This is a genomic window from Gloeobacter violaceus PCC 7421 (assembly GCF_000011385.1).
Taxonomy (GTDB): Bacteria; Cyanobacteriota; Cyanobacteriia; order Gloeobacterales; family Gloeobacteraceae; genus Gloeobacter; species Gloeobacter violaceus.
Genome location: NC_005125.1, coordinates 4,065,008 through 4,118,178, shown reverse-complemented (window position 1 = coordinate 4,118,178; position 53,171 = coordinate 4,065,008). Strand labels below are relative to the sequence as shown.

The window sequence follows — 53,171 nt, the reverse complement described above, 5'->3', positions numbered from 1 at the left end:
GGTCGCCAGATGGGCCTTTCTGAGACGTTGCTCGACCGGCTGAAGCTGACTCCCCAGCGCCTCGAAGGTATGGCGCTTTCTTTGGAGCAAATCGCCGCACTCAAAGATCCGGTGGGTGAAATCGTGGGCGGCTGGCGGCACCCCGAGGGCCTGGAAATCGTGCGGGTGCGGGTGCCGCTGGGCCTCATCGGGATCATCTACGAGGCACGCCCCAATGTTACCGCCGACGCCATCGGCCTGTGCCTCAAGTCCGGCAATGGAGTGCTCTTGAAAGGCGGCAAAGAAGCCGAAAATTCCAACCAGGCCATCAGTTCTGTCCTCAAAGCCGCCGCCTACGAACAGGGCATTCCGGAAGGCTGCATCGAGCAGCTGCCCGGCGAGCGGGCGGTGGTCGAGGCGCTGATTCGCCTTAATCCGTATCTGGCCCTGGTGATCCCCCGGGGAGGGCACTCGCTCATCGACTTTGTCGTGCGCAACGCGACTGTGCCGGTGCTGGAGACGGGGGTGGGCAACTGCCACATCTACGTCGCCGCCTCCGCCGATCTGGAGATGGCCCGCCGCATCGTCATCAACGCCAAGGTCCAGCGCCCCTCGGTCTGCAACGCCGCCGAGAAGCTGCTGGTGCACCGAGACACGGTGGTGACGCATTTGGCCCCGCTGCTGGAGGATCTGCACGCCCACGGTATTGAAGTGCGCGGCTGCCCGCGCACCGTTGCCTTCGACCCGAAGGTCAAAAGTGCCGGTGAAGAAGACTGGGGCAAGGAGTACCTCGACAAAATCATCGCCATCAAAGTGGTCGATTCGACCCGTGAAGCGATCGACTGGATCAACCACTACGGCACCCGCCACTCAGAAGCGATCGTCACCGCCAACTACGAGGAAGCCCGTCGCTTCACCGCCGCTATCGACGCGGCGGCGGTCTACGTCAACGCCTCGACCCGTTTTACCGACGGCGGCGAATTCGGCTTCGGGGCCGAGATTGGCATTTCTACCCAAAAGTTGCACGCGCGCGGGCCGGTGGGCCTCGTGGAACTGACCACCACCAAATATGTTGTGAGCGGTTCCGGCCAGATCCGGCCCTGAGGCTGGACACTCGCCACCTTTTGCCTTACACTCGATATCTGTTGCCTTGCGGCAGCCGGGTGGATACTGGGAGGCTTGCTTCCTAAGTCCCTTTGCCTGATTTTGCTGTTCGTTATGGGACGAGCCTGACGGGTATGGGACATGCCTGTCGGCGGTCCGCTCTGTTCAGATCCCTAAGGTGTACCCAAACCATGGCCGACGAAGTCAAAGCCGTCGCTCGCTTCATTCGCATGTCGCCTTTCAAGGTGCGCCGGATCCTCGATCAGATCCGGGGGCGCTCCTATCAGGACGCGCTGATCATCCTCCAGTTCATGCCCCACGCCGCCACCGAGCCCATCAAAAAAGTGCTCGAGTCGGCGGCGGCCAACGCCGAGCACAATTTCAGCCTCGATCGGCGCGCTTTGGTGGTGAGCACCGCCTTCGCCGACGGCGGTCCGGTACTCAAGCGCTTTCGCGCCGGCGATCGAGGCCGTGCCCGCCCCGTCCGCAAGCGCACCAGCCACATCACCGTCGCCGTGCGCTCCACCAGCGAGGTCGAATAACCATGGGACAGAAAGTACATCCGATCGGCCTGCGTCTGGGCATTATCCGTGACCACCGCTCGCGCTGGTTCGCCAAGGCGGGCGAGTACCCCGCACTGTTGGCCGAAGACCACAAAATTCGCGCCTATATCGTCAAGAAACTGGCGAGCGGCGGCATCGCCGATGTCGACATCGAGCGCAAGGCCGATCAGGTGGAGATCACCATCCGCACCGCCCGGCCGGGCGTGGTGGTCGGCCGCGGCGGCGCGGGCATCGACGAACTGAAGGCCAATCTCGAAAAGCTGATCGGCCGCCGCCAGATCCGCATCAATGTCGTCGAGGTCCAGCGCGTCGACGCCGAGGCGGCCCTGATCGCCGAGTACATCGTCGGCCAACTGGAGCGGCGCGTCGCCTTCAGGCGCGCGGTGCGCCAGGCCATCCAGCGCGCCCAGCGCGCCGGGGTGCAGGGCATCAAGGTGATGGTGGCAGGCCGCCTCAACGGGGCCGAAATTGCCCGCTCGGAGTGGACGCGCGAGGGACGCATTCCGCTGCATACCCTCAGAGCCGACATCGATTACGCCTACAAAATTGCCCAGACGACCTACGGCACGCTGGGGGTCAAAGTCTGGATTTTCCGCGGCGAGATTTTGCCTGGCGCCGGCGGCCCGGCGGCGGCTCCCGAGGAGGTGGCGGCCCAGCCCAAGCCTGATCAGCGTCCCCGCCGCCGCAAAAAGATCCAGTACGAAGAACGCACCGACGAGCAGTAGAGGCCACGGAGTCGCACCATGTTGATGCCCAAACGCACCAAGTTCCGCAAGCAGCAGCGCGGACGCATGAACGGGGCCGCCTGCCGCGGCAACGAAATCGAGTTCGGCACCTACGCGCTGCAGGCGCTTGAGCCCGTCTGGATGACTTCCCGGCAAATCGAAGCCGCCCGACGGGCCATGACCCGCTACATCCGCCGCGGCGGCAAAATTTATATCCGGGTGTTCCCGGATAAGCCCGTCACCCAGCGCGCCGCCGAGACCCGCATGGGTTCGGGCAAAGGTGCGCCCGAGTACTGGGTGTGCGTGGTCAAGCCCGGCCGGATCCTGTTTGAGATTGACGGGGTCGCCGAGGAGATTGCCCGCGAGGCGATGCGTCTGGCGGCGGCCAAGCTGCCCATCAAATCTCGATTTATCGTCAAAAGCGAGACTGCCCCCGCTGAGGAGCCGACCAATGCCCCTACCTAAAATTGACGACTGGCGCGAACTCAGCGACGAGGAGATTTCCGAGCAGATCCTCGCCACCAAAAAAGAACTGTTCGAACTGCGGTTGCAAAAGGCGACGCGCCAGCTCGAAAAGCCGCACCTCGTGCGCCACGCCAAGCACAAGCTCGCCCAGCTGATGCTGCTTGAAAGCCAGCGCACTGCCGCCGCCAAGGAGAAATAACCCATGCCGCGCAAAGAAAAAATCGGATTGGTGGTCAGTGACGCGATGCAAAAGACGGTGGTGGTCGCCGTCGAAAACCGCGTCCCCCACCCCAAGTACAAAAAGATTGTCGTGCGCACGCGCAAGTTCAAAGCCCACGACGAAGAGAACCGCTGCAAAGTCGGCGATCGGGTCCGCATTCTCGAATCGCCGCCCCTGAGCAAAACCAAGCGGTGGGTCGTGCTGGACATTCTCGATGAGGCTCGCAACCCATGATCCAGCAGCAGTCCCGGCTGAGCGTGGCCGACAACACCGGAGCGCGCGAACTGTTGTGCATCCGCGTGCTCGGCTCGACCGTCGGCTCCAAGGGTCTCACCAAAGGCGGCGGCAACCGCCGCTATGCCTTCGTGGGCGACATAGTCGTGGCCGTGGTCAAAGATGCCGCCCCCAACATGGGGGTCAAAAAATCTGAGGTGGTGCGCGCGGTGGTGGTGCGCACCCGCCAGGCGATTCGCCGCGACAACGGCATGGTCATCCGCTTTGACGACAATGCCGCGGTGATCATCGACAAAAACGGCAACCCCCGCGGCACGCGCGTCTTTGGACCGGTGGCGCGCGAGTTGCGCGAGAAAAATTTCACCAAGATCATTTCCCTGGCCCCGGAGGTGCTCTGATGGCGACCAACAACGGCGCCGGCAAGGCGCGGCACAAATTCCACGTCAAAAAAGGCGACACTGTCCAGGTGATCTCCGGCAAGGACAAGGGCAAAGTCGGCAAGGTGAGCGAGGTGTTACCCACCGCGGGCAAGGTGATTGTCGAGGGGGTGAACATGCAGACCAAGCACGTCAAACCCCAGGGTGACCAGCAGGGCCAGACCCTACGGCGCGAAGCCCCGATCTACAGCTGCAAGGTGATGCTGTACTCCGACAAGAAGAAGCAGGCCAGCCGCGTCGGTCACACCGTCACCGACGCGGGCAAAAAAGTGCGCGTGCTCAAGAAAACCGGCGAGATCCTCGACAAGTAGAGAGTAAACCATGGCCACCCCCGTTCGCATGAAGGACAAGTACAACCGGGAGGTCGTCCCGCGCCTGCAGGAGCAGTTCAACTACACCAACCTCATGCAGGTGCCCAAGATCTCCAAAATCGTGATCAACCGCGGCCTCGGTGAGGCTTCGCAGAACGCCAAGGCCCTCGATGGGTCGATTGCCGAAGTGGCCCGTATTGCCGGTCAGAAGCCCGTGGTCACCCGCGCCAAAAAGGCGATCGCCGGCTTCAAGCTGCGCGCCGGGGTGCCGGTGGGCGTCACGGTGACCCTCAGGGCCCGGCGGATGTACGAGTTTCTCGACCGGCTGGTCTCGGTGGCCCTGCCGCGCATCCGCGACTTTCGCGGCGTCAGCCCCAAAGCCTTCGACGGCCGCGGCAACTACACCCTCGGCCTGCGCGAGCAACTGATTTTCCCTGAGATCGAGTACGACTCGGTCGACAAAATCCGCGGTATGGACATTACTATCTGCACCACGGCCAAAACCGACGAGGAGGGCCGCGCCCTGCTCGCCGCCCTCGGAATGCCCTTCAGGAAATAACAACATGGCAAAAGTATCGATGGTCGAGCGTGAGAAGAAGCGCCAGAAACTGGTCTTAAAGGGCAAGCTCTCCGACACCCGGCTGCACAACCGCTGCTGGCGGTGCGGGCGCCCCCGCGGTTACATCCGCGACTTTGGCCTGTGCCGCATCTGTTTTCGGGAGATGGCCCACCAGGGTCTGTTGCCCGGCGTCGTCAAAGCAAGCTGGTAGGAGAAGACCATGGCGGTAAATGACACCCTTGCCGATATGCTCACCCGCATCCGCAACGCGAGTATCGTCAAACACGATATCGTCCCAGTGCCTTCGACGCGCATGACGCGCTCGGTGGCGGAGGTGCTGAAGATGGAAGGGTTGATACTCGAATACCAGGACCAGGGCGAAGGCAAAGATCGCCAGCTCCTGCTCACCCTCAAGTACGCCGGTCGTCAACGTCGCCCGCTGATCACCAACCTCAAGCGCGTCTCGCGCCCGGGGCTGAGGGTCTACGCCAACCGCAAGGAGTTGCCCCGTGTGCTGGGCGGCATCGGCATCGCCATCATCTCCACCTCCCAGGGGGTGATGACCGACCGCGACGCCCGGCGGGCGGGTGTGGGCGGTGAAGTCCTCTGCTACGTCTTTTAGGAGCGCGCCATGTCCCGTATCGGCAAACTTCCGATCGCAATCCCGCCCAAGGTCGAAGTCACCCTGGATGGCCGGCGCGTCGTCGTCAAAGGCCCCAAGGGTACCCTCGATCTCACCCTGCCCGACTCGGTCGAGGTGGTACGCGAGGACGGCAGGCTTTTGGTGACCCGCCGCGGCGAGAGCCGCCGCGCCCGCGAGCAGCACGGTCTTGGCCGCACGCTGGTGGCCAACATGGTCACTGGGGTGACCACCGGCTTCACCAAGCCCATGCAAATCGCCGGGGTCGGTTACCGCGTCGCCCTCACCGGCCGCAAACTGACGATCAACGCCGGTTTCAGTCACCCGATCGAAATCGAGTTGCCGGCAGGCATCGACATCGAAGTCGACCCGAAGGCGTCGGCGATTGCCGGCACCCGTAACCAGCAGGGCTTCAACTTTGTCATCAAAGGCTTCGACAAGCAGGCGGTAGGCGACCTGGCGGCCAAGATCCGCGACATTCGTCCGCCCGAGCCTTACAAGGGCAAGGGCATCCGTTACACCGCCGAGAAAATCTTGCTCAAGGCCGGCAAATCCGGCAAGAAGTAGTCCACCGCATCTAGAGACGGCACATGAAAGTCGATCGCAAAACAGCCACCCACCGCCGCCACCAGCGCATCCGCCGCAAGATCGCGGGCACGCCCGAGCAGCCGCGTCTGGCGGTTTATCGCTCCAACCGGCACATCTACGCTCAGGTGATCGACGATGTTCACCAGCGGACGCTCGTGGCGGCTTCGACCCTGGAAGCGCCTTTGCGCTCCGGCGAGGAGGGCACCGCCACCTGTGAGGCGGCCACGGCGGTCGGCCGGCTGGTGGCCGAGCGCGCCAAAGAAAAAGGGATCACCGCCGTGGTCTTCGACCGGGGCGGCAAGTTGTACCACGGCCGGGTCAAAGCGGTGGCCGATGCAGCCCGCGAAGCCGGACTCGATTTTTAAGTACTTAAGGAGAGCAGTTATGCCCCCACAGCAACAAAGAGGCAGAGGTCGCGGCCGTGGACCCGGCGGTCCCGGCGGTCCCGGCGGTCCCGGCCCCGAGCAAGCACCCGAAGATCCCGATCGCGAGTCCGGGGGTGAACGGCGCCGCGGCCGGGGCCGCGGTGCCGGTCGCGGCGGCGGCGACAAAGCCGAGCGGGCCCAGGCTGAAACCGAATTTCAAGAGCGCGTCGTCCAGATTCGCCGCGTCACCAAGGTCGTCAAGGGCGGCAAAAAACTCAGCTTCAGAGCGGTGATCGTTGTGGGCGACGGCAACGGCCGGGTCGGCGTCGGCGTGGGCAAAGCCAACGACGTCATCGGCGCGGTCAAGAAGGGCGTCTCCGATGCGCGCAAGGCGCTCATCCGGGTTCCCCTCAACAAGATCAACTCGATTCCCCACCCCATGAGCGGCAGCTCAGGGGCGGCCAACGTCTTTCTCAAACCGGCCTCGGGCGGTACTGGCGTCATCGCGGGCGGTGCGGTGCGCACGGTACTGGAATTGGCCGGGATCAAAAACGTCCTGGCCAAATCCCTGGGCTCCAAGTCGCCCCTCAACAATGCCCGGGCCGCTGCCGACGCCCTGTCGCGCCTGCGTACCCTCTCAGAAGTCGCCGGCGAGCGCGGCGTGCCCGTCTCGAATCTGTGGAGTCGATAAGCGATGAAAAGCCTCCGTCTTGAGGACGCCGTTCCCCAGTCCGGCTCGCGCCACCGCAAGCTGCGCGTCGGCCGGGGCCATTCCGCCGGTCAGGGCAAGACCAGCGGCCGGGGCATGCGCGGTCAGAAGTGCCGCTCCGGGGGCGGTGTGCGCCCCGGCTTCGAGGGCGGCCAGATCCCGCTCTACATGCGCTTGCCCAAGCTCAAGGGCTTCGAGTTGGTCAATCCCAGTTCCTACACGATCGTCAATCTCAAGCAACTGCGCGATCTGCCCGCCGATAGTGAAGTGAACATCGAAACGCTGCTCGATGCCGGCATTTTGACGGCTACCAGCGGCCCCTTGCGGGTACTGGGCGACGGCGAAGCGCACGTGGCGCTCCAGATCACGGCCGCTTACTTCACGGCCTCGGCCAGAGAAAAGATCGAAGCGGCCGGGGGTACCTGCACGGTCGAAGCGTAACTGCTTCGCTTTGCGATCCGAAGGCGAATCCCCGTTGCCTCCCCAGTGACGGGGATCATTTTAAGTTCACATCTCACTCAATTCGACGAGATTGCCGTCGGGATCTTCGGTAAACAGTGCCGTCCGGCCCGAAGCACTCATCTGGAGTGCGTAGCCGTGTCGCAGCAGTTGGTCTTTGGCAGCTTGCACATCGGCAACCGCAAAGGCAATGTGGCGGTTGCGCCCCCAGCGCTCGTGGTCGACGCGGTCGTCCACACGCTGCGTGGCGGTAATCAGGTGAATCTGGTAGTCGGCCACCTGGTACCAGGCTCCGGCAAAGTGCGATGGGCGCTCGACTTTGGCAAGACCCAGAACGCTTCCGTAGAAATATTCGGCGCGCTCCAGGTCGCTGACCAGGAGCGCTGTGTGCAAAGCCCGAACGATCTGCACGGCAAATCTTCCAATGCTAGTTTCATTATGCAAGCGCGAGTTCAGGGTCGCGGTGGGTTGGGTCGTGGGGGCATCGGGGCGATCCCTGGCCGCGGGGGGTCCGGTTCCTCCTCGGCGATTTCGGAGGCTTTGCCCACCTGGGAAGTGTCGGTGAGCTGACCCTGCTCGATATCCGAGGGTTGCAGGGTGCCTGCGGGCTGCACGCCGGTGCGTTGTGCGGTACCGGCAGACCCGGGCAGACCCGGCGCTCCCGGTGTGCCGGTTCGCCCTTTCTGTGTGGTAGTGGCCGACGGCGGGGGTGGCGGGGGCGGCTCGGGAAAACTGATCTCAACGATGCCGGGTTTTTTGCCCGCGCGCACCAGAAACGGCGTCTTCAGGTTTTCGAAAATGACCCGCACCCCCACAGGGTTCTGCTCCAGCGTCAGATTCGCCAAAGGCGCAAGCGACAATAGTGCCGGGGCATTGCCCAATTCGGCGCGGGGCAAAAACAGCACCAACGAAGAGGCCGATTTCTCGAGTACCTCGAAGGGCAGTGGCCCCTGGGCACTGATGCGGATCATTTTTTCTTTCTCGCCCTCCACCGGCTCAATCTGGGCCAGGGGGGCCGCCGCTGCCGGGAGCACCAGGGCCGCCAGCGCAAGCCCAAAGGCCGCGATGCGTTTCATTGGGCAAGCAGGGTCTGCTTTTTGCTGCCCTGGGTGAGTCGCACCCGCTCCCGCGTAATCTCGACAACCCGCCAACCCGCCACCGTATCGCCCACGGTCACCTCGTGGTAACTGGGCTCGCTCCCTTCGCCAGTGACCTGTATGAGGGCCGCCCGGCTGCTTGTCGAGACAGCGAGGCTCACCAAATTCAGCACCGGCGGGGCCGGAGGCAGCGGGGGCGGGGTGCGGATCACCGCGGCAGGCGGCAAATTCTCGGGCGGTCTTGGGGGAGCCGCTTCAGGCAGGGCACTGCCAAAGGGATTCGTCCGACCGCCGTCTTTGAGGGTCTTTTCGACCAGAGGCCGCGTCGCAGACGGTTCGATGAGCACAGCCACCGGGGGCTTCTGTTCGGCTCCGGTCCGGGACGGAGCGCTCGCCGGGGGCGTTTTTGGCGCGGGGCCGGATGGCACCGTGGGCTCCTCGGACGGGCCCGGGCGCACCCACCAGACCGCCAGTGCCCCCACCAGGATGGCACCGAAGAGCACCCCGGCCAGGGGCAGCCAGTTGGGCCTATCCGGCTCGCTGTAACTCACACTCGCAGACCGGCTCAAGGCTACAGGCACGTTGGCGGCAATCTGTTCGAGCAGACGTTCTTCGTCCGGGGAACGCGCCGCCGCAACCTCCTCCTCAAAGGTGGTCAGCGCCTCCGCCGAAGCCGCCGGTTTAAGCCAGGGGTAGCTCTCGGACGAATCTTCGACGGAGCCAATGTCCGCCTCTGAAGAAGAACTGACTGGTTTTTCCCAGGGATACATCACAAGCTGTCGCGCTGCCACCACCTTACCAAAATATTGCCGCGGGCAAGCTCGGCCACCGCCGGGAGTGTGTGGCACCTGGACAAAAATCAATACCGGAAAAATTTGACCGAACCCTTGACCACACGTGGGAAATTTGTCACAATCCGGACATCGCATCCCAGACAGGGTAAATTCCTCAGGAGTAGACATGGCGCCTATCCTTCCGCTGCCCCCCGAGCCCCCCCAGGTGGCGAGCATTCAGACGCCGCCGCCCGCTGCGACTGCCTCGCGATTTAAAGATCTCAATCCCGCCCAGGCGCGGTGGCTGGAGGTGCTCGAAAAGCATGGCATCTTCAAGACCAATCCGGCAAGCCAGTATTTTGGGCCGGAGCAGGCGGTGCGCCGCGAAGAGTTGCTGATGAGCGAGGCGCGGATCATCGAGTTGATGGTCCGCCGCGACCAGGAGCAGCAGGCGATTATCGACCGCCTCAAGGGCGAGTTGGCCCAATTGCGCTCGGTGCGCCACTCTGCGGCTCAGGCACCCCCGGAGACTTCGACACCCACGGTATTGCCCGGTGGGCTGGTCGCGGAGCAGCCCGCGACCATCGAAGTGCCGCGGGTCAACGTCGATCCTGCGGTGGCCCCGCTCGCGGTGCGCGCCGATACACTCGTCACAGTTGCCCGACCCGGGCTCGCCATGGATGCGACAGCACCTACCGCCGTAGTCCCGGCTTTACCCTTGCGTCCGGCCAGCGAACCATTGAGCATCGAGCCGCGCCTGGGTGCCGGCACCGATCTCGACGCCATCGTCCGCCACCGCGGCAAGCTGCGCCAGTTTCCAAGGCTGCATCGCTTCTTAGAAAAAGCCGCCCACCTCGATCCCAAAAGCGCCGGCTTCGAGGCTTATGTCAGCACGTATCTGACCAGTGCGGGCATGACTGCGGGCATGCTCGCGGAGGCCGCCCGTCAGGCGGCCTGGTACGACGTCCAAACTTCGGTGTAAGGCCATGACCAAGGTGGGGCGCTTGATCATCCGGACAACGGAGGGATGGTTTATCGTCGCGGGCGACTTGCAGGGCGAACAACCGCCCCACGTCGAATTGCATCCGGAACGGCCGCCCATCCATCTGCAGGATGTGGTCGTGGGAGCACGGGTGGCGGGTGGTCGCAGCTACGCGGACGATACGCTTTTGATGCATATTTTTCGTCTCTGGCGCACCCGCTGGCTCGAACGCGGCGACTTGCTCGTGATCCGGGCGGAGGAACTGGCCCTCATCAGTAATCAGAGCGCCATCCCCGGTGAGCCGGAGGTGCGACTGCTGACGCTGGTGCACCCCGATGTCGATCCTCAAAATATGGCCAGGGTGCGCAACTGCATCGAGCGGCTGCAACGCTCCAGACGCACCTTCGGATTGGGCCTCGCCCGCTACCGCCACGACTACCTGCAGTCGCTGGGGGTCGAGCCGCTTCCGTTATCAGGCCGCTATCGGGCGGAGGAACCCGGCTCGCTCTGGCACCACATTTTGCTCAATTATCCAGAAGCCGTTCTTTGCTGCGAGCCCCATGGCCACCGGTGCACCCCGGGACGGGCCTGCCCCAGTAGCCGCCGTCCCGATGCTCACCAGATGACAGGTTAATCACCATGACATTTTTGCGCGAACAGTGGAAAAAACGGTTTGATTCGGCTTCACAGGCGGGTTTTATCCCAGAGTCATCGGAGCCGAGTATTGCCCCCTTGCTGAGTGGGCGCGACGCTGCGGCGAGCGAACCGCTCGTACCGGACCCGGAGTGGGACGGCATCGAGCCGGTGCACCGCCGGCAGTGGCAAAGACCGGTGCTGTTCGTGCTCGCGGGTATGCTGCTCCTGGCGGGCGGGGGGTACGCCCTTGCTCAAGACTGGTGGCTGGTCCGCCAACGGCACACCCTCGACCGACAAATCGAGCGCACCGCAAACTCCGTGCAAAGCGAAGCCGCCCGCAAAGGTGCTGAGGTGCAGACCAGTATCGAACAACTGCTTGAACAGGATGGCCCTCCCCGGCCGGTCCTGACCCTGCCGCCCCCGCCGCCGCCCCCGGCAGCCCCCCCGCGTTTTGCCCAGATGCTGCCGCCGCCGGTGCGTCAACTGCCCCCTTTGCCGCCCCTTGCCGCGCCTCCCTCCCTGAATCGTGTTACGCCCTTGCCGCCGCCGGTGCGCCCTGCCCAGGAGGCCAGCCAGACAAAAATTGCCCTGATTGGCGGCAACGAGCGGGTGGTACTGCTTGAGGTCGAAGGCGAACGGGTGCAACTCGCTCCCGGCCAGAGCGGCCCACGCTCCGTCACCGTAGTCTCGGCGCACACCAGCCCGGGCCGCTATCGCGTGCGAGTGCGCCAGGCGGACGGCCGGGCGGTGGAACTCAGTCTGGTGAGCGGCGCGGCAACCACCGGCAGCCCCCCGGAAGCACTCGCCCGGCTCGAATCGTCTGTGCCACCGCCCGTCCCCAGCCCAGAGCAAATCACACCCCTTTATTAACCCCACCCCATGCACATCCGCACCTTACCTCTGGTCACCGGGGCACTGGCGGCTTTGCTCACAGGCGGTCCGGCCTGCGCCCAGAGCAGCACCTTCAACCTCTCAGCCCAAAGCAATGTCTCCGCCCGGGACTTCATCCAGAATCTGGCCTCCCAGGCGGGCCTGACGGTAGTGTTTATCGAACGGGGCCAGGGGCGAGCCGCCACGGGAACGGAGGCGCCCAATGAACAATCCCGGCCCGAAGGGGACGTTTACTCCGGCAATAATGTCGTCAACACCACCTCCAATACCCCCGGCCTTGCCAACCCCAACCCCCGCGGCAAACGCATCGACATCCCGCTGCCGTCGCAGTTTAATCTCAGCTTAGTAAACCTGCCAATGGTGTAAAACAGTCATGAAGCACAAGGATATCTGGGCGCTTGCCCTTTCGCCCATTCCGGCAACGCTCGGGGTACTCCTGCTCTGGGGGCTGGTGCAGGTCGGGTTGCTGCGCTGAGGGGATTATTCTGAGGGCATGTTCTGGACCACTGCATCGCTGATCATCTCGGCCGTGGTCATCGCGGCAGCCTGGCGGCGCTACTCGGGCGCTCCCGCTTTGATCTGGGGGATGATTGTCGGGCTGGGTACGGCCCTCGCTCTGGGTATGCTGCTGCCGGGCATGATCACCGGCCTGATCGTCTCGACAACCGTCGCACTGCTGGGCGGGTACGTGCTGGCGGAATGGTTTGGGCTGTTCGGACCGGAAGTGCTGGAGGCGATTCAACCGGCGATGTGCGGTGCCCTCATCGGGTTGGGGGTGGCCGCGCTGAGTGGAATGATCGGTATGCCCTAGATCTCGATTACCGCAAAACTTCTGGGTGTTTATGGGGTGCGCATTTGAAACCCTGTTTTGGATGAGTGACTTGCACCTTCAATATGAACTTCTCTCTTGGGTGTAGAACTTCGAGCCGTGATCGGTAGTATCTTAGTAAGACGTCATATGTCATATGAGGCCATCCCGCCTTGCCCGGTGGAGATGCTACCCGTTGGCAATGCGGCTGAGAGGCACGAACACGGAGTTACACCTATGTCTCATGTATACGGCGGATTCAGAGGTTCCCGCCCTGGCACACTAAACGATGCGGGTGAGCGGGTTAATGACGCGTGCGAGCCATGCTCTGAGAAGCGAGCAATCGCCTACAGTATGGATGCGCTTTTGCCTGGGCTGTATGTCTGGGCTGGTCCTTTTCATGTCCGCATTGGTGGATCGATAGCGGAACCGAATTATCCGGGCACAGTGAAAAGCTGGTTCGGCGCAGGAATTGTTTTGCCGGGTTACAGGATCTTTACAACGTATCGGGGCGACTTTGACGCCTAGGAAGAAAAGAAGACATTTCTTTGGCACGAAGGCTTGAGTCGTGCACCCATTATGATTGAGTACATGACTCTTGATAAGCATCGTCTTGACGGTCTTCCCCCGTTCAATACCAAAGTTATGTCAGCAACGCAATTTGAGGGGCTGTTGTTACAGGTTGGTTATATCAAGACCAGTGCAATGCCAGCCCAGGGAGGGCGGCGCATGGTTTCTTGGATACACCTGCAGCACAGGAAGGTGGCCGCAATTTACAGCCAAGACATGAAGACAGTTGTCACTGCATACCATCTCTAGGGCAGCACCTATGTCCTGACACAACTTCGCCTCTAACGTCCTTCCCCAGAAACTGTGTTGCAACATAAGTCAGCATTTTTCTTGGCATCTGCTCACCAGTCGCCTTATCATAGGCTTGCGGAGAGGTTAACAGACACAGCTCAGATCATCGCCGTGGGCCTGTTTCTGGCGGTCCTGCTGCCTGCTGCATTCCTAATCGACGGCTACCGGCGCTTCGCCCCCGATCTTTTCGACGCACGCCGTCAGGCTGCGCTGAGCGCGATGCTTTGGCTGGTGCTGCTGGCGGGGATGCTCGTGTGGATCATGCTATGGCTGGAAGCGGTGTTTGGCCTGCCCTAGATCTCGATCACCGGCAGATAGCACCTCCGCCGCTCCTAGGAAGCCGCTCGGGGAGGGTGAAGCTTTTGATGCCGCTCGCCCCGCTCCTGCGTCTGCACGGCCCCGGCCCGGTTGAATAGGGGCTCTACCCACGGCATAAGTTCACCGGGCGGGTGAGGGAACGGCCCCGGCTCGGGCGACGGGAATAGCTGTAGCTGCATCAAGTGTGCTTTTTATTAACTGGGTAGACTTTGTGATCTGGATCCCACCAGAGCACTGTCATGATGCCCTGGTCCACAATGCCCCAAACTCTCTGCTTGCCACCAAGCCTGAGAGACATCAACTGGTCGATATCGCCTTGTTTTATTTCTTCGAGGCGCTGCCGTGCTTCGAGACAAAGCCGATCAACTCCAATGAAGTGATTTTTCGTGCTTGCATCGCAAAGGATTTCTTTCCAGGTCATGCTTTCGAAAGATGCCAACTTGCTTCTAATAGAAGCAAGAGTAGCACCATCGACCTTATGCCAACCAAAGGGCTCAACCATCTCTAACTTCGAAAGTCGCCATGCCGGAGAGAGTGTGTAAAACTCATCTGGGTCGTTACCGAAGCGCGGCGTCTTAGCCGAGGAAGGCTTCTCAGTAATTTTGGGATCCTTAGTTTTTTTATTCTTTCCTTGGCTCACAGACGTTTTACAAGCTGCCGTAGTACTCTGCCATGGATGCCTGTGTGATCTCTTGTTTGCAGGGAACACCAGTTGGAATGCCCAAGCGGGCATCGCGCCAAGGAGCCTCCTTGTGGGTCAAGTCACTGAGCCATTGGGAGGACTTGTCCCCGTAGACTTTGAGAACGGCATCAATTGTTTCGATGGCGTCAGAGCCTAAGTTACCAGGATTGCCTGCCAACCACTCGGTCACCAGGTACTGCCCCCTGTGCTGCTCGTAGATGGCGGGTATCACAGGTCCGTTGGCCCACGCCTCAATACGCTCATCAAACAGAGGATGATCATCCCACACAAGAGACCAAGCTTGGGAGTAGTATAGAAGCTTTTGCAACTTCATAGCTGTTATTGCGCCAAGCTTGTTCAAAATATATGCAGCGGCGTCATCAGCTGTACCCATCTTTCTCACTCTTTGCTAAGGGCAACTTGGGAGACCATTGTAACCCCATGTGACTACGCCTGTCCATATCTTTGTGAACATCTAGTTCATTATAGAAATATGTAAAGCGCTTTTTGGGTCAAGTTTGCCACCGCCTCTTAGGGGCAGCCTAGTGCGGTGATTGACTGCTCCCCTGACACACAAGTATTTCAATCACAGGCAGCAAGACACAGGCACAGAGGGCACAGCAATTAGTTATCAAATTCGATAAGTAATTACTAATTTGGCTTTCTAAGGTGTTCGCGCTAGCCTTGGGAGGCAAACCCAACCCATTGGAGACAGACATGCAATGCCCCCGGTCTGATGTTGTGGATTATCTGTGCGAGTACGAAATAGGCACCTTGCAGGACATTGCTGCCGGTATCCGCCTGAGCGAACTGGCTACGGCGCGGGTGCTCCATGCTTTGGTGATGGACGGCGTAGTCAGACGCGGACGTGAGGCTGCCGGACGGGGAGGCAAGAAGCTCTACGCTATCGTCCGCCACGACAATGCAGCGGGCATACTCGAACGGTTGGCAGTGAGCGGGGAATACAGTTTCTCGCAGATATGCGACGCCCGCAGCTTCGATCGTGCGGATGGACTCGGCCCCGACATCGATCGTTGTCTGGCCGTGCTTAACAGACTGGTGGCAGATGGCCGTATTGTCGTGATCGAGAAGCCCTTGAAGGTTTACGCGCTGAGGCAGCCAGCCTTAGTAGGTTAGCGCTGTCCCCGGGATGTCACCGGTGACATTGGCTGAGTCGCCTGTTTGCCGCCTGGGTCTGAAAAAAATTCAGACCCTTCCACTTGTGCGGCTGCCGTCGAGTAGCGGGCTGTGCTTCTCTATGAACTTTGGTGCGACAGCCCCTTTGCTCAAGACGGAGCATTTTCTATGGCAAACAACCAGGTTTTTCCTCAGCTTACAAGCACTAAGATCGAGACAAACATGTGTGCTCTGGACATTAACTTCTAATCGATGAGAACCGATAGGGCAAGCGCATCTAATCTCCTCTTGACAAAAGTGGTTTCGCCTGAGTTGAGTGCCACGCATGGATTCAATGCCAGATCTGAGACGGGGAAGCAAGAAAAATCTTGTGCATCGTGCTTAACAATCCAGCATCCGCAACCTTAATCCAGAAGCCTTAAGCCTTCTTCTCACAGGAATTTCACGCAATTTTGAATCTGTCAAGCATTGTTAAGATGCGCTTGCCCTGTGAGAACCGACTGTGTGGTTGAGGCTTCTATGCTACAATTCGACAGAAAAAGTCAACTTAGTCATATGGAAATTTCTGTGGGAAATCAACAGGTGGATTATAGCCAAGATCCAGATCTAGTTATCGACTTTTTTTTCGAGTCAGCTTGCTCCCAGCCAATGGCGAGGAGAAGCTCGGCTGCGTCGTTGTACGATGCAGCCGAGCTTCTCTTGAAAGAAGCCGCGAATGAGCAGGTTAAAGCCAAAACCCTCTATGAGTCTATCCGTGGTTTAAGTGTAGTTCACTGTACTCCTGAGGAACAAAAGACGATAAGAAATTATCTTAGCTTCTCTTCCGTAGGCTTTTTTTTGGTCGCACTAGCTCTCGAAAACCTACTTAAAGAGCTGGTCCTACTTAAAGAGCTGGCGATGCGTAAAAAAGATAGTAATTCGGGAGGTTCGGATATAAATCACCACGACCTAAAAAAGTTGGCCAAAACCGCAAAGATGGATCTTTCGTCTGAGGAGGAAAATTTACTTAAGGATATGGAGCAGTTAACTACTTGGTACGGACGGTACCCCATTCCCAGGAAACCAGAAGATTATAAGAAGTATTTCAAGAATGGCCCACCTACCAATAGGTTTCTCAAGGAGGAGGATGTGTTTTCGTTAGAGCTTCCTTTTCCGTCTGAACTTGAACAGTTTTTTGATCGGGTTCTTAAAGAGATAGACAGAGAAGCACCCGGCGATGGCGGTCTAGACACTCAGCAGTAGGCCAGTTCTCCCAAGGGCCATACAAGCGACAATCCAAGGACGGCCGTTCATACCTCCCCCGTCTGCCAGCCGCCCCGCCGGTCAACGTCGCGGGGGTGATGTAACGCCCACGTCGCGCCAAAAAAAGAGGCCAGTGGAATCACTCCACTGGCCTCAAGACCTTGCGTTGACAGCACAAACTTTCAATCCGTCATCTCCAGCAACCGGCGCACTTCCGCTTCCAGGGCAGCCGTGTGCAAACCCTTCCGGCGGACCGCTTCGAATGCGTCGGGATACACGTCGGTGATTCGCATCTGGTGCGAGCATGCATAGTTTTCGATCATCGTGGCGATGAATCGGGCCTTCGTGAGGTCCTTCGGACGAGAAATAAAGTCTGAACTCAGAGCCAGGCGGAAGTCTATGATCCGCTCTCCACTCGCCCGCTTCGCCAGGAATTCCGGGCTGAAAGTGATAGCCTTGCGATTCCGGGGATTCGGATCGGCCGACACTCCTTTCCAACTCATGGCTAGCGGCCCTCCCGTGCGAACTGGACGATGTCGCGCCAACCGGCAACACTCAGGGCAACGCCGTCGAGCATGGCATGAGGCAAGCGAACTTCGCGATCGACAGAGGTAGTCGCCATGTAGTTGTGCTCATCGACCAAAGTGCCCATCAGCACTGCCAGGGCGGCGCTAGCGGCCTGGATTTGGCTCGGGGCATACTCGATGTACTCAGCCCGGATCGCTGCTTTACGGGCATCGTGGGCCGACTGGATTTGAACCTCCAGCGAGGCGCGGTGGGCTTCCGCTTTGGACCGTGCGGCCTCGGCACGCGAGATGGAATCATTCAGAGCGATGCGGGTCAGAGCAGCGGGGGCAGCAGACTGACCAGCCGTGATGAACGATTCCACAGTGAAGGTCTCGGGTGCGGAAAGATCCGGTTCTCCCGCGGCAACCAACTGCCGGCCCAGTTCGATCAGGACGACCTTGAGACTCTCGATTTTGCCCTGGGTGGCTACCAGTTCCCGCTGCAACTTGGCGGCCTCGGGGTCGGCCTCAAGCAACTCCGGGCGGTAGTGACGAAGATGATCTTCGAAGCGCTGCTTCTGTTCGGCACGGGCCGACTCAGTGAGATCGCGCAACTTGACGGGGCGGCAGGCAACCCGTTTGTCAGCGGTCTTTTTGTCGATGACGTGCATGATTGATTAATCTCCCAATACGAAAGGTTTCTTTGATTCGATTGCCCGGCCGATGCCCTTGGCATCACGACGACTGATGACCATCGGGGCGCCCTGGTCATTGATATTCGGATTTTTGGCCGGTACCGTCTGCTTTTTGCTCGGGGGATTGGCCGTCTTGAGGGCAGCATCCACCGAGGCCATGTAGTTCGGTGCCGGTGCGTCGTCGATTTGCGGATCGGTCGCGTATTCGGTCAGCGTTTTTTCGAGAGCTTGACGAGGACTCGTCCCGTTCTTTTGGGCGGTCTTCAGGACATCCAGCATTTGAGCGGCAAACGCGCGGATATTTGCGTCCTGTGTCGGGCCTTGATTTTGATAACTCATCGTGCTGTCTCCAGAAAATGAGGAGTGATCTTGGACTCTGGCTACGGGGGGAAGGGGAGCAGGAAGCCAGTGAAACCTAGTATGCATGCCGATCTTGGGGGGCATTGCTGTAGCTCGAACTACTCAGCCCAGATCCAAAAAGGCCGCCTCCATGACCGCGTCCCGGCGTTCTTTGGTCATGAACTTGGGTTTATTCGGGTCCGACCAATCCCGATCGTCCTCCTCCGGCAAAACGGCCACATAGCTCGGCGCGGTAGCCGGTTCGACAGCCTGTCGGAGTGCCAGACCGGCGAGGGTGAGTGTTTGGACGGCCGCCCGCAGGCGCACTTCCGGCTTTGTCCTGGCGTCGGTCATCAATTCATGGATTGTGCTCAGAGCGAGAGGCAAGAGCGCGGCGTACTGCCTACCCAAGTCTTCGGCTGTCACCTTTGCGACGGCGCGGGTCTGCGTGGTTCGGGAATGTTCGACCTCGGCGGCAAAATCAGGTCTTTTCATCCATCGCTGGAGGGTGCGCTCGGCGACGCCGATTTGCCGAGCGACATCGGCCATGGTGGCGCCACCAGCAAGAAGGGCGATGGCTTTTTGCCGGACATGGATGGATGAGGGCGGGTGACAGGAGGGCGACACGTTAGGCGACACTGAGCGACACGACAATGCTAAACCCCGCTCTCCGGGGGCATTGCAGTAGCGACATGGTCCGCGTCTAGGTCGGCCTGCAGTCGGGCGATCGCTCCCTGCAAGGTTGTGGCGAGGGCCCGAAAGCGTTGGGCAGCTCCATCCGTGAAACCTCGCTGGTCACATTGGTCGGCGGTGTAGAGTAGTTCGCGGATTTGGGCGCGGGCGTCGCGCATCACCCGTTCGATTTCCTTGCGCTCCTTGGGTGTCATGATGATTGCTCCTGTGAGTAGTGGGCGGGTTGGACCGATCCGGCTGGTGCGCAGTGACTTTCGTCGTCGATGGCGTCGGCCGATTCGATCTCGCTGGCTTTTTCGTTGAGTAGCCGGGCACACTGGCGAAGGAAGTCGGCAACGTCGGGTCCGAGGGCGCCGCTTACGGATCGGCCGGTCGCATCGGCGTCACGCCTTGCCCGATCGAACGCGGTGTCCAGGCCATCGGTGCGCGCGGTGATATCAAAAAACACTTCTCCGACTTTGGTCATGACCGGTTGTCCTCCTTTGCGGTGATTGTCTCAGTAGGTTGGGCGACCCCATTGCGTGAGGCGGTGGTCCCGGGTAGCGGCCTCTCGGGGTAGACCATGACGGGTCTCGGGGAATTGGGACGTGCGTTCCACCTGTCGGGGCAATTGGCCTGTCTGGCGGCGCCGTGGCTGGGCTGGCGGGGGTTTCGTCAGCGAGTACCTCAGCGATCGCCCATAAGCGCCGGCCGGTCTCATGGAAGTACCGGGCGATGTCGAGACTGCCGGCACGGGCGAATCGCTTCGATGCGGTCTGGTGCTGTTTGCTTTCGCGACGGAGGTGGGCGATCAGGAAGTGCAGATCGTCGGCGAGTAGCCCGTGGTGGGCCGTCGGTTCGGGCAGCTGGGGGCGGCGGACCGGACGCGTCAATCGATTCACGGTTGCGCCTCCAGTTCAGAAGGGTGGTGGATGCTACAGGTGTAATCTGCCCAGAGTGTCAGCAGCATGCCGTCAGCGGCAGCTACTCGCACCTCTCCCCGGCGGGTTGGATCGGAGGCCAACGTGACCCGAGTGCCGCGGGGAATCTTGGGTTCGGTGAGTTGGAAGCGTTTCGGTCCGCGGGGACCGCTGTCGGTCTCGGCGAAGTGGATCGGGGCGTTCATGGTCAGTCTCCTGGTGAGGGGTTTTGTCAGCTTTTGTCAGTGAGTCAAAAATCGTCGTCGGTCGGTTGACTGTCGGGAGACACAAGGGCAAGGCTGGTTCTTTTCACTCGCGCCACGTCCTGCTCGCCGTCGAATCGGATTCCCACGAGAGCCATGAGAGCGGGGCAGTCTTTGGCTACCGTGCCCAGGACACCCACGGTCAGGTGAGCGTGAGTTCGGGGGAGTGATGCCAGATCTGTCAGCGTCACCCGGTCGCCCTCGCTCAGGGAAACGGGGGGATCTGCCTGATCGGTAGTCCTGGCGGGCATTTCAGGCTCTGGAGACGGAGCATCCGGGAGACCCGTCACTCGCTTTTCCGGTGACGGGTGACGGGAGGTGACGGGAGAATTCTTTAATAGGACCGGAGAATCAAAACTCTTATGTAATCCCTGGTTCTCATAAGACTTTGATCTCTCTGGGAGAGTTTTAGTAGTTTCTCCCGTCACCCCGTCACCAGCAGGCTGAAAGACTTGCGTTGACTGGATTTCAGGTGGTGACGGGAGGGTGACGGGACCCGCATTCTCCCCCGTCACCCCGTCACCTTCTCCCGGGGGGCGCCAGTAGCGGCGCGCTTTGGTTCGGACTGATTCCCAGCCCCGGCGGCGCAGGATAATGCCGACACGTTTTTGATCGGGGTTGGTGTGTCGCCCGGCCTCGATACCCAGTGCGCGCTCAAGAATCTCCGAAGTGGTTACCTCCGTGCGATGCGCCAGATAGGGAAGGATCTTCTCCTCCCAGCTATCGCTGACGGCATACGTCTCGTTGGCCCGCGCCTGCAAGGCGGTCTCGGCGGCCGTCAGGTAGTACGGCTCGCCCTTCAGGAACAAATCCACTGCCGCCGCCCATATGGCATCGCGCTCGGCCCCCAACTGGGCGAAGTCGATCTGCTGGTGGACTGGGACGACCATGAAGCGCCGATCTCCTGTTTCGTCTGCAAGAAACTCATCGCGGTTGGTGGTGCCCACGATCACAGACCGGCGGGGATGTGGGACTGTATCCCTCGCGTAGGGCCGCCGGTAGGCATCCTCCTGGCGAGTGAGGAAGGATTTCACCTCGCTGATATCGCGCCGCCCGGTGACGTTCTCCAGTTCCGCCCACTCGTTGATCCAGGCGCGGTGCATCACCATCAGATCGTCTTTGTTGTCGATCTGCGCCATCGAGTCAGAGAACCAGGTGCCGCCGAGAATTCGAAAGAAGGAAGACTTCCCAACGCCTTGGCGACCCTTAAGGATCAGGGTCAGATCGAACTTGCAACCCGGGCGGCGGACACGCGCCACGGCTCCCACCAGCCACCGGCGCAAATAGGTGTTGTGCAGCGGGTCATCCGTGCCAAAGTAGCGGAACGCCAGATCATCAAGCAGGTGGACGGTCTTGTCCTGGTGCAGCGCGTACACATTCTTGAGGTACTGCTCAACGGGGCTGTAGGCGTTCTCATCGGCGAGTCCAGCCAGCACATCGATAACGAACTCTTTGGCCGCCTCGATGCCCTGCTCGGTCGCCAGGTCGAGATAGGCGCGGTCCATCCCGCCCCATTCCTTGCCATCAAGTTCGACCGTCTCGCCCAGTAGGTTGCGGCGCACCCGACCCTGGTAGAACTGTCGGATGTCAGCAATGATTTCCGCTCTCGATGGCCGGGTACGCTTGCCGGACTCCTCTACCTCCTGGGGCGTGTCGAGTGCCGCTATCGCTTCGTGGTAGGCAGCAATCAGCGCGTCGGCGTGGGTCACATCGGCGGCGAGATAGTCATCGATGCCCTTGTGCGGACCGGGGAATCCAAGTTTTCCCGCCCGGCCCCCGCGCTCAACAATCAGGGCGCTGGTTTTGCGAATCGCGTTTTTGACATCCTGGATCGTGCGCTCCTTCACATCGTTGTCGAAACAAAACAGGATCGGGCATCCGGCATCCGCCAGCCGGGCGGTATCCTCGCGCAGAGAAGCGGCGACGTTGCGGTCACCCTTGCGACAGCCCCCCCAGATGCCCGGCAGAGCGACCGCAGGCAGGCCGATGGAGAGTAGGGCGGCAGCCTTCTTGGCTCCCTCGGTGATGACGATGGGCAACCGGCTGGCGAGTACCCACGGCCAGAAAGCCCCGGCTGGTGGTTCCAGTCCGGCGCGCTCAGCAACGAGTGCAGCGACCTCGGCCGGTACATCGAGGAAAAAGGCGCGGGTGGGTTGACCAGAAGGGTGCTCATACTTGATCCGCTTGCCCGGCTTCTGGTGATTCTCTCGCTGGTGCTCGGTATCCAGCTTCAGGCAGCCCCATTCCATTGGTTTCCAGTCCTTGGACGGGTCCAGCCCCTGGCATGCCCAGCCTCGGCGGTAAGGCGTTTTTTTGTCCGGTGCCCTCCAGCCCAGAAACTCTACGATCGGGAATTCCGGATCTGTGTGGGCGGTCGGCGGGGAATCTTCGATCGTGCGGAAGTTCAGGGCAATTATGCCGGGATGGATAGCGGAGTCCATCAATTCGGCGCGGTGCAAATCAGCCAGGGGGGCGGATTCTGAGTTATAATGGAGACAAGCAGGCATCGGGTTTTCCTTCTGTGAGAGGGGGGAAGAGCTGATCTCTGACAGCAATTTGATGAGCCCCCGATGCGAATCGAGGGCTTTTGTTTTGGCAGGTCAGGCGGCTGCCGCTAATTTCCTGGCCAGAAATTCACGGGCGCGGCGTCGCAAGATCTCGGCCGCGGTCTCGGGTCGATTGGCGATGCTCACAGCACACCTACCCGGGCCGCGCGTTGGGCGCGCAGTTCTTCGACGGCCGCCGCCCACACATCGGGGGAGCCCTGGCACTCGGCCCAAAGCTCAAGCGCGTCCAGGTTGTACCGGACCGTCCGGGAGTTCAGTTTGACCCAGCAAATGCCCTCCGGCATCCGGGGGCGCAGACGCTCCATGGATCGGGCGCACGCGTATCCGAGGTGCCTAGCGGCAGCAAAGGGGCCAACCCAGACGGGCTGGGGGGATTGATCTTCTTCGGCGATCGGTGCTACATTCACGGTCACTAGCTCCAGAAGGGTGGGTGAGCAGAAAGGCGACTAGCGCCTGTCTCGTATCGGCTGGTCACTTGCTTTGTGGACATCGGCAGGTGTTTCTGTCCACATCCAGAGCATAAAGCCGCCGGACCACTCAATCCGGCAATTCTGCTGAGAATTTTGTCTCCGCTCCATGCCTGCACGGCAAAAAGCCCCCCAGACTCGATCCAGGGGGCTTCTGCGCTACAGGTGGTGGTGCGCCGGTATCAGATCATCAGTTCGACGGCCACCACTTTGCCACCGGCGATCAGTATTTTGCGGACGAGATCCCTGTAAACCGTGCGCCGTTCTTCCTGGGTAATCGTCGCCCAGAAATCCGGATCAGCGAACGCCTGATGTAGCTGCTCGGCCTTGAGGTCCGCTTCTTTGCGTTCCCCCGCCGCCGCGCCCAAAAGATTATCGATCTGGCGGCGCAAATGGCCCATCGCATCTTGAAGCGCCCCGACCGGGTTGGGAATCGCTTCCAGTGCCGACAGTTGCGCGCGCAGTGCCTTGACCGTCTCCGGTTCCTCCACCGGCTGCCCGAGACCGGCCGAGACCATGGACGCTAGTTCGACGGCCTTTGCCCGCAATGCCGCCTCGATAGCGGCCTCGATGCATTCCACGGTGACGCTTTTCGTGTTTGAGCAACTGCCCTCGCGGCCCGCAGCCGAACAGTGGTAGGACTCCCTCCGGTACGTCTTCGTGGAGCCATCAGCCATCTTTCTCTGGGTGCGCTGATCTCTGTAGTAGGTGCCTCCACTGCAGAGGGGGCACCGTACCAGGCCGGTCAGCGGGCGATTGCGTGGCCCCTCCGCACTTCCCCACCCCCCGAGCTGTTTGCCGCGCTCTAGGGCCAGCTTCGCCGCCCTGGCAGTGTCGGCATCCAGATAGGCCGGGTGAGCGTCGGGATAGGTCGTGCCGTCGCCATAGACGATGTGACCACGCAAGGCAGGGGAGGTAAGCCACCCGCTAAACCCAATGTGGGTGAAGGGAGTGAAACCGAACATCTCGACACAACCTTTGAGGGTGCCGCGCACCCGGCCGGTTCTCAAGAATTCGGCGATCAGCCACCGCGCAATGCCCTCGATCGTCCATTCGGAGTGATCGGCAATACGACACAAAGCCGTCACGTTGAGCACATAGCGATCGTCTGCCCCCATACGGTAGCCGAAGGGTGGTTTCGGGTGGGCCGCACCCCGCAATCGCCGGTGTTTCATGCCGTGGCTGACCCGTTCACTCAACAAACGCGATTCTTGCTCATCGACGGCAGCCCGGATCGTCAGGTACATGCGCCCCGATGCGGTGGAAGTGTCCACCTTCTCATCCAGCAGGCGAAGGGCAACACCCAGATCGTCAAGCTTGTCCACCAATTCCAGGATCGCCCGGACGTTGCGGCCCAACCGATCAAGCCGCGTCGCCACGATTTCCCGTACATGCCCACCCTCTGCCAGACGTAGCAGCTTCTGAAAGTTGCGCCGGTCATCCTTGCGGCCCGACTGCACATCAATCAGAAGCTCATCCGTCCCAGCCCGCTTCAGGCGCTCGCACTGCTGAGTAAGCGCGTGCTGACTGTCCGCTTGCTCGGCAGTGCTCACGCGCGCATACCCGTACACCAGACCCGCCGCACCAATCGGCAACCGCGCCAGCTTTCCCATTCCCGGGCTCCGTCTAACACTGGGAAAATTTTACCACTATTGGAAGCTTTTGCTTCAGCAACCTCCAGGGCCTCGACGCTTACGCCCAACTCAAGGAAATTCTTGAAATCATCGGCTTTCGGGCCTTTCGCTCTCGGGCTAGCCGCAACATCATTTATGTCTCCGACAAGCTGAGTGCTCCCGCCCAGGTGGTCATCCGGCTGCGGGTGCTGTTGGTCAACGACAGCGTCGCCAATGAACGCGGCCTCAGCCTGGGCACCGGGATCACCTCCGGTTCCTACGACGCCTTCGGCCGCCCGGTGGCGATGGGCCGCTTCGGCCTGGATCTCGGCAACGGCGGGGCGTTGGGAGGCAGCACGTTTCCACAGTACTCGGGGCTTGCGGCCGGGGCCGGGGCCTTGAGCACCGCTCCTCTGGGCAACAACGGCGTACTGCCCAACCGCTCCGCCCTTACTTTGACATTTGCAAATATTGTTCTACAGCTGCAGCTGCTTCAGCAGGTCAACGCCCTGCAGACGCTCATCGATCAACAACTGGTGGTCAGCGACGGTGAAACGGCGACCATCAGCCAGAATGTCCAGTTTCGCATTCCCCAGACCATCGTCTCCAACGGCACCGCCCTCAGTTCTACCCAGGCGATCAACGCCCGCACCACCCTCAACCTCACCCCGATGGTCTTGCCCTCCAAAAAGCAGGTCGCCATCTCGGTGCGCGGCGATTTTTCCGATCCCCAGGGATCCGGGGAGGGCCTGGTGATCAATACCAATTCGATCGATATCCCAAATTTGCGCCTCGACAGCGGCGGCGTCGCCCTGCTGGGTGGGATCACCCGCCACGACGAGGCGAATATCGAGTACCGGGTGCCGGTGCTGAGTGCCATTCCAATTTTGGGAGATCTGTTCAAATCCTCCAACCGGGTGGTCAAGGACCAGCGGCTGCTGGTGATGATCGAGCCGGTCATCCAGGAGCAGCCCCTCGCTGGGGCGGAACTGCTCGAAGCGGAAGCTCCGGCCGCCGACAGTCCCCGCAACCTGCCCCCTGAATTTGCCAGCCACAAACCCGCCTCCGGGATCACGCCGCTCAAGTGACAGCCATGAAAAGTTCCCCATCCACCCGAACTCAAAATCGTATCGAACGCTTCATCGGCGCGGTGAGCGCCGGCGAGACCGAACGCCAGGTTCTCGAAGAACTCTACCGCACCAGTGGTACGCGCTTTTTTCAGCTCGCCTGTCAGCAGGTAGCCGATGAAAAGCGCTTTTGGGAGCAGTGCGCCGCCGTCTTCTTTTCGGTGGACGGGATCGTGCGTGCAGAGCAGATCGATCAAATCGAAGTGCAGCAAATCGAGAAGAACTGGGCGAGCCTCGGGCACCTGGTCATCCCCCACGGAGGCCGCCGCTCGGTGCTCACCGTAAGCCCCCTTACGGTCGCTGAGCAGGCCGAACTGCAGGCGCTACCGGTCTATGTCCCAGAGAAAATCGAGTTGTTCAACCTGTTGCGCCGCCAGATTGCAAGCGGCAGCCAGGCCACGCTGCAGGCCACCTCCGCCAAATCGGCGGACAAGATTCTCCGCTGGGGCGAGTCGCCCGCCGACAGCCTGATTATTCAGCTTTACGAAGTGCTGCTGGCCTACGAAGCGTCCGATGTACGGCTTTTTACCCGCGGCGGCCGGTGCGCCCACGTCGCTGCCCATATCGGCGAGGAGCGCGTGCTCATCAGCGAAGAAATCGGTGAACTCGATTGGGGAAGCGTCGATCTTGAAGGCCGCGGCCGCCAGATGTTCGCCCGCCTCGCCTCGGCGGCCGACTGCGAAATTTCCCAGCGGCGCATCCAGTACGGCAACGTCACCCTGGCCGATCGCAGCGGCCAGTTGCAGACGATGCGCCTCGTGATGGCGCCCCTCGGTCCCGGCGACGGCGGCGACTGGGAAATCGGCTTGCGGGTGATCAGCCAGGCGGGGTTTATTCCCCTGGAGCGCATGAACTTGCACCCGCGCATCTACCGCAGCATCACCGGTCGGTGGCCTACCCAGGAGGAGCCGCCTGAGCAGGTCTTAAGCGAGATGGAGCGCATCGCCGACACCGAGATGCTGTGTCTGTTGGATCTGGAGACGGCCATCAGCCTGGTGGCAGGTTCGATGAACTCCGGCAAGTCGATGCTGCTGCAGAATGTCGGGTTGCTGCGCGCCCGCCGCGGCCACCATGTGCACAGCTTCGAGAGCCCCATCGAACGGCTGGTCGAGGGCATTTTTCAATACGAAGTCACCGAGCAAAACGACTGGTTGGGCTGGTCGCGTTTTGCCACGCGCAACGACCCGGGCGACATTATCTTTGGAGAGATCAACGACCGCGACACCGCCCAACGCATCCTCGGATTCGCCAACGGCAAACTGGTGCTCACCACGCTGCACACCAACCGGGCAGTGCGTTTTACCGAGCGGCTGCGCAACTTGCTGCGCGGCGAATCGGAGCGCGACGGCCACGCCCAGATCGCCGCCTTCGTCTCGACCACCGGCTATGTGTACTGCCAGAGACTCCTGCCGCGGGTTTGCCCCCACTGCTCGACCGTCGAAGCGGTACCGGAGCCTCTGCGCGAGGCATTGCAATGGCAGATCCGACTATGGCGGCGGCCCGGTCCCGGCTGCGGCCGGGGCACCTGCCGCAGCGAAGGACCGCTGTTGGGCTATCTGGCCGACCGCGTTCCCCTCACCGAGGCCATCTATGTGCCGGCTTTGGCCGAGCACTTTTTGCGCCCCGAGATCACCGTCTTTGAGTTGTTGGCAGCAGCCGAGGTTCAGCACCAGCAGACCTACCGGCGCACCGCCGCCTGGATGCTCGACGCCGAGCGCCGCCACGGCGGGCTGGTGAGTTGGCAAAAAGTCGCACCCCATCTGCAGGAGGACCGGCAGGCGATGCGGCTGTTGTCGCGGCGCGAGGAGGAGGTGACGCTGTGACCGTTGCCTCCTCCTGGCGCCGCTTTGAAATCAGGACCTGGAGTCAAAGAAAAACGCTGGACTTATTGCAGCAATACCTCTGGAATGCGGCCCTGGGCAAGCCCATCGATCGCTGCCGGGTACTGGTGGAGATCGGCCAAGCCAAAAACGATCCCGCCTGGCTGGAGGTCGCCCAGTTGATGTTCCGCTACGCCCGCGAGGGCTCGGAAGTGTTTGTCTCCAGGGCGATGCAGAGCTTTCCGAAGCGCTTTCCGGCAATGCTCACCGGCTGCGTGCGCGAGGCGGAGTTGCGCGGTCAACTCGACGGCATCGTACCGATACTCGAGCGCTCGCTGCGCGTCGAGGTCGAATTGAGCGGCAAGGTCTTCGGTCCACTCCGGCGCATCCTATTTATTTTTCTGCTCTCGCAGGCGGTCCTGGTGGGGGTGAGCGCCACCCAACTGGGCACTATCCTCAAGGAAATCGAAGGGCGGGATCTTTCTCAGTACGCCATTTTTGCCCTGCAGGCGGACATCATCCGCTTCATCCACGACTGGCCCTGGCTGTGGGTGCTCCTGCAGGCGGGGTTGCTCGTCGGCGGACTATGGGGGCTCAAACAGCCGCGCGTGCTGCATCAACTCGAAGCGCTCTCCGCCCGCCTTTCGAGTTTGCAGGTGCTCCTCGACCTGCGCTGGCTGAGCTTTTTGGGGGCTTTGCAGGTGCTGTTGAAATCTGGGGTGCTCTTCGGCGACTGTCTCGAGCGGGCGGCGGGGGTGGCCGGTCCCTATCTGAGCGCTTCGCTGGCCGGGATCGGCCGCCACATGCAGATCGAAGGCAACACCGTGCGCTCTTTTTTGCGGCGCGGCCTGTGCCTGGAGCGCATCCGCCCGGAGATGCGCGCCTTTCTTGCCACCCTCGAATCGATGGAACCCCAGACCCGCATCGGGGCTATCGAGGCGCGGCGCGAAGCCCTGGTCGACCAGACCTTGCGGGGGGCCGGCACCACCGCTTTGATCTTTGAGGGCCTGGGTTATCTGCCCATCGCAGCGACAGTCGTATTTCTGGAAGCTTTTATTATCCAGTTCTCGGTTGTGCTGCCCAAACTCCAGTGACGTTACCCAACAAGTGAGGATTCCACCATGTCTCAGCTGAACGTCCGCAAGCGCAACCGCCGCGGTGTCACGGTCATCGAACTGACCATCGCGATGATCGTGCTGATTTTCCTGGCCCTGGCCTCGTTCTTTACCTTGAGCAGCCTGAGCAGCGATTCGAAGGCAGAAGCGACCGTCGCCGCCCTCGAAAAGATGATGCAATGGCGAGACTCGGTAGTCGCCCGCGGCGACACCACCTCCATCGGTGCCTTCAACGCCCTGAGCGGTCCGGAGGATGCAGCGAATATCGAAATTCTCAAACCGGTTCTGGGCACCAACTTCCGGCCCTTGCCGATGCAAATTTCACTCACCGACCTGTGCAACCCCGACAACAAAGTCCCCGGCAACATCAAAAACCGGGCAGCGGCGGCCCTCGGGCAGGCGAGCGCCACCAACACCTGCTCCGCCTCTTCGGTGAGCGGCACCGGTTTCGGGGAGGGAGCCTACCCGGTGGTCAGCCAGACCGGCGGCGTCGGCACCTCGCCTTTTACAGCGGCGCTCTAAGTGCCATGCAACTGCTGCGCACCGAGGAAGACGTCGTGGGCTGTCGGTTCGGAGCCGCCTGTTACCTGGCGACCTCCCAGTGGGAGACACCGCCGGCGGAGGCGCCGGAGCCGCCGGGCTCCTGGCGCCCCGACGCGGTGGGGCCGGTCGACATCCGTTGGCAGGCGGCCCGCCCGCCGGTTAAAGGTCCGGAATTTGCCTACCCGCTGATGCTGGCCGCGCTGCGGGCGGTGGTCCGTAAGGTGCGGCGGTTGCCGCCTTTCGTGGCGATTGTCGATCTGTCCACAGCCCAGGAGGCCTACGTCGAGGTGGCCCGCATCGGCGACGGCGGTATCGAACGACTGGGCGCCCTGCGCTCGCGCAGCGCCGGCAGCCTGGCACGGGCTGTGGAGTTACTGAGCACCGACGACGGCGAGCCGGTGTATTACCTGGGCAATCGCCGCTTTCCGGAAGGGGAAGACTCCAAACTGGGAGCCTTGGTCATTCCGCTCGCCGGCCATCCGGTCACGCTCGCGGCCCTGTTGGAGGCGGGCACCAATCGCAAGCGGACGCTGCCGCTGGTGCTGCTGAGCGCCCGCCAGCAGACCCTGGCGCTTGCCCTCGTGGGAATCGGCCTGTGGGGCTGGAGTGCCGGGCAATGGTGGCAGATCCGGCAAGCCCTGGCCACCTATGGGCCGGGCCTGTTGCAGCCGGAACTGACCCCGCTCAAGGAGCAGCTAAAAGCGAGCAAAACCCGCCACTCCGGCCTGGAGAGCGAATTTAGCCGTGCTCGCTCCGGGCACATTCCCAGCACCCGGCTGGCCGGTTTGCTGAGACGTCATGTCGGTGAAGGTGCCTACCTCCAAAAGGTTATCCTCACCGAGCGGCGCAAACTCCAACTCACCGTCGTCGGCAGCCCAATCGCCGTGCTGCAGTCGCTGGGCAAATTCGAGCACCTCGGCAAGCTTGGCGACCTTCATTTTGGGGTCCGCACCCGTGACCAGGTTTCTATCCCCATCGAAATCGACCTTGCCAACCACCTCCAGACCCAGCAGCGGCCCAAGGGTTCTTGAACTTTACCGCTGGGTCGGCTGGCTGTCGCTGGCAAGCGGGGCATTCGCCCTGCTGCTCAGCAGCTACTTCTACGTACAGATCGACCATGCCGTCCGCGAAGAGCAGACCCTTGCCCAAGATGCGGGCCTCAGTGCCGTCGGGCTGCAACAGCGCCTTGGCCAGTTGCGCCGCCGGACAAGCCGGTTGGAAACGCTCAAGCTCAACAGCCAAGTCCAGGCGCTGCAGCTGCTCACCCGCCTTGCCGCGCGCGAATCGTTGGTGCTCGCGGTGCAGTTTCACCGTCAACCCAAGGCGGGCGAGCTGCTTTGCACCGCAAGCACCGTTGGCAGCGAGAGCAATATCTGGAATTTTCTGGCCAATCTGGACGAGCTGCACACCCGTAGCCGCGGCAGCGTCTCCTTGCGTTCCTATGAGTTCGACTCCACCGAGGCGGGCAAGGTGCAGCTGCGGGTGGCCATACTCTTTTTGACCCGCACTCCCCAAGGAGGCTCACCTTGAGAAGTTCCCACGGCTTTACGCTCTTCGAGATGGTGATTGCCCTCGCGGCGCTGTCGATCTTGGGGGCGGTGGCCGCGACCACCACCGTAGGCGTCATTCGCGATGCCAACGTGGAAGCAACCGCCCAGGGGGTCGAACTATTGGCCCACTGGCGATCCCAGGTGGCGACGTTCAACCGCTCGGGCACCACCACCTGCTGGAATCAAGCCGACCTTGCCGTCGATTGCACCGGAGACGGCACACCGGAGACGGTACCGGTACCCGGGGTGCTCAACGAAGGCAAAGCGATGTTCTGGCCGGTGATCAAAGCGCCCTGGGTGTACGTGTGCGATCCTGGACGCTACCCGGATCATTTCCGGCGCGTCTCGATGGTGGTCGGCCGCTGCGAACCGGGCTGGAGCTACCCGCTCGGCAGCGATATGGGTGTGTTCGTCAGAGACTTCCCCGAGATGCGGATTCCTCAATAGCCTAAATTTATAATTACAATCGCCAGTTTAAACCAGATGACAAGCCTGGCCAGCACGATCTCCTGATCGATTGAAAACTGCTATTGCACCTTAAATCTTTGTTGGGAGTGCACAGGCAATATGGCCGGGCAAAATCGCGGGATCGCCCGCTATGGGCCAGATGCATCCTTAGGCCCCTGCAAAGCGCCTTGCTGCGGGGTCGCCTAGCCTTTGCATATTCGTTGGCCAATCGCGCCAATTAAGGAATATAATCTCCGCAGCCGGAGGTATCAGACGTATGCGCTCAATGCGTTTGACACGTTGGACGCTTTTTGGAGACGACAGCATTCGATGAACAATTGCAGCCGATCAGAGCGTCTTGCTGCAGCAATGCCAATGGCGGGAAAGGCACAGGATTATGAACACGGAAGTAAGTAGTAAAGTATTGCAGGTGCGTACGCTTCTGCGCGAGTTGATCACCAACTACCTCTGGGTCTGGCAGGACCAGCTCCAGCAGGTTTTCGAGGCGTTGCCCACCTTTAAAGGCCATCCCAATGTGGCGGTTGCCGAGTTGAGTCCGGCCCAGAGTGAAGCTTTGGGCGACGATCCGCTGTTTATGGCCCGCCTCAAACAGGCGGTCGACTTCCAGCGCGAGTACCTCGCTGCCGCCGGTGAGCGGCGCATCGCCTACTTCAGCGCCGAGTTCGGCGTCCACGAAACGCTGCCTATCTATTCCGGCGGTCTTGGCGTGCTGGCGGGCGACCACGTCAAATCGGCAAGCGACCTCAACTTGCCCCTGGCGGCCGTGGGCCTGATGTACCGGCAGGGCTATTTCAACCAGCAACTGAGCCCCGAAGGTTGGCAAGTCGAGCGCTACGTCGATCAGATCATGGATCTGACCTGTATGAGCCTGGTGCGCGACGGCGACGGCAACCCGCTGCAGATCACCATCCCGATCGAAGACCGGCAGGTCTATGCCCGCGCCTGGCTCGCCCAGGTGGGCCGCACGCCGCTTTATCTGCTCGATACCAACGTCGAGCAAAACGGCGAGATTGACCGCTGGATCACCGGTCACCTCTACGGTGGCGACCAGGACACCCGCATCAAGCAGGAAGTGCTGCTGGGCATCGGCGGGGTGCGGTTGCTGGACGCCCTGGGGCTCGACATCGACATTTTCCACATGAACGAGGGGCACGCGGCCTTTTTGACCCTCGAACTGATGCGTCAGCGCATGCAGGCCGGGTCCAACTACGTGCTGGCCCGCGCCGAGATCGCCCACGCCTGCGTGTTCACCACCCACACGCCGGTGCCGGCGGGCCACGACGCTTTTTCGCACGAATTGTTGCTGAAGGTGCTCGAACCCTATCGCCACGATGAACTGGGCATTTCGCAGTTCGACTTGCTGGTGCTGGGGGGCCGGGGCCGCTTCTCGATGACCGAACTGGCCCTGAACTTGAGCGGCACCGCCAACGCCGTCGCCCTCAGGCACCAGGAAGTCTCCCAGCGGATGTTTCCGTACCGCCAGATCACCCACGTCACCAACGGCATCCACCACCTCACCTGGGCCAGCCCCGAAGTGACCCGTCTACTCGACGCTGCAATCCCCGGCTGGCGCGAAGACCCGACTCTACTCTCCGAAGCGGACAACCTCGACGGCGAAGCGCTGCGCGCTGCCCACGCCCAGGCGAAAGCCCGATTGGTCCAGTTCATCAACGAGCGCGCCCACGGCGTCGACTTTGAAGAGGGTCTGCTCACCATCGGCTTTGCCCGCCGCTTTGCCACCTACAAGCGCGGCGATTTGATCGTGCGCGCCATCGACAAGCTGCCGCCGGAGGTGGGCGACCGCATCCAGCTGGTCTTCGCGGGCAAATCCCACCCCCGCGACAACGGCGGCAAAGAGTACATCCAGAAGATCCACGACTTGATGGAGGAGCGGCGCATCCGGCTGGTGTTCGTCGAGAACTACGACATGTCGGTGGCGCGCAAGCTAGTCGCAGGCGTCGACATCTGGATGAATACCCCCCGCCGTCCCCTGGAGGCGAGCGGCACCAGCGGCATGAAGGCGAGCCTCAACGGCATCCCCAACCTCTCGGTGCTGGATGGCTGGTGGGTGGAAGGCTACAACGGCAAGAACGGCTGGGCCGTGGGCGAAGACTACGTCGACGGCATCGAGGACGAGGACGAATTCGATGCGGCGAGCATCGCCCAGTTGCTCTCCGAGCAGATCCTCGATGAGTTCTACAATCGCCCCGCCGACTGGACCGTCCGCATGAAGGCCGCCGTCGCCACCGCCGCCTTCTTCAACACCCACCGCATGGTCTCGCAGTACGCCGAGATGATTTATCGGCTACCGGCATTGGTGGGGGTTTGATCCCCCCCTGCCCCCCCTTGGAAAGGGGGGGTGGTTGGGCAGTTTGCGGGAGGGCTCGTTGCCTCGCCCTCCCGCTTGATGCTGTGGGTGGGATCGGGGTGGGGGCTATAATCGGTGGCGCGAATCGATGAGAGGATGAACTGGCTGTGACCCAATCGCTGTTGCTCGACGCCGCCCGCAGTAAACCTGTGGCTCGGCCTCCCGTCTGGATGATGCGCCAGGCGGGCCGCTATATGGCCGAGTACCGCGCCCTGCGCGATAAGTACGGCTTTAAAGAGCGCTGCGAAAATCCGGATCTGGCCGTCGAGATTTCGCTGCAACCTTTTCGGGCCTTCAGGCCCGATGGGGTGATCATGTTCTCCGATATCCTCACGCCCTTCGATGGGATGGGTATTCCCTTTGAACTGGTGGAAAGCCGCGGCCCGGTGATCGATCCGCCGATTCGCACCCGCGAGCAGGTCGAGGCGGTGCGGCCCCTCGATCCGGAGGCGTCGCTGGCTTTTGTACGCACGATCTTGCAGACGCTGCGCCGCGAGGTGGGCGAAGCGGCGACGGTGCTCGGGTTTGTGGGAGCGCCCTGGACGCTGGCTGCTTACGCGGTCGAGGGCAAAAGCTCCAAAGATTATGCCCTCATCAAGCAGATGGCCTTCAGCGAGCCGGACTTGCTGCACGCGCTACTCACCAAGTTCGCCGATGCGATCGCCCGCTATGTGATCTTTCAGATCGACTCGGGAGCGCAGGCGGTGCAGCTGTTCGACACCTGGGCGGGGCAACTCAATCCCGCCGATTATCGGGCGTTTGCGCTGCCTTACGAGCGGCGCATCGTCGAGCAGGTGCGCCAGGTGCACCCCGAGACACCGTTGATTCTGTACATCAATCACTCCGCCGGGTTGCTGCGGCACGTCGGCGAGAGCGGCGTCGATGTGATGAGCCTGGACTGGACAGTTGATATGGCGGAGGCGCGGGCGATCCTGGGACCGGATATGGCGGTTCAGGGCAACCTCGACCCGTGCGTGCTGCTGGGAGATCAAGCCCAGATTCGCTCCCGCATCCTCGATATTGTCGAGAAAGCCGGTCCCACCGGTCACATCATGAACCTGGGCCACGGCATTCTGCCTTCGACACCCGAAGACAATGCTCGATTCTTCTTTGAGACCGTCAAATCCCTCGCCCCAGTGAGCGCCCGATGACCGCCGTTATGACCGACCGGCGCGCACGCGTGCGCGTCTTCATGCAGTCGCTCCAGGACAACATCACCAGCCGCCTTGAAGCGGTCGATGGAGAAGGGCGCTTTGTTGAAGATCTCTGGGAGCGCGAGGAAGGGGGCGGGGGCCGCTCGCGAATACTCACCGAGGGCCGCGTCTTCGAGCGCGCTGGGATCGGTTTTTCGGAAGTGCACGGCTCCCACCTGCCCCCCTCGATCCTCCAACAGCGCCCGGAGGCCGAAGGGCACCCTTTTTATGTGACCGGCACCTCGATGGTGCTCCACCCGCGCAATCCCTACGTCCCGACGGTGCACCTCAACTACCGCTACTTCGAGGCGGGGCCGGTCTGGTGGTTCGGGGGCGGTGCGGATCTGACGCCCTACTACGGCTTTGTTGAGGATGCGGCCCACTTTCACGCCACCCTCAAGGCCGCCTGCGACGCCCACGACCCCGAGTACTATCCGCGCTTCAAAAAGTGGTGCGACGAGTACTTTTATCTCAAACACCGCCAGGAGCCGCGCGGGGTGGGAGGGATCTTCTTCGATTACGTGCAGGGCGATTGGGAAAAAATCTTCGCCTTTGCCCAGTCCTGCGGCAACGCCTTTTTGCCCGCCTACCTGCCGATTGTCGAGCGGCGCCACACCCTGCCCTACGCAGAGCGCGAGCGAAACTTTCAGCTCTACCGCCGCGGACGTTACGTCGAATTCAACCTTGTCTGGGATCGCGGCACCATCTTCGGTCTGCAGACCAACGGCCGGATCGAATCGATCTTGATGTCGATGCCGCCGCTGGTGCGCTGGGAGTATAATTACCGCCCCGAGCCCGGTACAGCGGAGGCTGAACTGTACGAAGTGTTCCTGGTGCCCCAGGATTGGGCCAGCCAGGCGAAGCGCTGAGATCGATCAGGTGCCGGTCCAGTCCTCCCAGATGAGACCGGGTACGCGGGCAAACTCCACAACGTTGGCGGTTACAAGTGTTGCGCTGTGCCGCTGCGCCTGGGCAGCCATCAGCAGGTCATAAGGACCGATAGGGGTGCCGGCCGCGTGTAATACAGCGCGCAATTCGCCCGCACGGACAGCATCCTCCTCCTCAAAGGCGAACACTTCCACACTGCCGGATAGAAAGGCGCGCAGGCGTTCGGTATTTTCTTTGCGCCGTGCACTCTTAGCCACGCCATACCAAAGCTCGAACAAGGCAATAGTGGAAATTGCCACCGAAGCTTCCGCCGCAAGAACTTCTCGTAGTCGAATTCGGACGCCGGGCGGGGCATTTTTGATCACTGCGATCACAGCGTTTGTATCGAGAAGGTAGTTCACTCAAACAAAGTCTTTGCCTCGGGCATAGGCGGCTGCTGACGACCCTCTTCCATAAAAGGGACATCGGCAAAACGATCCATTGCACCAAACCACGCATCGATGTCGGTAACGATAGGCTCCAACAGGATGCCATCTCCGACTCTACGCACCCGCACTCGGTCTCCAGGCAGGCGAAAAGCCATGGGAAGACGCACAGCCTGGCTGCGCCCATGCCAGAAAATTTTGGCAACACCAGAGTCGGACATCGTCTACCTACTGCATTGGTATACACTCTGAGTGTACATTATTGCAAGTCGTCAGGCCCGCTGACAGTGCCGACAAATCCGCGTACGATCGATCGAGAGTCGCCGTTTCCCAGCGTTGACGATAGGTTGTGTCATGCCGGACCCACAAGCCCGTCTTTATACCCCCTCGACGCTATAGCCGAGCGGTAGTAGGTTCCGCGTGTGTGAACAATGGCTGCAAACTTGGATAAATTTCTCTTGAAGCTGGAATGATGCTGTAGGGGCTATCTTCAACAGCGCAGTACCGGTTTCGGTCTCCCGTGAATGCCTTCCAGTGAAAACATATCGTATAGGTAAAAAGAAATGCCAAAGAAACGATTGGCTCGACACACGGTGCTTTCCTTGGCGGCATCGAGTATCTTTTTGTGGGTTTGTGCTGCCGGTGGCGCGCAGGCAGGTACCGTTTTTTACGATTTGAAAACCGACTGGCGGTTGCTCTCCAATCCCAACGGGCCGTGGTCGTTGAACGAGGGAAATAATCCTCTCCCGTACGTTGCAGACTGGCAGGGAGATGAATATCACACTCCTCAATCCGGCTGGGCTGCTTCCGAGCACGGCAATACCTTCGTTCCTATCTGGTACCAGAGCAACGGAACCGAAGCTTTCGAGCACGACTGGTTGGCCGGAGACGTCGTTGTGCATAGCACAGACACGTCCAGCGGCGTCGGCAATGGAACTGCTAACGTCACCTGGACGAGTCCCGTCGAAGGTACGATCAACATCTCCGGTAGGGTCTGGCTCGGAAGAGACATCGGCAGAAGTAACAAATGGAAATTGTTTGTTCGTGGCTCCCTCGTCTCCTCCGGCAGTGTTGCTTCTGGCGATCCTTACAATCGTACCAATCCTTTCGACTTGGCAACCGGTTCTGGGGCCAGTAGCGTATTGAGCAATATTCCGATTGCAATCGGTGATATTGTCAAACTCCAATTTGAACAGACAAGCCCAGACACTTACGGGGATTTCGTAGGAGTCGAACTTTCGATCGTCGCGCAGACAGACACTACTGCCCCAGTCATTGTCGGCTTCTCACCTGAGCGCGGGGCAATCGGTGCGATGGTGACCATTTCGGGCAAGAACCTCGCCGCAATCACGGGTGTGAAATTCGGCAAGGTGAAAGCAAGCTTCACTGTCGATTCTGATAACCAAATTCGGACAGTCGTACCGGTGGAAGCAACCACAGGCAGTATCAAGGTCATCACATCCGAAAGATCCGATACCGGCTCGGTTCGATTCACAGCGATTAGTCCAGATGAGTTTGAAGTGACTCCCTGATTTGATGTGTGTCCATGATCGGCGTCATCGGCCAGAGCTACGGGCAATTCCGTATATATTGATCTGGGCAGGCTGGATTCCCCTGCCTCGCCGAGTATTGCACCATGCCGGACCCACAAGCCCGTCTGTACGCCCCTGCCACCGAGCGCAACCGCGCACCCATACTCACGGTTCTGCAAACGGTGCTGCCGGAGGAGGGGACGGTGCTTGAGGTGGCAAGCGGCACTGGTCAGCATGTCGCCTTCTTTGCCGCCCACTTCCCGGCGCTGATCTGGCAGCCCAGCGATCCCGAGCCGCTGCACCTGGAGAGCATCGCCGCCTGGTGCGCAGAAGCCGGTGCCGCCAACATCCTCCCGTCGATTGCCCTTGATGCCGCTGCCAAGCAGTGGCAGGTTCCGCGGGCTGACGCGATAGTCTGCATCAACATGATCCATATCGCTCCCTGGCAGGCGTGTCTCGGGTTAGTGGCCGGGGCGGGAAGGCTGTTGCCCGAGGGCGGTCCCCTGGTGCTCTATGGCCCCTTCAAGCGAGCAGGCGGCCACACCGCACCCAGCAATGAAGCGTTCGACCAGTCGCTGCGTGCTCAGGATCGGACCTGGGGTGTGCGCGATCTCGAAGGGGTGGAGCAGGCGGCGGAGGCACAGGGACTGTTTCTCGAACAGGTGATCCCCATGCCCGCCAACAATTTCTCGTTGATCCTGCGCAAACGGGGATGAGTCCGTTCGCGCGCAAGAATTACGTTACAACGGAGCAAGAACGCTACCCGGCTTCCAAATGGGCATCAAACGAATCGCAGGAGCGGCACTGTTGTTGCTGGGGGTGTTGCTGCTGCCTTTTGTCGTCTATGCGGTCGCCTACAACGATTTTCAGACGGCGTTCACCGCCTGGGTCGTCGCTTTTCCGGCCGCGGTGGGCGGCTTTTATCTACTCAGAAGCACCCGCATGCAGCAAACAGCGCAAGGGCGCTACAGCGACCTCGATATCGCCTTTGCCACAACCCTCAAGCAGAACCAGTGGCGGATTTCAGCCGGCCGCCTGGCCCAGGCAGCCGGGATCGCCGAGGCGGAGGCGAAGCGCTACCTCGATGAAAAGGCGCTTGCCCTCGACGCGCGCTTTGCCACCGACGAGAGCGGCGAAGAGTTTTACGTATTCGAGCGGAAAACAACGCACTGAACGCTCGTTCATCCGATACCGTTCGACTTTCCCGGGCGGGTTACACTTCCTTACATGCGAGCAACTTTATCTGTTGTGTTGGCCGGTACCAGCCTGCTGTTGGGCGCAGCAACCCCTGTTCTGGCCCAGCCCACTGCCCAAAAAGTCGTCTCCAGTCTTTCCTCGAAAGTGAACAATGAATTTTTAAGCGATTTTGCCGTCACCCGCGGCTTCAGCCTGGGGCGGCCGGTTCGGCCGCGCCCGACCCCCGACGGCGATGCGGTGCTTTTTCTGCGCTCGGAGGCCCGCTCGGCGCAATTGAAACTGTACGAATGGGACACCACCAGTGGCAAGATCCGCGAACTACTTACCCCCGCCCAGTTGCTGGGGAGTGACCAGGAGCAATTGAGCCCGGAGGAAAAAGCCCGCCGCGAGCGCCAGCGCGTCAGCACCACCGGCATCACCAGCTTCGAGCTTTCGCCGGACGGCAAGCGGGTGCTGGTGAGCCTTTCGGGGAGGCTGTTCGTCTATGCGCGCCCCGAGGGCCGTGTGCAGGAGTTGGCCACCAGCCCCGGCACCGTGCTGGATCCGAAATTTTCCCCGGACGGCACCCAGGTTTCTTATGTGTTGAACGCCGATATCTATGCGATCGACCTGGCCGCGGGCAAGGAGCGGCAGATCACCAGCGGGGGCAATGGACAGGTCAGTAACGGCCTCGCTGAATTTGTGGCCCAGGAGGAGATGGGACGCTTTTCGGGGTACTGGTGGTCTCCCGACAGCCGCTGGGTTGCTTACGAACAGGCCGATGCGCGCCCGGTCGAGATCTGGCGGCCTGCGGACCCGGCCAGGCCGGAAGCATCCCCCCACGCCCAGCACTACCCCCGCCCGGGCAAGGCCAATGTCGAAGTGCGCCTCGGCGTCGTCGGGGCAGATGGCGGCCGGACCACCTGGGTGGACTGGGATCGGGAGCGCTATCCGTATCTGGCCACCGTCAAATGGGACAAGGGCGGACCGCTGACGCTGGTGGTGCAGGACCGGCTGCAGCAGCAGGAAGCGGTGCTCACAGCCGACACCGATACCGGCAGGACGGCGGTATTGCTCACCGAGAGCGATCCTGCCTGGCTGAACCTCGATCAGCAGACCCCCCGCTGGCTGGGCGACGGGTCGGGATTTTTATGGACAAGCGAGCGGCAGGGAGCGCCCCAACTGGAGTTGCGCGACCGGCAGGGCCAGTTCGTGCGCCTGCTGGTGGCGCCGACCATCGGCTATGTTCCTGAAAAAAGCGACCTGGCCGTCGATGAAACCCGCCGGGAGGTGTATTTTCAGGCAGGAGCAACGCCTACGGCCGTGGGGCTGTGGCGCGTTTCGCTCGATGGGGGTGAGCCGGTGGCCCTCACCGATCGGCCGGGCCAGCACCTGGCGGTCTACGCCCGCAATTTTTCGCTCGTTGCACGCAGTTTCACAGATTCTGGGGCAATGCCCGCCTGGGAGGTGGCCGAGCGCGACGGCCGGCGTCTTGGAACGCTGCCCTCGGTGGCGTTGGAGCCGCCGTTTGTTCCGAAAGTCGAATTGGTGAGAGTCGGGGCGGGGCTGCAAAACCCCGGCTACTACTGCAGCCTGGTGCGCCCCCAGGATTTTGACCCTGCGAAGCGCTACCCGGTGGTCGTCGATGTCTACGGCGGACCCGGCGCCCAAAAAGTCAGCGCCGCCATGGGCGGCTACCTGCGCGCCCAGTGGCTTGCCGACCAGGGCTTTGTGGTCGTCTCCATCGACGGCCGCGGTACCCCCCGCCGGGGCCGCGACTGGGAGCGGGCCATCTACGGCAGTTTCGGCACAATTCCCCTCGACGATCAGGTCAATGCCCTCCACCTTCTGGGCGAGCGCTATGGCGAATTGGATCTGAAGCGCGTCGGGATCACCGGTTGGTCCTTCGGCGGTTATCTGGCGGCCCTCGCGGTGCTGCGGCGGCCGGACGTTTTTAAAGCGGCAGTGGCAGGCGCCCCGGTGGTCGACTGGCTCGACTACGACACCCATTACACCGAGCGCTATCTGGGACTGCCCCAAAAGAACCCCGAGGGTTACCGCGAAAGTTCGCTGCTCACCCACGCCGCCAATCTGGAGCGACCGTTGCTATTGATTCACGGCACCAGCGACGACAACGTTTTTTTCCTGCACACCCTCAAACTCTCCGACGCCCTCTTTCGCGCTGGACGGGAGCACGAGGTCCTGCCCTTGAGCGGCCTGACCCACATGGTGCCGGATCCGGTCGTGCGCGTGCGTCTGGAGGAGCGCACCGCCCGCTTTTTTAGCCGCCATCTGCAGTAGGCCGGCGGGAGCGCTCCGACTGAACGCCGTTGCCGTTCAGCATCCGCACCGCTACATTGGCAGCTGCCTGGTCGATAAACAAGGTCCGCGTGGGATAGGCAAAAGCAATCTGCTCCTGCTCGAAGCGCTTGAAGATGGCCAGGTTGATGGCTTGCTGAGCATCCATAAACAGGGTGTAGTTGGCGCTCAGCACAAAATAGACGATTTCAAAGGTAAGGGCCGAATCGGCAAGTGCCTTGAAGTGAACACGGTCGAAGCGCACCTCCGGCCGGCTCTCGATAATCGCGCGGACGATGGCGGGCACCTGTTCGAGTTTGGCGGCGGGGGTCTGGTAGGTGAGGCCGATCTCAAAACAGACCCGCCTCTCGCTGAGGGTCTTGAAGTTGCGAATCGGATTTTTGACCAGATCGCCGTTGGCAAAGATCAATTGTTCTCCGGAGATGCTGCGCACCCGGGTGGTCTTCAAACCGATGTATTCGACGGTGCCCATCAGCTCGCCGACGATGATGAAGTCGCCCACTTCAAAGGGCTTGTCGAGCACGATCGACAGCGAGGCGAACAGATCGCCAAGAATGTTCTGCACCGCGAGGCCGACGGCGATGCCGCCGATGCCGAGGCTTGCCACCAACGCCGTGATGTCGAAGCCGAGGTTGGCCAGGGCCACCAACAGCAGCACCGACCAGAGCAACAGCCGGGCCAGAAAGCTCAAAATGCCGAGGGTGGCGGCTCCCTGTCCGGCCCCGCGCGACTGGCGATAATTCTCAAACCAGTGGCCAAACAGGGCGTTTCCCCACAACCCCACCTGCAGCAGGGCCACGATCGTCACGGCTCCATCGAGCACCCGTACCTGACCTGCAGGCAACGCCAGCACCTGCGCCCCAAAATACAGCGCCACCGCGGCCAGAAACAGCGGCTGGGTCACTTCGAGCAGCCGGCCCGTCAATTTTCCCCACCCATCGGGCAAAGCTTCAACGCGCCGTCCGATCAAGTAGCGCAACGTCTGCAGCAGCCCATAGACACCAACGGCCACCGCCACCGCCACCAGCCAGGCAAGCAGCGTCTGGCCCAAAATTGGAAAATCAAAAATTTCGTTCAATGTCATCCGGATGTCTCCTGAAAAGTCGGCCGATTGCTTGCGCAATGAATCCGGTCAGCCCGCGGCGGACTTCCAACATCCCCCGGACCCGTCGTCGCCCCCCGTCCGGAAGGCCAAAAACATAAAAATCATAGAATGCATTTCGCATCAACGCTCTCCGCCCTGCGGAGGAAATCCGTCAGAATAAGGTGATCCCGTTACCAAAAAGTGCTGCGATGTCCTCATCCGCCCCCACTTTGCCGGTGAGTTTCGGCGATATCCAGGCGGCTGCTGACCGTTTGAGGGGAGTCGCTCACCGCACGCCGGTTCTGACTTCGCGTACGGTGGACGACCTGACTGGAGCGCAGGTCTTCTTCAAGTGCGAAAATTTCCAACGCATGGGGGCGTTCAAGTTCCGGGGAGCCTACAATGCCCTCTCGCAACTGGACAAAGCGCAAAGGCGGCGCGGGGTGCTCGCCTACTCCTCCGGCAACCACGCCCAGGCGATTGCCCTGGCGGGACAAATCCTGGAGATTCCAACGACGATCGTGATGCCCAGCGACGCTCCGGCGGTCAAGCGGCGTGCCACCGAAGGTTACGGCGGCGAGGTGATCCTTTACGAGCGGTCTGAAACCACCCGCGAAGCCCTCGCCGACCAACTGGCGCGCGAACGGGGACTGGCGGTGATCCCGCCCTTTGACCACCCCCAGGTGGTAGCAGGGCAGGGAACCGCCGGATTGGAACTTTTCGAGCAGGTGGGGGCGCTCGATGTGCTCGTCGTCTGCTGCGGCGGGGGCGGCTTGCTCTCAGGATGCGCCATCGCCGCGGCGGCCGTGAGCCCCGGTTGTCAGGTAGTCGGGGTCGAACCCGCGCAGGCGGACGATGCGATGCGCTCGTTTTATACGGGCGTCCTGCACACAGTCCACAACCCCGCCACGATCGCCGATGGGGCGCGCACTCCATCGCTGGGAGCCGTCACCTTTCCACTGGTGCGCCACTACGTTCATCAGATGGTGACCGTGGAGGAGGAAGCGATCGTGCGGGCGATGCTGTTTTTGTGGGAGCGGCTCAAGATCGTCGTGGAGCCCACCGGTGCCCTTGGGGCGGCAGCCCTTTTCGAAGGCCGGGTGCAGGCAGCGGACAGGCGCGTTGGAGTCATTATTAGCGGTGGCAACGTCGATTTGCAGCTTCTCCATGAATTCATACGCGATATCGATAAGGGGTACAGTTAAGTCTCAACAATATTTACTCTCCACCTGAAAAATAAGTGAGTCTGTCAGCCAAGTCGTTGTAAAGCTGATCGAAGGTTAAGCAGATGACTCTTTTTGAGTTAACTACAGTGTTAGTGCTTCTCCATTTCAATCTTCTCTGCTCTCTGACTTCCATATTCATGCTTCGACCTACAATTAATAATCCAATGTAATCGATCATTCTGCTGCCAAATAGATTCTCGTAGTCAGGAGTATTTTTTAGTTCGTCCAACTTACAAAACCAGTCGACGATTTGGCTGAATCCACGTTCTAACCTTCGCGACCACTCGGGAGTACTCCTGCCTCTTACAGAAAAGATACTGTTTGAATTAGCATCTTCAAATTCAACAAAACAATACGTATGTCTTGTAGAATCGCCGATTGCGATGTCACAACAAAAATCACCAAATAGATTTAATCTGAATGCGAGACGATCGATCTTAGCAATGTCGGGATGATACTTACCAATAAATGACGACAAGTCTGGGCTTTGCTCGAAGAAAGGCTGAATATGATCTCGCTCTGAGAGGAATGGACCGTTCTCTAACAACCTTCTAAACTCAAATAGCTGGGAGCGACAATTCTGAATATTGAAATCAAAATTTGAGAACACCTTCGTGCTCGACATTACTTCTTCGCAAGCATGTAAGACATTTTCTCGCTAATAATATCCAGAATTGTAACCGTACTCTTGTCTGCGACAGAAAATAATATTGCGTAGTGATTGGGAGTAGGAAGTAAATAGCGTCTTTCTTCTCCTTTCAACTCTCTAATGTCCTTTCTAGCAAATATTTGACTCAAGGGTTGATTTTGAATGAGTCGAATAAGCCAAAGGATTTGCTGTGCATCTGATTCTGAAACAGCAAGCAAAGCTATTTCTACGCGTTCTAAGAGAACAATTTGATTTCGCGAGTTACTCGTAAAACCAGTCGCTTCCTCAAGCATTTGTTGCATAGAGCCTCTCGGAACCGGAAACTCTTGAATTCCTAGTGCAATAAACTCTCTGACAAAGCTGCTAACAATTTTAGGGTTGCCCGTTCTACGTTTTTTGGCTCCTTCAGGCATTAATTCAGCTATTAAAGCAACACTATCTATTGACATCGAGCAGGTGCTGTCATCAACTTGCCAAACACGGACTCTTAGTTTTTGTCCGAGCGATAGAAAACCTTTGCCAACAATACCCTCAATAGTTGTTAATGATTCACGGGTTTCCAGCTCAGGCAGTTCAATTCCTCGTTCTGCGAAAAGTTTCAAGCAAACTTTGACTATATTGTCCTTTGTGGTTTTCAGTTCTAATTCGACTTGTGTACCACGTTCTGTTATCACAGAAAAATAACTGTATGAAAGAGCAGATGCTTGAAAAGTACAAGCAGCAAAAAAAATCAAGAAAATGCCTGCTTTTGGATCCGTATAAAGATTGAACCAGACCCATAGGCACAGACCTCCAATTACAAACATGAACAAAGCTGAAAAAGCTAAAACTTTGGTCGCGAACCAAAGGCCAAGCTCTTCTCGAAAATCAGGTCTACCTATTGGAGGTTGGCGATACTTTTTCACAAAAAGCGGCCATTCATTAGAAATATCTAACCTCTCATCCTGTTGTCGAAACATACGGATAAATTCTTGTGGTCTTAAGAGAAAGTTGAGCTGGAAGCTTGGCTGTGCCCTCAACCACCTGGAAGCTTCGTTGAACAAATAAAGAGTAAATGCAGTTAAAATACTGCCAAGTACGCTCTTGAATATTGAGGGCAACCCTCCTGCAAGCCAATCAGTTAAGTTCATATCTCAGCAAGTTTGATTCTAGTTCCTTAGTTAGGATCTTGGCTTGTAGAACCGATGAAGCCAAACGATCTATGCCCACCATTATACGCACGCTTGTAAGCAACATAATTACTTGTAGACTAATTTTCGGCCTAGAAGTGCAATGGCCCTAGCTTTAACGAAAGGCCTCAAAACGACGAGCCCGGCTGCTGGAGAAAAGCGATCTCCTCCGGGGTCGAGGGGCGAGCGAGGATCGCATTGCGGTGCGGGAAGCGGCCGAAGCGGACAATCACGTCCCGGTGCCTGCGGGCGTAGTCGATCGGGATTTCCATGCCGGGTTCGGCCGCCAGACGCTCGAACAACTCCACGCAGCGCTCTTGGTGGGCAAGATTTTCGCTGTGCTCAAAGGGCGAATAGACGAACATCCGCTGCACCGGGATGAGCACCTGATCGAGTTCGCGCGCCACCAGCGATTCGGCGACGGCGAGGGCCTTGGGGTCGGTGGCGAAGCTTTGTGGAGTGTTGCGAAAGAGGTTGCGCGGGAACTGGTCGAGCAGCAAAATCAGCGCCAGGCCGCTGTAGGGCATCTGCCGCCATTCGTCGTAAGTTCCCCCTGCCGCCTGCTCGTAGTCCTCCGCAAAGCGTCCGCGGATCTGCTCATCGAAACTTTCATCCTGGGTAAACCACTCCCAGCGAAACTGGCCGTACTCGGGGTGTTCCGGCTCGCAGAACCAAAAGTCGACAATATCGACCGCCTTGTTGATTCGGTGCACTTATCCCTCCTCGCATTCGGCCTCTGCCTGCGGTACCAGCGGCTCCTCCGGCGGTGCCTCCAGGGCAATTGCTCCCAACTGACCGCGGCGAAAATCGCCCAATAGCGCCTCGGCGGCACGGTCGAGATTGCCATGGTACTTGTGCCGGGCTACCTGTTCGAGCCACTCCTCGGCGGTGACGGCGAGCGGGTCGGCCCCGAAGCGCTCGGCGAGCCGTCGCGGCACCAGCGGGGTGAGCAACTCAGCCGCGAGGGTTGCCACCCGAGAAGTGGTGTAGGCCGCCTGGCCGATGTCGTCGCAGATGGCGAGTTTGGCCGCCGCGCGCTGATCGTTCAGGCGCGGCGGCAAAATGCCGGGGCTATCGAGTAAATCGATCACATCGGCAATGCGTACCCAGCGCAGGGCACGGGTCACCCCGGGTTTGGCGGCACTTTCGACGGCCCGCTTGCCCACCAGCCGGTTGATCAAGGCCGACTTGCCGACATTTGGAAAACCGATCACCGCCACGCGCACCGCCCGGGGTCGCATCCCCCGCCCGGCACGGCGCTGGTTGACGGCCACGGCCCCCTGCTGGGCGGCTTTGAGCACGGCGCGCACCCCGTCGCCGTTTTGGGCGTTGGTCGGGTAGGCCGCTTCGCCCCGGGCGGCGAACCACTTCAGCCAGCTGCGAAGCATCCCCTGCGGGATCATATCGGCGCGGTTGAGCACCACCAGGCGCGGGCGCTCACCGGCCAGTTTCTGGATCTCGTCGTGGCGTGAGGAATGGGCAATGCGCGCATCGAGCACCTCCAGCACCAGGTCCACCTGCTTGAGCTGCTCGGCAAGCTGGCGGCGAGCCTTGGCGATATGGCCCGGGTACCACTGGATGAGATTGGAGTATTCGCTTTCCATGCCGCCCAAAAGCCTGAACAAGCCCACCATAGCGCTTTGTGAAACCAGTCGAACCAGTCTGCGTGTTGAATGGGTGATGAACTGCTTTGCATAACTCTAATGAAGATTGATCTATACACAAAGGCTGTCCTAACTGTAGCGGCTTGCAATCATCGGAGGCCGGACCTGCAATCAGCGCCCTCGTGGGCCAGGATTAGATACCGTGGTGGCTGTCAAGGGTCTGGACAGTCTTCTCCTCTCTGGACTTGCTGTAAATTTCCACAGCAAAGTTGTCCGGCTACCGCCGGACGCGCGCTGCGTGTGCCCTCATGGGCACCAAAAACTTGCTTCTAGGAAAGGCAATTCCTTTTGCCACTCAGGCGGTGCTGCTCCCGTAATTCGGATCGAAAGGCCTTTGCGAGTTCAACACCCCGTACATCGAGTGGACCATTTTGCGCATCACCGCCACCAGGGCGGCCATTTTGCTCTTGCCCCGCTCCAGCAGCCGCTTCCATACCCTCTCCAACACGCCATTGCACCGCAAGGCCGACATCGCCGGCATGTAGGGGTCAGGGTAAAGAAGCTGCAGCCAGAAGTCGCCGGTTATTGCTCTCCTCAGTCAAAATCTCCAGAATGCTTTCTTGGAGGGACTTGTAGCGCTTTGGGCGTGAGACGCAGAATAATACCTTCTGCAAGAGATTCCTGAGAATTTCCTAGTATTTGTAAAAGCAAGGGTGCTCAAGGTCAAAACATTAGCAGAGCCTGGAATCCTCTGCTGGCAATGCTTTTGAGAAAAAACTTGTGACAGTAGTAATACCCCACGACTTCTGGTTGCAGCTTCTCTGCCCTGACCCCAGCTACTGGCGTCCGGCCGCAAAATCTTCGTATGTACCGAGCGACAAACTTTCGACCCTCCAGCCGTCCTCGGTCAACCGAAGCTCGGCCTCGCCGCCGTCATTGTCCTGTCCCCAGTTTTTCTGGCCGTACTGCTTGTCATCGGAGGGTGCCAATTCGAGAATCTTTTGGCCAATTTCGTTGGGAACCCAGTCGTAGCGAAAGCTCACCTCGGCAAGGTTTTCAGACTTTTTCACCGCGTTCACCTTGTCCACCCTGGCGGTGGCCATCGGGATATTCCAGCTTCGATCCCCCAAGTAGGGATCGGGCGTTCCGCCCATGCTGGCCACGGCCGCCATGCCCAATCGACTCATGTAATCCATGCGGTTGGGATCTTCCACCCACGCGCCTGCCTTCGCCGCTTGCAAACCCTTGGGCGTCAGTTGGATAAACACCCCGCGCTTGGGAACATCCACTTTTTGGGCCAACCCCATTTCCACCAGGGCCTCATCCACCGCCGTCATACCCGCTGCAGAAAGCTTCAACTGCTCGATAAACAACGCTGAAGCCGAACGGGTTGCGAACTGCTCAGAACTGCCCAGCACCAGGGCGGCTTTGTCGGCACTCAATTCGTTGGGGCCGGCACAGGTCACCAGCATCCCGGCCAGAATCGGCATTGTAAACCGTTTGAAATGTTCTGCGACCATGCGATTTGCACCCGTATTGTTGCAATCAAGCATACACGTGCGGGTTATAAAGTTAGGCCAAGAAACAAAATTTTTATTGTCAATGAGTACAAATGTCTATGTTTTGGGTCGTTTGGCTCGCTAACTAAGTGAACCTTCACACTCAAGGTGGCGCGACTCTTTCTCGAATACAAAGTCGGCGGCACGTCATCCAATCCTTTGCCAGAGCAGGCTTTCGCGTATTTTTTCCCAATCACACGTCTTGATCTTGCCGGATCTGCAGCCGATGCCGGATGGTTGGCGATGTCGAGTTGTATTGTTCACCTGGCTATAGCTATGATGTCCATAGAGGTCCGAGAATCACACACACTCAAAGGCGTGCGTCTTCGGATACAGGTGTCGGCCTGGAATGACCGGCAAAGGGGGTTGATTGTGAACGGGATGGATATGCAGCGTCTTGCAGCACTCCTCCATATGCACTACGGCCTGGGCCGCATCTTGTCTCCTTGGGCAACCCTGGCGGTTGTGGCCGTACTTTTTGTCGTGGTCACGATCAACTCCGCCGTCTCCTCGGTTTTTTCCTTGTTCCAGCCGCCGCTGACGCCGGCGCAGCAGGCGGAGAAATTGGTAAAGATCGGAATCGGTCACTTTGCCGACAACGAGTTTAAAGAAGCTCTTGTCGCCCTTGATCGGGCCAGTGCCACCGATCCGTCATCCACCGATCCTTATCTTTGGCGGGGTACGGTGTACAAAGCCCAGGGCCGCAAATCCTTAGCCCGCAGCGAGTACATCAAGATGCGAAACATGTATCTGGCAGCAGGCAAAACCGACGAGGCCGACTACATCCAGGAGTTCTACATTGACAGGTAAACGGCTGGGGAACCTCCTTGCTTGCCCGGATGCTGCGGCCGTCGACAGATATTGGGAGATCCAAACTTCTAAATGCCTGTCGTAGAGTAAAGCAGTCTGCTCGACCCCGCGAAAATGCAACGAGCATTATGGATGTTGTTACCCCTTGCTCTGGGCTGGGGGCTTTCGGGCACCGCTGCGGGAGCTTTGACACTGCGGGTTGCGATCGGTTCGCCCAGCCGAACCAAATCAATCACCGTCACTCACCCAGCAAAGTTGGTCACCCGCATCGGCAAAATCCACGAGCTAGCCCCTGGCAGGTGGTTCACCCTGGACACCACCCACGCAGGCACGGTGGAGTTATCGAAGGACGCCTACATCCTCGTCGGTGAGCGCTGGTACCCAGGTGTCGTGGAATTTCACCCGGTGGGCGACAAGCTGCTCGCCATCAACCTGGTGGAACTGGAGACGTACCTGTAAGAACCAGCAATAGCAGAGGCCCAAACCTGCAATAAGGCGCTTCTCGACCAGGATTAGATGCAACTGGGCCTGCAATCGTCCCGGCAGGCCAGCATTATCTGCAGCGGGGAGCCGTCCTCGACGGGGGGACGGTAGCAGAGGAACCGTAACTGCATTTCAGCCGGGCGGACGGCAGTAGCTACAGAACCGATGCCGACCCGAAGTGGAAGATCTGACCCTTCGACCGGCCCCTCAGATTTCAAGAGCTGTGAGATGGTTCCTCTGCACTTGCGACACGGTCGAGGTTGGCGATCAGCCGGGTGAGCAGGACAACAAGCTGGGTGGCTTCCTCATCCGTGAAGCCGTTCAATGCGTCGCGGTTGCCCTGGAACAGCACCGCGCAGGCGTCCGGCAGGCGAGTTCGTGCAGTCTCCGTCAACGAGATTCGGCTGCTGCGCCCGTCGGCCGGGTCGGGCATCCGGCAGATCAGTCCGTCCCGCTCCATGCGGGCCAGCATCTGCGCCATTGAGGGCTGCTCGATCCGAGCGAACCGGGCTAGATCCCGCTGCGAAGCGGCCTGCCCGTCCTGAAGCGCGACCAGCACCGGCAGCTGGCCGACACCGAATCCCAACGGCTTGAGACGTGCCTCGCTCAGACGTGCGAACCCACGCGCCGCCAGGCTGATCAGGTGCCCTGGTGTCGAAAGCACCCCCGACATTGACTCACCCGCTTGCATAGGTGCCTATCTTGTTATATAGTTACCTATGTATAGCACGAGCTGCGGTATGCAGTCGCCCCTGCGTTCTCGTCGAGCAGGCTGGTCTGACCGGTCTGCCGTCGCGAGCATTCTGCACGACCACATCCGGCCAGTGGCCGTGTTCAAAACCCACGCGCCCCACGTCATATCGACAGGAGGAAACCTCAATGGACGCAGACATAGACGTTCTCAAACGCCTGTATGACCGCTTCAACGCGAGAGACATCGACGGCGTCCTTGCCGCGCTCGCCGACGACGTCACCTGGGCCAACGGAATGGAAGGCGGCCACGTTCACGGCCGCGAGGCCGTTCGGGAATACTGGACACGCCAGTTGGCCATCGTCAGTACGCACGTCGAGCCGGTGAGCTTCGACAAGGCTGCGGACGGGTCGGTTGTCGTGAAGGTCCAACAGTCCGTCCGCGATCTCGAAGGCAGGCCACTGCAGGATCAAACGCACGGGCTGCAGGACAAAGTGGTCGGGCACGTGTTCCGCTTTCAGGAGGGCAAGCTCACCCGCTTCGACATTCAAGACGCCTCCTAGTGCAGCAAGGCTGAGTTGAGGGGGTAGTTTAGTAGAGGCCGTTTGATACGTACCCATGCCTGGACCTGAGCTTGCCCGGCTTTAGTGGACAGTGGGCTGGTGAACGGCTGTCTTGCTCAGCTTGACCTCCTTACAGTAGTGGCGTTCGTATTCGTCTGGGCTCCTGTACCCCAACGCCGAGTGCCGACGTTGCCGGTTGTAAAATACCTCCAGCCACTCGGCCACCGTCGTGCGCATCTGCCGGCGGTCCAAAGGACCCAACCGATACACCAACTCGACTTTGAGGGTGCCGAAGAAGCTTTCGGCCACCGCATTGTCCAGGCAGGTGCCGCTACGGCTCATGCTGCAGGTGATACCCGCCGCTGAGAGCGCCTGCTGGTAGGCCCAACTGGCGTATTGGCTGCCGCGGTCCGAATGGAACAACAGCCCCGAAGACGCCGGGACGCGCTTGGCGAGGGCGGCCTGCAGGGCCGTCAGCACCAATTCAGTGCGCAAGTGCGTCGCCATCGACCAACCGACCACCCGCCGGGAAAACAAGTCCATCACCACCGCCAGATACAGCCAACCTTCGCAGGTGGGCAGGTAAGTGATATCCGCCACCCATTTGCTGTCCGCTTCGCAAGCACCGAACTGCCGGGCAAGCAGGTTGTCCGCGACAGGGTACCCATGGCGGCTGTCGGTGGTCCGTGGATAGCGGCGCTTGCGCACCCGAGCCACCAAACCCGCCCGACGCATCAGTCTGGCAACGCGATGCCGACCGGCTGCAATCCCCTGCGCGCGCAGCGTGGCGTGCACGCGCGGGCTGCCGTAAGTCGCCCGGGAGGCAGTGAAGACTTCCTCGATGCACTCAGCAAGTTTCTGGTTGTGCAACTGACGCTTTGAGGGCACACGCCGCCGCCAGGCATAGTAGCCCGAACGCGACACCTGCAGCACCCTAGCCATCAACGCTACCGGATAATCGTCTTTGTGTGCTTCCATCGCCCGGTAGCGTTCTACGAGTGGTCTTTGGCGAAGAAAGCAGCCGCTTTTTTTAGAAAGTCACGCTCCAGTTGCAGTTGTTTGTTTTCTCGACGCAGGCGGGTCAACTCCCGACGTTCGTCGCTACCGAGGGGAGCGTCGGGGTCGTTGGCGTGCTTGTGCTCGGCGCGGGCCTGCCGTCGCCAGCGGCTGAGGGTGGTTTGGGAGATGCCGAGGTCACGGGCGACCTGGTAGGTGGACTTGCCGGATTGCTCGCTAATGCGGACGGCTTCGGCGCGTTGTTCGGGTGTGTATTGTGGTTGTGGTTTTGCGGTCATGGACTCCTCCTTAGCTATTGAGTCTACAGGGAGTGTCCACATAACCCGGGCAAGCTCAACCTCAACCACCTGCCCTCGTGCTCAGTGATGAACAACGCGCCCTGCTTGAAAAACTGGTTGCCCGTCACGGTACCTTCCAGCAACTTGCCCAGCGCTCCCGCCTCATCCTTGCCGCCGATTCAGGACTCAACAGTTGCTGGTGCGGCTTGCGGCTTTGTTGGAAGAGCAGCCCGTAGCCCTGGGGAGCAAGGGCAAGTGCGGCATCCTGTAGTCGATGGCCACTCGTGCAGAGTATCTGCGCAACCCCAGTCACCGGTTGGTGTTCCACTACACGCCCAAACACGCCTCGTGGATGAATCAGGTGGAGATATGGCTTTCTATCTTGGCGCGCAAGGTGTTTAAGCGCGGTTCGTTCCAGTCGGTCGAGCAGTTGCGCGAGAAGGTGTGGTCGTTTATTGAGTACTACAACGCGCAATGGGCGAGGCCATTTAAGTGGACCTATCAGGGCAAGCCACTGGAGGCATGAACTACTCGCTTAGCTCAGCCCTGCTGCACTAGGATCAGCCCACCGACGATCCCGCTTCGGGTGGTTCGGTGCCGAACCCGGCTCGTAGAGCCAAAACTCCCTGCTCCAGTACGTTTCGCCACAGAAGCCACAACCCGGCGGCGTAGACGGTGCTCACCGCC

At 60.3% G+C, this 53,171-nt stretch carries 70 protein-coding genes (2 of these 70 running past the window's edge); 43 read left to right on the top strand and 27 right to left on the bottom strand.

The features are described 5' to 3' along the window. The 15 genes from GLL_RS20210 to rplO form a co-directional block, all read left to right on the top strand. Positions 1 to 1,083: the 3' portion of a glutamate-5-semialdehyde dehydrogenase gene (locus tag GLL_RS20210; protein WP_011143911.1), read on the top strand. Its footprint begins 177 nt before the window's first position; 1,083 of the gene's 1,260 nt are visible here — the last part of the coding sequence; its start codon lies off the left edge, out of view; it ends in the stop codon at positions 1,081 to 1,083. Positions 1,084 to 1,274: 191 nt separating this feature from the next. Further along, the gene (rplV, locus tag GLL_RS20205; protein ID WP_011143910.1) at positions 1,275 to 1,625 is read left to right on the top strand and encodes a 50S ribosomal protein L22; all 351 of its coding nucleotides are present in this window, start codon (positions 1,275 to 1,277) and stop codon (positions 1,623 to 1,625) included. A 2-nt stretch (positions 1,626 to 1,627) separates the two neighbouring features. After that, positions 1,628 to 2,371, top strand: coding sequence for a 30S ribosomal protein S3 (rpsC, locus tag GLL_RS20200; protein ID WP_011143909.1), 744 nt, complete (start codon positions 1,628 to 1,630; stop codon positions 2,369 to 2,371). A gap of 18 nt (positions 2,372 to 2,389) precedes the next feature. Further along, the gene (rplP, locus tag GLL_RS20195; RefSeq protein ID WP_011143908.1) at positions 2,390 to 2,836 is read left to right on the top strand and encodes a 50S ribosomal protein L16; all 447 of its coding nucleotides are present in this window, start codon (positions 2,390 to 2,392) and stop codon (positions 2,834 to 2,836) included. After that, positions 2,823 to 3,035 carry a 50S ribosomal protein L29 gene (rpmC, locus tag GLL_RS20190; protein WP_011143907.1) on the top strand — a complete coding sequence of 71 codons (213 nt, stop codon included), beginning with the start codon at positions 2,823 to 2,825 and terminating at the stop codon, positions 3,033 to 3,035. Before rplP ends, rpmC begins: the two co-directional genes overlap by 14 nt. Before the next feature lie 3 nt (positions 3,036 to 3,038). Then, positions 3,039 to 3,290 (top strand): 30S ribosomal protein S17, encoded by a 252-nt coding sequence (rpsQ, locus tag GLL_RS20185; protein WP_011143906.1) that lies wholly within the window; start codon positions 3,039 to 3,041, stop codon positions 3,288 to 3,290. After that, on the top strand, positions 3,287 to 3,688 hold the full coding sequence (gene rplN / locus GLL_RS20180; RefSeq protein WP_011143905.1) for a 50S ribosomal protein L14: 402 nt from the start codon (positions 3,287 to 3,289) through the stop codon (positions 3,686 to 3,688). Before rpsQ ends, rplN begins: the two co-directional genes overlap by 4 nt. Then, positions 3,688 to 4,038, top strand: a complete 351-nt coding sequence (rplX, locus tag GLL_RS20175) for a 50S ribosomal protein L24 (RefSeq protein WP_011143904.1) — start codon at positions 3,688 to 3,690, stop codon at positions 4,036 to 4,038. Before rplN ends, rplX begins: the two co-directional genes overlap by 1 nt. 10 nt (positions 4,039 to 4,048) lie before the next feature. Next, entirely contained in the window at positions 4,049 to 4,597 is a 549-nt protein-coding gene (gene rplE / locus GLL_RS20170) for a 50S ribosomal protein L5 (protein WP_011143903.1), read from the top strand. 4 nt (positions 4,598 to 4,601) lie between these two features. After that, positions 4,602 to 4,808, top strand: coding sequence for a type Z 30S ribosomal protein S14 (locus tag GLL_RS20165; RefSeq protein ID WP_011143902.1), 207 nt, complete (start codon positions 4,602 to 4,604; stop codon positions 4,806 to 4,808). A gap of 9 nt (positions 4,809 to 4,817) precedes the next feature. Further along, positions 4,818 to 5,219 (top strand): 30S ribosomal protein S8, encoded by a 402-nt coding sequence (gene rpsH / locus GLL_RS20160; protein WP_011143901.1) that lies wholly within the window; start codon positions 4,818 to 4,820, stop codon positions 5,217 to 5,219. Positions 5,220 to 5,228: 9 nt separating this feature from the next. Next, positions 5,229 to 5,804 carry a 50S ribosomal protein L6 gene (gene rplF, locus GLL_RS20155; RefSeq protein WP_011143900.1) on the top strand — a complete coding sequence of 192 codons (576 nt, stop codon included), beginning with the start codon at positions 5,229 to 5,231 and terminating at the stop codon, positions 5,802 to 5,804. A 23-nt stretch (positions 5,805 to 5,827) separates the two neighbouring features. Further along, on the top strand, positions 5,828 to 6,190 hold the full coding sequence (gene rplR / locus GLL_RS20150; RefSeq protein ID WP_011143899.1) for a 50S ribosomal protein L18: 363 nt from the start codon (positions 5,828 to 5,830) through the stop codon (positions 6,188 to 6,190). 19 nt (positions 6,191 to 6,209) lie between these two features. After that, positions 6,210 to 6,881, top strand: coding sequence for a 30S ribosomal protein S5 (gene rpsE, locus GLL_RS20145; protein ID WP_011143898.1), 672 nt, complete (start codon positions 6,210 to 6,212; stop codon positions 6,879 to 6,881). Between the two features lie 3 nt (positions 6,882 to 6,884). Continuing rightward, positions 6,885 to 7,340 (top strand): 50S ribosomal protein L15, encoded by a 456-nt coding sequence (rplO, locus tag GLL_RS20140; protein WP_011143897.1) that lies wholly within the window; start codon positions 6,885 to 6,887, stop codon positions 7,338 to 7,340. Positions 7,341 to 7,406: 66 nt separating this feature from the next. Here rplO and GLL_RS20135 read toward each other — a convergent pair whose 3' ends face one another. Genes GLL_RS20135 through GLL_RS20125 form a run of 3 tightly spaced genes read right to left on the bottom strand, consistent with a single transcriptional unit; the run spans position 7,407 to position 9,228 of the window. Then, a complete protein-coding gene (locus tag GLL_RS20135; RefSeq protein ID WP_011143896.1) occupies positions 7,407 to 7,769 on the bottom strand; it encodes a VOC family protein in 363 nt (120 codons plus the stop codon). A gap of 41 nt (positions 7,770 to 7,810) precedes the next feature. Further along, positions 7,811 to 8,434, bottom strand: coding sequence for a hypothetical protein (locus GLL_RS20130; protein WP_011143895.1), 624 nt, complete (start codon positions 8,432 to 8,434; stop codon positions 7,811 to 7,813). Continuing rightward, positions 8,431 to 9,228 (bottom strand): hypothetical protein, encoded by a 798-nt coding sequence (locus GLL_RS20125; RefSeq protein WP_164929410.1) that lies wholly within the window; start codon positions 9,226 to 9,228, stop codon positions 8,431 to 8,433. The genes GLL_RS20130 and GLL_RS20125 overlap by 4 nt, the downstream gene beginning before the upstream one ends. Before the next feature lie 187 nt (positions 9,229 to 9,415). Here GLL_RS20125 and GLL_RS20120 point away from each other — a divergent pair, with 187 nt between their 5' ends. The 7 genes from GLL_RS20120 (at position 9,416) to GLL_RS20095 (ending at position 13,703) form a co-directional block, all read left to right on the top strand. Next, on the top strand, positions 9,416 to 10,210 hold the full coding sequence (locus GLL_RS20120; protein WP_011143893.1) for a hypothetical protein: 795 nt from the start codon (positions 9,416 to 9,418) through the stop codon (positions 10,208 to 10,210). Between the two features lie 4 nt (positions 10,211 to 10,214). After that, positions 10,215 to 10,844, top strand: coding sequence for a hypothetical protein (locus tag GLL_RS20115; RefSeq protein WP_011143892.1), 630 nt, complete (start codon positions 10,215 to 10,217; stop codon positions 10,842 to 10,844). A gap of 5 nt (positions 10,845 to 10,849) precedes the next feature. Then, positions 10,850 to 11,716 (top strand): hypothetical protein, encoded by an 867-nt coding sequence (locus GLL_RS20110; RefSeq protein ID WP_011143891.1) that lies wholly within the window; start codon positions 10,850 to 10,852, stop codon positions 11,714 to 11,716. 9 nt (positions 11,717 to 11,725) lie between these two features. After that, the gene (locus GLL_RS20105; protein WP_011143890.1) at positions 11,726 to 12,103 is read left to right on the top strand and encodes a hypothetical protein; all 378 of its coding nucleotides are present in this window, start codon (positions 11,726 to 11,728) and stop codon (positions 12,101 to 12,103) included. A gap of 127 nt (positions 12,104 to 12,230) precedes the next feature. Beyond that, complete coding sequence (locus GLL_RS20100) at positions 12,231 to 12,548, top strand: hypothetical protein (RefSeq protein ID WP_011143889.1); 318 nt, start codon at positions 12,231 to 12,233, stop codon at positions 12,546 to 12,548. Between the two features lie 234 nt (positions 12,549 to 12,782). Further along, positions 12,783 to 13,073 carry a hypothetical protein gene (locus GLL_RS23830; RefSeq protein WP_011143888.1) on the top strand — a complete coding sequence of 97 codons (291 nt, stop codon included), beginning with the start codon at positions 12,783 to 12,785 and terminating at the stop codon, positions 13,071 to 13,073. A gap of 444 nt (positions 13,074 to 13,517) precedes the next feature. Continuing rightward, positions 13,518 to 13,703: a hypothetical protein gene (locus GLL_RS20095; RefSeq protein ID WP_164929409.1), complete on the top strand. Its 186-nt coding sequence runs from the start codon at positions 13,518 to 13,520 to the stop codon at positions 13,701 to 13,703. 199 nt (positions 13,704 to 13,902) lie between these two features. On the opposite strand, the gene GLL_RS20090 is transcribed toward GLL_RS20095, so the two are convergent. Continuing rightward, positions 13,903 to 14,364, bottom strand: coding sequence for a hypothetical protein (locus tag GLL_RS20090; protein ID WP_164929408.1), 462 nt, complete (start codon positions 14,362 to 14,364; stop codon positions 13,903 to 13,905). 7 nt (positions 14,365 to 14,371) lie between these two features. Then, positions 14,372 to 14,800 carry a Panacea domain-containing protein gene (locus tag GLL_RS20085; RefSeq protein ID WP_011143885.1) on the bottom strand — a complete coding sequence of 143 codons (429 nt, stop codon included), beginning with the start codon at positions 14,798 to 14,800 and terminating at the stop codon, positions 14,372 to 14,374. Between the two features lie 323 nt (positions 14,801 to 15,123). On the opposite strand from GLL_RS20085, the gene GLL_RS20080 reads away from it, so the two are divergent. After that, positions 15,124 to 15,543, top strand: a complete 420-nt coding sequence (locus GLL_RS20080; protein ID WP_164929407.1) for a hypothetical protein — start codon at positions 15,124 to 15,126, stop codon at positions 15,541 to 15,543. A 555-nt stretch (positions 15,544 to 16,098) separates the two neighbouring features. Next, positions 16,099 to 16,785, top strand: coding sequence for a hypothetical protein (locus tag GLL_RS20075; protein ID WP_164929406.1), 687 nt, complete (start codon positions 16,099 to 16,101; stop codon positions 16,783 to 16,785). Between the two features lie 182 nt (positions 16,786 to 16,967). Here GLL_RS20075 and GLL_RS20070 read toward each other — a convergent pair whose 3' ends face one another. The 10 genes from GLL_RS20070 to GLL_RS20025 all read right to left on the bottom strand — a co-directional run bounded on the left by GLL_RS20070 (position 16,968) and on the right by GLL_RS20025 (position 24,827). Continuing rightward, positions 16,968 to 17,288 (bottom strand): hypothetical protein, encoded by a 321-nt coding sequence (locus GLL_RS20070; protein WP_011143883.1) that lies wholly within the window; start codon positions 17,286 to 17,288, stop codon positions 16,968 to 16,970. 2 nt (positions 17,289 to 17,290) lie between these two features. Next, positions 17,291 to 17,962 (bottom strand): hypothetical protein, encoded by a 672-nt coding sequence (locus GLL_RS20065; RefSeq protein ID WP_011143882.1) that lies wholly within the window; start codon positions 17,960 to 17,962, stop codon positions 17,291 to 17,293. 6 nt (positions 17,963 to 17,968) lie between these two features. Continuing rightward, on the bottom strand, positions 17,969 to 18,325 hold the full coding sequence (locus GLL_RS20060) for a hypothetical protein (RefSeq protein ID WP_164929405.1): 357 nt from the start codon (positions 18,323 to 18,325) through the stop codon (positions 17,969 to 17,971). Between the two features lie 123 nt (positions 18,326 to 18,448). Beyond that, positions 18,449 to 18,952: a helix-turn-helix domain-containing protein gene (locus GLL_RS20055; RefSeq protein WP_164929404.1), complete on the bottom strand. Its 504-nt coding sequence runs from the start codon at positions 18,950 to 18,952 to the stop codon at positions 18,449 to 18,451. Positions 18,953 to 18,981: 29 nt separating this feature from the next. Beyond that, on the bottom strand, positions 18,982 to 19,212 hold the full coding sequence (locus GLL_RS20050; RefSeq protein ID WP_011143879.1) for a hypothetical protein: 231 nt from the start codon (positions 19,210 to 19,212) through the stop codon (positions 18,982 to 18,984). Continuing rightward, positions 19,209 to 19,484 carry a hypothetical protein gene (locus tag GLL_RS20045; protein ID WP_011143878.1) on the bottom strand — a complete coding sequence of 92 codons (276 nt, stop codon included), beginning with the start codon at positions 19,482 to 19,484 and terminating at the stop codon, positions 19,209 to 19,211. Before GLL_RS20045 ends, GLL_RS20050 begins: the two co-directional genes overlap by 4 nt. Positions 19,485 to 19,895: 411 nt before the next feature. Further along, positions 19,896 to 20,123, bottom strand: a complete 228-nt coding sequence (locus GLL_RS20040) for a hypothetical protein (protein ID WP_011143877.1) — start codon at positions 20,121 to 20,123, stop codon at positions 19,896 to 19,898. Positions 20,124 to 20,167: 44 nt separating this feature from the next. Further along, positions 20,168 to 22,639 carry a VapE domain-containing protein gene (locus GLL_RS20035; RefSeq protein WP_164929403.1) on the bottom strand — a complete coding sequence of 824 codons (2,472 nt, stop codon included), beginning with the start codon at positions 22,637 to 22,639 and terminating at the stop codon, positions 20,168 to 20,170. A gap of 230 nt (positions 22,640 to 22,869) precedes the next feature. Then, entirely contained in the window at positions 22,870 to 23,052 is a 183-nt protein-coding gene (locus GLL_RS20030; protein WP_164929402.1) for a hypothetical protein, read from the bottom strand. 344 nt (positions 23,053 to 23,396) lie between these two features. Further along, a complete protein-coding gene (locus GLL_RS20025; protein ID WP_011143874.1) occupies positions 23,397 to 24,827 on the bottom strand; it encodes a recombinase family protein in 1,431 nt (476 codons plus the stop codon). A 188-nt stretch (positions 24,828 to 25,015) separates the two neighbouring features. Here GLL_RS20025 and GLL_RS20020 point away from each other — a divergent pair, with 188 nt between their 5' ends. From GLL_RS20020 to hemF, 10 genes are all read left to right on the top strand, one after another. Beyond that, positions 25,016 to 25,915, top strand: coding sequence for a type II and III secretion system protein (locus tag GLL_RS20020; protein ID WP_011143873.1), 900 nt, complete (start codon positions 25,016 to 25,018; stop codon positions 25,913 to 25,915). A 5-nt stretch (positions 25,916 to 25,920) separates the two neighbouring features. Further along, complete coding sequence (locus tag GLL_RS20015) at positions 25,921 to 27,777, top strand: ATPase, T2SS/T4P/T4SS family (RefSeq protein WP_164929401.1); 1,857 nt, start codon at positions 25,921 to 25,923, stop codon at positions 27,775 to 27,777. After that, positions 27,774 to 28,868: a hypothetical protein gene (locus tag GLL_RS20010; protein ID WP_011143871.1), complete on the top strand. Its 1,095-nt coding sequence runs from the start codon at positions 27,774 to 27,776 to the stop codon at positions 28,866 to 28,868. The genes GLL_RS20015 and GLL_RS20010 overlap by 4 nt, the downstream gene beginning before the upstream one ends. Before the next feature lie 27 nt (positions 28,869 to 28,895). Further along, on the top strand, positions 28,896 to 29,411 hold the full coding sequence (locus GLL_RS20005; protein WP_011143870.1) for a hypothetical protein: 516 nt from the start codon (positions 28,896 to 28,898) through the stop codon (positions 29,409 to 29,411). A gap of 5 nt (positions 29,412 to 29,416) precedes the next feature. Further along, complete coding sequence (locus tag GLL_RS20000) at positions 29,417 to 30,463, top strand: hypothetical protein (RefSeq protein ID WP_011143869.1); 1,047 nt, start codon at positions 29,417 to 29,419, stop codon at positions 30,461 to 30,463. Beyond that, entirely contained in the window at positions 30,420 to 30,962 is a 543-nt protein-coding gene (locus GLL_RS19995; RefSeq protein ID WP_164929400.1) for a hypothetical protein, read from the top strand. The genes GLL_RS20000 and GLL_RS19995 overlap by 44 nt, the downstream gene beginning before the upstream one ends. After that, positions 30,959 to 31,429: a pilus assembly FimT family protein gene (locus tag GLL_RS19990; RefSeq protein ID WP_164929399.1), complete on the top strand. Its 471-nt coding sequence runs from the start codon at positions 30,959 to 30,961 to the stop codon at positions 31,427 to 31,429. Before GLL_RS19995 ends, GLL_RS19990 begins: the two co-directional genes overlap by 4 nt. A gap of 397 nt (positions 31,430 to 31,826) precedes the next feature. Beyond that, on the top strand, positions 31,827 to 33,779 hold the full coding sequence (glgP, locus tag GLL_RS19985; RefSeq protein ID WP_011143866.1) for an alpha-glucan family phosphorylase: 1,953 nt from the start codon (positions 31,827 to 31,829) through the stop codon (positions 33,777 to 33,779). Between the two features lie 146 nt (positions 33,780 to 33,925). Then, entirely contained in the window at positions 33,926 to 34,969 is a 1,044-nt protein-coding gene (gene hemE / locus GLL_RS19980; RefSeq protein WP_011143865.1) for a uroporphyrinogen decarboxylase, read from the top strand. After that, the gene (gene hemF / locus GLL_RS19975) at positions 34,966 to 35,880 is read left to right on the top strand and encodes an oxygen-dependent coproporphyrinogen oxidase (protein WP_164929398.1); all 915 of its coding nucleotides are present in this window, start codon (positions 34,966 to 34,968) and stop codon (positions 35,878 to 35,880) included. Before hemE ends, hemF begins: the two co-directional genes overlap by 4 nt. 6 nt (positions 35,881 to 35,886) lie before the next feature. Here the strand turns inward: hemF and GLL_RS19970 are convergent, their stop codons facing one another. Both GLL_RS19970 and GLL_RS19965 read right to left on the bottom strand, forming a co-directional pair. Continuing rightward, complete coding sequence (locus GLL_RS19970) at positions 35,887 to 36,300, bottom strand: type II toxin-antitoxin system VapC family toxin (protein ID WP_011143863.1); 414 nt, start codon at positions 36,298 to 36,300, stop codon at positions 35,887 to 35,889. Next, complete coding sequence (locus GLL_RS19965; RefSeq protein ID WP_011143862.1) at positions 36,297 to 36,545, bottom strand: antitoxin; 249 nt, start codon at positions 36,543 to 36,545, stop codon at positions 36,297 to 36,299. Before GLL_RS19965 ends, GLL_RS19970 begins: the two co-directional genes overlap by 4 nt. A 342-nt stretch (positions 36,546 to 36,887) precedes the next feature. Here GLL_RS19965 and GLL_RS19960 point away from each other — a divergent pair, with 342 nt between their 5' ends. The 4 genes from GLL_RS19960 (at position 36,888) to GLL_RS19945 (ending at position 41,333) form a co-directional block, all read left to right on the top strand. Continuing rightward, positions 36,888 to 37,856: an IPT/TIG domain-containing protein gene (locus GLL_RS19960; protein WP_164929397.1), complete on the top strand. Its 969-nt coding sequence runs from the start codon at positions 36,888 to 36,890 to the stop codon at positions 37,854 to 37,856. Positions 37,857 to 37,960: 104 nt separating this feature from the next. Beyond that, on the top strand, positions 37,961 to 38,572 hold the full coding sequence (locus tag GLL_RS19955) for a DUF938 domain-containing protein (protein WP_011143861.1): 612 nt from the start codon (positions 37,961 to 37,963) through the stop codon (positions 38,570 to 38,572). 58 nt (positions 38,573 to 38,630) lie between these two features. Next, positions 38,631 to 39,029 carry a hypothetical protein gene (locus GLL_RS19950; protein WP_011143860.1) on the top strand — a complete coding sequence of 133 codons (399 nt, stop codon included), beginning with the start codon at positions 38,631 to 38,633 and terminating at the stop codon, positions 39,027 to 39,029. Positions 39,030 to 39,083: 54 nt separating this feature from the next. Further along, positions 39,084 to 41,333 (top strand): S9 family peptidase, encoded by a 2,250-nt coding sequence (locus GLL_RS19945; protein WP_011143859.1) that lies wholly within the window; start codon positions 39,084 to 39,086, stop codon positions 41,331 to 41,333. Here GLL_RS19945 and GLL_RS19940 read toward each other — a convergent pair. Continuing rightward, positions 41,314 to 42,435, bottom strand: a complete 1,122-nt coding sequence (locus tag GLL_RS19940) for a mechanosensitive ion channel family protein (RefSeq protein WP_011143858.1) — start codon at positions 42,433 to 42,435, stop codon at positions 41,314 to 41,316. The genes GLL_RS19945 and GLL_RS19940 overlap by 20 nt on opposite strands. A gap of 209 nt (positions 42,436 to 42,644) precedes the next feature. Between GLL_RS19940 and GLL_RS19935 the strand changes: the two genes are divergently transcribed. Beyond that, positions 42,645 to 43,640, top strand: coding sequence for a threo-3-hydroxy-L-aspartate ammonia-lyase (locus GLL_RS19935; protein WP_011143857.1), 996 nt, complete (start codon positions 42,645 to 42,647; stop codon positions 43,638 to 43,640). 13 nt (positions 43,641 to 43,653) lie between these two features. Here GLL_RS19935 and GLL_RS19930 read toward each other — a convergent pair whose 3' ends face one another. The 6 genes from GLL_RS19930 to GLL_RS19905 form a co-directional block, all read right to left on the bottom strand. Beyond that, positions 43,654 to 44,286: a Shedu immune nuclease family protein gene (locus tag GLL_RS19930; protein ID WP_164929396.1), complete on the bottom strand. Its 633-nt coding sequence runs from the start codon at positions 44,284 to 44,286 to the stop codon at positions 43,654 to 43,656. Further along, entirely contained in the window at positions 44,286 to 45,440 is a 1,155-nt protein-coding gene (locus GLL_RS19925; RefSeq protein ID WP_011143856.1) for a hypothetical protein, read from the bottom strand. The genes GLL_RS19930 and GLL_RS19925 overlap by 1 nt, the downstream gene beginning before the upstream one ends. Positions 45,441 to 45,607: 167 nt before the next feature. Beyond that, the gene (locus GLL_RS19920; RefSeq protein ID WP_011143855.1) at positions 45,608 to 46,192 is read right to left on the bottom strand and encodes a DUF924 family protein; all 585 of its coding nucleotides are present in this window, start codon (positions 46,190 to 46,192) and stop codon (positions 45,608 to 45,610) included. Further along, positions 46,193 to 47,083: a ribosome biogenesis GTPase YlqF gene (ylqF, locus tag GLL_RS19915; protein ID WP_011143854.1), complete on the bottom strand. Its 891-nt coding sequence runs from the start codon at positions 47,081 to 47,083 to the stop codon at positions 46,193 to 46,195. Positions 47,084 to 47,438: 355 nt separating this feature from the next. After that, complete coding sequence (locus GLL_RS19910; RefSeq protein WP_164929395.1) at positions 47,439 to 47,591, bottom strand: hypothetical protein; 153 nt, start codon at positions 47,589 to 47,591, stop codon at positions 47,439 to 47,441. 328 nt (positions 47,592 to 47,919) lie between these two features. Next, positions 47,920 to 48,603: a hypothetical protein gene (locus GLL_RS19905; RefSeq protein WP_164929394.1), complete on the bottom strand. Its 684-nt coding sequence runs from the start codon at positions 48,601 to 48,603 to the stop codon at positions 47,920 to 47,922. Between the two features lie 147 nt (positions 48,604 to 48,750). Between GLL_RS19905 and GLL_RS19900 the strand changes: the two genes are divergently transcribed. Beyond that, a complete protein-coding gene (locus tag GLL_RS19900; RefSeq protein WP_011143851.1) occupies positions 48,751 to 49,452 on the top strand; it encodes a hypothetical protein in 702 nt (233 codons plus the stop codon). Between the two features lie 132 nt (positions 49,453 to 49,584). After that, positions 49,585 to 49,911, top strand: a complete 327-nt coding sequence (locus tag GLL_RS19895) for a hypothetical protein (RefSeq protein ID WP_164929393.1) — start codon at positions 49,585 to 49,587, stop codon at positions 49,909 to 49,911. A gap of 238 nt (positions 49,912 to 50,149) precedes the next feature. Here GLL_RS19895 and GLL_RS19890 read toward each other — a convergent pair whose 3' ends face one another. Beyond that, positions 50,150 to 50,626, bottom strand: coding sequence for a MarR family winged helix-turn-helix transcriptional regulator (locus tag GLL_RS19890; RefSeq protein WP_011143849.1), 477 nt, complete (start codon positions 50,624 to 50,626; stop codon positions 50,150 to 50,152). A 188-nt stretch (positions 50,627 to 50,814) separates the two neighbouring features. On the opposite strand from GLL_RS19890, the gene GLL_RS19885 reads away from it, so the two are divergent. Further along, the gene (locus GLL_RS19885; RefSeq protein ID WP_011143848.1) at positions 50,815 to 51,189 is read left to right on the top strand and encodes a nuclear transport factor 2 family protein; all 375 of its coding nucleotides are present in this window, start codon (positions 50,815 to 50,817) and stop codon (positions 51,187 to 51,189) included. An 81-nt stretch (positions 51,190 to 51,270) separates the two neighbouring features. Here the strand turns inward: GLL_RS19885 and GLL_RS19880 are convergent. Next, positions 51,271 to 52,484 (bottom strand): IS3-like element ISGvi5 family transposase gene (locus tag GLL_RS19880; protein WP_164929392.1). Its coding sequence is split into 2 segments (ribosomal slippage): positions 51,271 to 52,223 and positions 52,223 to 52,484, totalling 1,215 coding nucleotides; the frame shifts between segments, so codons are not numbered across the junction. A 274-nt stretch (positions 52,485 to 52,758) separates the two neighbouring features. On the opposite strand from GLL_RS19880, the gene GLL_RS19875 reads away from it, so the two are divergent. Beyond that, a complete protein-coding gene (locus GLL_RS19875; protein WP_011143844.1) occupies positions 52,759 to 53,010 on the top strand; it encodes a transposase in 252 nt (83 codons plus the stop codon). A 34-nt stretch (positions 53,011 to 53,044) separates the two neighbouring features. Here GLL_RS19875 and GLL_RS19870 read toward each other — a convergent pair whose 3' ends face one another. After that, on the bottom strand, positions 53,045 to 53,171 hold the final stretch of the coding sequence (locus GLL_RS19870; RefSeq protein ID WP_164929391.1) for an oligosaccharide flippase family protein. 1,358 nt of this gene lie beyond the right edge of the window; the window shows 127 of its 1,485 coding nt (coding positions 1,359-1,485); its start codon lies beyond the right edge, outside the window; its stop codon occupies positions 53,045 to 53,047.

Bases quoted from the DNA above. Each gene is read 5' to 3' on its own strand.
- rplV (WP_011143910.1), top strand. From the start codon at position 1,275: ATGGCCGACGAAGTCAAAGCCGTCGCTCGCTTCATTCGCATGTCGCCT.
- rpsC (WP_011143909.1), top strand. From the start codon at position 1,628: ATGGGACAGAAAGTACATCCGATCGGCCTGCGTCTGGGCATTATCCGT.
- rplP (WP_011143908.1), top strand. From the start codon at position 2,390: ATGTTGATGCCCAAACGCACCAAGTTCCGCAAGCAGCAGCGCGGACGC.
- rpmC (WP_011143907.1), top strand. From the start codon at position 2,823: ATGCCCCTACCTAAAATTGACGACTGGCGCGAACTCAGCGACGAGGAG.
- rpsQ (WP_011143906.1), top strand. From the start codon at position 3,039: ATGCCGCGCAAAGAAAAAATCGGATTGGTGGTCAGTGACGCGATGCAA.
- rplN (WP_011143905.1), top strand. From the start codon at position 3,287: ATGATCCAGCAGCAGTCCCGGCTGAGCGTGGCCGACAACACCGGAGCG.
- rplX (WP_011143904.1), top strand. From the start codon at position 3,688: ATGGCGACCAACAACGGCGCCGGCAAGGCGCGGCACAAATTCCACGTC.
- rplE (WP_011143903.1), top strand. From the start codon at position 4,049: ATGGCCACCCCCGTTCGCATGAAGGACAAGTACAACCGGGAGGTCGTC.
- GLL_RS20165 (WP_011143902.1), top strand. From the start codon at position 4,602: ATGGCAAAAGTATCGATGGTCGAGCGTGAGAAGAAGCGCCAGAAACTG.
- rpsH (WP_011143901.1), top strand. From the start codon at position 4,818: ATGGCGGTAAATGACACCCTTGCCGATATGCTCACCCGCATCCGCAAC.
- rplF (WP_011143900.1), top strand. From the start codon at position 5,229: ATGTCCCGTATCGGCAAACTTCCGATCGCAATCCCGCCCAAGGTCGAA.
- rplR (WP_011143899.1), top strand. From the start codon at position 5,828: ATGAAAGTCGATCGCAAAACAGCCACCCACCGCCGCCACCAGCGCATC.
- rpsE (WP_011143898.1), top strand. From the start codon at position 6,210: ATGCCCCCACAGCAACAAAGAGGCAGAGGTCGCGGCCGTGGACCCGGC.
- rplO (WP_011143897.1), top strand. From the start codon at position 6,885: ATGAAAAGCCTCCGTCTTGAGGACGCCGTTCCCCAGTCCGGCTCGCGC.
- GLL_RS20130 (WP_011143895.1), bottom strand. From the start codon at position 8,434: ATGAAACGCATCGCGGCCTTTGGGCTTGCGCTGGCGGCCCTGGTGCTC.
- GLL_RS20120 (WP_011143893.1), top strand. From the start codon at position 9,416: ATGGCGCCTATCCTTCCGCTGCCCCCCGAGCCCCCCCAGGTGGCGAGC.
- GLL_RS20115 (WP_011143892.1), top strand. From the start codon at position 10,215: ATGACCAAGGTGGGGCGCTTGATCATCCGGACAACGGAGGGATGGTTT.
- GLL_RS20110 (WP_011143891.1), top strand. From the start codon at position 10,850: ATGACATTTTTGCGCGAACAGTGGAAAAAACGGTTTGATTCGGCTTCA.
- GLL_RS20105 (WP_011143890.1), top strand. From the start codon at position 11,726: ATGCACATCCGCACCTTACCTCTGGTCACCGGGGCACTGGCGGCTTTG.
- GLL_RS20100 (WP_011143889.1), top strand. From the start codon at position 12,231: ATGTTCTGGACCACTGCATCGCTGATCATCTCGGCCGTGGTCATCGCG.
- GLL_RS23830 (WP_011143888.1), top strand. From the start codon at position 12,783: ATGTCTCATGTATACGGCGGATTCAGAGGTTCCCGCCCTGGCACACTA.
- GLL_RS20085 (WP_011143885.1), bottom strand. From the start codon at position 14,800: ATGGGTACAGCTGATGACGCCGCTGCATATATTTTGAACAAGCTTGGC.
- GLL_RS20080 (WP_164929407.1), top strand. From the start codon at position 15,124: ATGCAATGCCCCCGGTCTGATGTTGTGGATTATCTGTGCGAGTACGAA.
- GLL_RS20075 (WP_164929406.1), top strand. From the start codon at position 16,099: ATGGAAATTTCTGTGGGAAATCAACAGGTGGATTATAGCCAAGATCCA.
- GLL_RS20070 (WP_011143883.1), bottom strand. From the start codon at position 17,288: ATGAGTTGGAAAGGAGTGTCGGCCGATCCGAATCCCCGGAATCGCAAG.
- GLL_RS20065 (WP_011143882.1), bottom strand. From the start codon at position 17,962: ATGCACGTCATCGACAAAAAGACCGCTGACAAACGGGTTGCCTGCCGC.
- GLL_RS20060 (WP_164929405.1), bottom strand. From the start codon at position 18,325: ATGAGTTATCAAAATCAAGGCCCGACACAGGACGCAAATATCCGCGCG.
- GLL_RS20050 (WP_011143879.1), bottom strand. From the start codon at position 19,212: ATGACACCCAAGGAGCGCAAGGAAATCGAACGGGTGATGCGCGACGCC.
- GLL_RS20045 (WP_011143878.1), bottom strand. From the start codon at position 19,484: ATGACCAAAGTCGGAGAAGTGTTTTTTGATATCACCGCGCGCACCGAT.
- GLL_RS20040 (WP_011143877.1), bottom strand. From the start codon at position 20,123: ATGAACGCCCCGATCCACTTCGCCGAGACCGACAGCGGTCCCCGCGGA.
- GLL_RS20030 (WP_164929402.1), bottom strand. From the start codon at position 23,052: ATGGAGCGTCTGCGCCCCCGGATGCCGGAGGGCATTTGCTGGGTCAAA.
- GLL_RS20025 (WP_011143874.1), bottom strand. From the start codon at position 24,827: ATGGGAAAGCTGGCGCGGTTGCCGATTGGTGCGGCGGGTCTGGTGTAC.
- GLL_RS20015 (WP_164929401.1), top strand. From the start codon at position 25,921: ATGAAAAGTTCCCCATCCACCCGAACTCAAAATCGTATCGAACGCTTC.
- GLL_RS20005 (WP_011143870.1), top strand. From the start codon at position 28,896: ATGTCTCAGCTGAACGTCCGCAAGCGCAACCGCCGCGGTGTCACGGTC.
- GLL_RS20000 (WP_011143869.1), top strand. From the start codon at position 29,417: ATGCAACTGCTGCGCACCGAGGAAGACGTCGTGGGCTGTCGGTTCGGA.
- glgP (WP_011143866.1), top strand. From the start codon at position 31,827: ATGAACACGGAAGTAAGTAGTAAAGTATTGCAGGTGCGTACGCTTCTG.
- hemF (WP_164929398.1), top strand. From the start codon at position 34,966: ATGACCGCCGTTATGACCGACCGGCGCGCACGCGTGCGCGTCTTCATG.
- GLL_RS19965 (WP_011143862.1), bottom strand. From the start codon at position 36,545: ATGTCCGACTCTGGTGTTGCCAAAATTTTCTGGCATGGGCGCAGCCAG.
- GLL_RS19960 (WP_164929397.1), top strand. From the start codon at position 36,888: ATGCCAAAGAAACGATTGGCTCGACACACGGTGCTTTCCTTGGCGGCA.
- GLL_RS19955 (WP_011143861.1), top strand. From the start codon at position 37,961: ATGCCGGACCCACAAGCCCGTCTGTACGCCCCTGCCACCGAGCGCAAC.
- GLL_RS19950 (WP_011143860.1), top strand. From the start codon at position 38,631: ATGGGCATCAAACGAATCGCAGGAGCGGCACTGTTGTTGCTGGGGGTG.
- GLL_RS19945 (WP_011143859.1), top strand. From the start codon at position 39,084: ATGCGAGCAACTTTATCTGTTGTGTTGGCCGGTACCAGCCTGCTGTTG.
- GLL_RS19940 (WP_011143858.1), bottom strand. From the start codon at position 42,435: ATGACATTGAACGAAATTTTTGATTTTCCAATTTTGGGCCAGACGCTG.
- GLL_RS19935 (WP_011143857.1), top strand. From the start codon at position 42,645: ATGTCCTCATCCGCCCCCACTTTGCCGGTGAGTTTCGGCGATATCCAG.
- GLL_RS19930 (WP_164929396.1), bottom strand. From the start codon at position 44,286: ATGTCGAGCACGAAGGTGTTCTCAAATTTTGATTTCAATATTCAGAAT.
- GLL_RS19925 (WP_011143856.1), bottom strand. From the start codon at position 45,440: ATGAACTTAACTGATTGGCTTGCAGGAGGGTTGCCCTCAATATTCAAG.
- ylqF (WP_011143854.1), bottom strand. From the start codon at position 47,083: ATGGAAAGCGAATACTCCAATCTCATCCAGTGGTACCCGGGCCATATC.
- GLL_RS19905 (WP_164929394.1), bottom strand. From the start codon at position 48,603: ATGGTCGCAGAACATTTCAAACGGTTTACAATGCCGATTCTGGCCGGG.
- GLL_RS19895 (WP_164929393.1), top strand. From the start codon at position 49,585: ATGTTGTTACCCCTTGCTCTGGGCTGGGGGCTTTCGGGCACCGCTGCG.
- GLL_RS19890 (WP_011143849.1), bottom strand. From the start codon at position 50,626: ATGCAAGCGGGTGAGTCAATGTCGGGGGTGCTTTCGACACCAGGGCAC.
- GLL_RS19885 (WP_011143848.1), top strand. From the start codon at position 50,815: ATGGACGCAGACATAGACGTTCTCAAACGCCTGTATGACCGCTTCAAC.
- GLL_RS19875 (WP_011143844.1), top strand. From the start codon at position 52,759: ATGGCCACTCGTGCAGAGTATCTGCGCAACCCCAGTCACCGGTTGGTG.